Source organism: Methylobacillus pratensis (assembly GCF_054072455.1).
Genome location: NZ_JBSUSR010000005.1, coordinates 230201 through 285640 on the forward strand (window position 1 = coordinate 230201; position 55440 = coordinate 285640).

50 protein-coding genes and 3 tRNA genes (1 of these 53 running past the window's edge) are annotated in these 55440 nt (G+C 58.6%); 27 read left to right on the plus strand and 26 right to left on the minus strand.

The features are described 5' to 3' along the window. A protein-coding gene (locus ACW4YW_RS11960; protein WP_457137756.1) for a PEP-CTERM sorting domain-containing protein crosses the window boundary here: on the minus strand, positions 1 to 629 show its 5' portion. It extends 13 nt beyond the left edge of the window; 629 of the gene's 642 nt are visible here — the first part of the coding sequence; it begins with the start codon at positions 627 to 629; its stop codon lies beyond the left edge, outside the window. Positions 630 to 857: 228 nt separating this feature from the next. On the opposite strand from ACW4YW_RS11960, the gene ACW4YW_RS11965 reads away from it, so the two are divergent. Next, entirely contained in the window at positions 858 to 1565 is a 708-nt protein-coding gene (locus tag ACW4YW_RS11965) for a Crp/Fnr family transcriptional regulator (RefSeq protein WP_457137757.1), read from the plus strand. Positions 1566 to 1576: 11 nt separating this feature from the next. Here ACW4YW_RS11965 and ACW4YW_RS11970 read toward each other — a convergent pair whose 3' ends face one another. Beyond that, positions 1577 to 2590: a LysR family transcriptional regulator gene (locus tag ACW4YW_RS11970; RefSeq protein WP_457137758.1), complete on the minus strand. Its 1014-nt coding sequence runs from the start codon at positions 2588 to 2590 to the stop codon at positions 1577 to 1579. Between the two features lie 244 nt (positions 2591 to 2834). Here ACW4YW_RS11970 and betT point away from each other — a divergent pair, with 244 nt between their 5' ends. Beyond that, entirely contained in the window at positions 2835 to 4823 is a 1989-nt protein-coding gene (betT, locus tag ACW4YW_RS11975; protein WP_457137759.1) for a choline BCCT transporter BetT, read from the plus strand. Between the two features lie 55 nt (positions 4824 to 4878). On the opposite strand, the gene ACW4YW_RS11980 is transcribed toward betT, so the two are convergent. The 3 genes from ACW4YW_RS11980 to ACW4YW_RS11990 all read right to left on the minus strand — a co-directional run bounded on the left by ACW4YW_RS11980 (position 4879) and on the right by ACW4YW_RS11990 (position 9100). Then, on the minus strand, positions 4879 to 7455 hold the full coding sequence (locus tag ACW4YW_RS11980) for a TonB-dependent siderophore receptor (RefSeq protein ID WP_457137760.1): 2577 nt from the start codon (positions 7453 to 7455) through the stop codon (positions 4879 to 4881). Between the two features lie 144 nt (positions 7456 to 7599). Further along, the gene (locus tag ACW4YW_RS11985; protein ID WP_457137761.1) at positions 7600 to 8556 is read right to left on the minus strand and encodes a FecR domain-containing protein; all 957 of its coding nucleotides are present in this window, start codon (positions 8554 to 8556) and stop codon (positions 7600 to 7602) included. 4 nt (positions 8557 to 8560) lie between these two features. Further along, positions 8561 to 9100 (minus strand): sigma-70 family RNA polymerase sigma factor, encoded by a 540-nt coding sequence (locus tag ACW4YW_RS11990; RefSeq protein WP_457137762.1) that lies wholly within the window; start codon positions 9098 to 9100, stop codon positions 8561 to 8563. 426 nt (positions 9101 to 9526) lie between these two features. Here ACW4YW_RS11990 and ACW4YW_RS11995 point away from each other — a divergent pair, with 426 nt between their 5' ends. The 6 genes from ACW4YW_RS11995 (at position 9527) to ACW4YW_RS12020 (ending at position 17845) form a co-directional block, all read left to right on the plus strand. Further along, positions 9527 to 10012, plus strand: a complete 486-nt coding sequence (locus ACW4YW_RS11995; protein WP_457137763.1) for an N-acetyltransferase family protein — start codon at positions 9527 to 9529, stop codon at positions 10010 to 10012. Between the two features lie 200 nt (positions 10013 to 10212). Continuing rightward, positions 10213 to 11025: an alpha/beta hydrolase gene (locus ACW4YW_RS12000; protein WP_457137764.1), complete on the plus strand. Its 813-nt coding sequence runs from the start codon at positions 10213 to 10215 to the stop codon at positions 11023 to 11025. Positions 11026 to 11108: 83 nt separating this feature from the next. Next, positions 11109 to 12347 (plus strand): efflux RND transporter periplasmic adaptor subunit, encoded by a 1239-nt coding sequence (locus tag ACW4YW_RS12005; RefSeq protein WP_457137765.1) that lies wholly within the window; start codon positions 11109 to 11111, stop codon positions 12345 to 12347. A gap of 24 nt (positions 12348 to 12371) precedes the next feature. Next, positions 12372 to 15560 (plus strand): efflux RND transporter permease subunit, encoded by a 3189-nt coding sequence (locus ACW4YW_RS12010; protein WP_457137766.1) that lies wholly within the window; start codon positions 12372 to 12374, stop codon positions 15558 to 15560. A 10-nt stretch (positions 15561 to 15570) separates the two neighbouring features. Next, positions 15571 to 17031 (plus strand): efflux transporter outer membrane subunit, encoded by a 1461-nt coding sequence (locus tag ACW4YW_RS12015; protein ID WP_457137767.1) that lies wholly within the window; start codon positions 15571 to 15573, stop codon positions 17029 to 17031. A gap of 166 nt (positions 17032 to 17197) precedes the next feature. Further along, positions 17198 to 17845 carry a LysE family translocator gene (locus ACW4YW_RS12020; protein WP_457137768.1) on the plus strand — a complete coding sequence of 216 codons (648 nt, stop codon included), beginning with the start codon at positions 17198 to 17200 and terminating at the stop codon, positions 17843 to 17845. Between the two features lie 172 nt (positions 17846 to 18017). Here ACW4YW_RS12020 and ACW4YW_RS12025 read toward each other — a convergent pair whose 3' ends face one another. Next, positions 18018 to 18344 (minus strand): BON domain-containing protein, encoded by a 327-nt coding sequence (locus tag ACW4YW_RS12025; RefSeq protein ID WP_457137769.1) that lies wholly within the window; start codon positions 18342 to 18344, stop codon positions 18018 to 18020. A 321-nt stretch (positions 18345 to 18665) separates the two neighbouring features. Here ACW4YW_RS12025 and ACW4YW_RS12030 point away from each other — a divergent pair, with 321 nt between their 5' ends. Continuing rightward, the gene (locus ACW4YW_RS12030; RefSeq protein WP_457137770.1) at positions 18666 to 18899 is read left to right on the plus strand and encodes a hypothetical protein; all 234 of its coding nucleotides are present in this window, start codon (positions 18666 to 18668) and stop codon (positions 18897 to 18899) included. Positions 18900 to 19065: 166 nt separating this feature from the next. Here ACW4YW_RS12030 and ACW4YW_RS12035 read toward each other — a convergent pair whose 3' ends face one another. Next, positions 19066 to 20595, minus strand: a complete 1530-nt coding sequence (locus ACW4YW_RS12035) for a catalase (RefSeq protein ID WP_457137771.1) — start codon at positions 20593 to 20595, stop codon at positions 19066 to 19068. A gap of 496 nt (positions 20596 to 21091) precedes the next feature. On the opposite strand from ACW4YW_RS12035, the gene ACW4YW_RS12040 reads away from it, so the two are divergent. From ACW4YW_RS12040 to ACW4YW_RS12050, 3 genes are all read left to right on the plus strand, one after another. Then, positions 21092 to 22012, plus strand: a complete 921-nt coding sequence (locus ACW4YW_RS12040; RefSeq protein WP_457137772.1) for an aldo/keto reductase — start codon at positions 21092 to 21094, stop codon at positions 22010 to 22012. Between the two features lie 13 nt (positions 22013 to 22025). Beyond that, positions 22026 to 23351 (plus strand): NTP/NDP exchange transporter, encoded by a 1326-nt coding sequence (locus ACW4YW_RS12045; protein WP_457137773.1) that lies wholly within the window; start codon positions 22026 to 22028, stop codon positions 23349 to 23351. 81 nt (positions 23352 to 23432) lie between these two features. Further along, complete coding sequence (locus ACW4YW_RS12050) at positions 23433 to 26165, plus strand: AAA domain-containing protein (RefSeq protein WP_457137774.1); 2733 nt, start codon at positions 23433 to 23435, stop codon at positions 26163 to 26165. A 70-nt stretch (positions 26166 to 26235) separates the two neighbouring features. On the opposite strand, the gene ACW4YW_RS12055 is transcribed toward ACW4YW_RS12050, so the two are convergent. The 7 genes from ACW4YW_RS12055 to ACW4YW_RS12085 form a co-directional block, all read right to left on the minus strand. Then, positions 26236 to 26311, minus strand: a tRNA-Gly gene (locus ACW4YW_RS12055). Between the two features lie 26 nt (positions 26312 to 26337). Then, positions 26338 to 26411: transfer RNA gene (locus ACW4YW_RS12060), tRNA-Cys, on the minus strand. A gap of 77 nt (positions 26412 to 26488) precedes the next feature. Next, positions 26489 to 26564, minus strand: a tRNA-Gly gene (locus ACW4YW_RS12065). Positions 26565 to 26621: 57 nt separating this feature from the next. Further along, positions 26622 to 27191 (minus strand): CDP-diacylglycerol--glycerol-3-phosphate 3-phosphatidyltransferase, encoded by a 570-nt coding sequence (gene pgsA, locus ACW4YW_RS12070; protein WP_457137775.1) that lies wholly within the window; start codon positions 27189 to 27191, stop codon positions 26622 to 26624. After that, positions 27191 to 28990: an excinuclease ABC subunit UvrC gene (gene uvrC, locus ACW4YW_RS12075; RefSeq protein ID WP_457137776.1), complete on the minus strand. Its 1800-nt coding sequence runs from the start codon at positions 28988 to 28990 to the stop codon at positions 27191 to 27193. The genes pgsA and uvrC overlap by 1 nt, the downstream gene beginning before the upstream one ends. Positions 28991 to 29048: 58 nt before the next feature. Beyond that, entirely contained in the window at positions 29049 to 29234 is a 186-nt protein-coding gene (locus ACW4YW_RS12080) for a tautomerase family protein (RefSeq protein WP_309566820.1), read from the minus strand. Positions 29235 to 29276: 42 nt separating this feature from the next. After that, entirely contained in the window at positions 29277 to 30254 is a 978-nt protein-coding gene (locus ACW4YW_RS12085; RefSeq protein ID WP_457137777.1) for a cation diffusion facilitator family transporter, read from the minus strand. A gap of 172 nt (positions 30255 to 30426) precedes the next feature. Here ACW4YW_RS12085 and ACW4YW_RS12090 point away from each other — a divergent pair, with 172 nt between their 5' ends. Continuing rightward, positions 30427 to 31272: a 23S rRNA (adenine(2030)-N(6))-methyltransferase RlmJ gene (locus ACW4YW_RS12090; protein ID WP_457137778.1), complete on the plus strand. Its 846-nt coding sequence runs from the start codon at positions 30427 to 30429 to the stop codon at positions 31270 to 31272. A gap of 57 nt (positions 31273 to 31329) precedes the next feature. Continuing rightward, positions 31330 to 31854, plus strand: a complete 525-nt coding sequence (locus ACW4YW_RS12095; protein ID WP_309566817.1) for a TIGR00645 family protein — start codon at positions 31330 to 31332, stop codon at positions 31852 to 31854. A 40-nt stretch (positions 31855 to 31894) separates the two neighbouring features. On the opposite strand, the gene ACW4YW_RS12100 is transcribed toward ACW4YW_RS12095, so the two are convergent. Genes ACW4YW_RS12100 through ACW4YW_RS12110 form a run of 3 tightly spaced genes read right to left on the minus strand, consistent with a single transcriptional unit; the run spans position 31895 to position 33277 of the window. Next, positions 31895 to 32317: a DUF6691 family protein gene (locus ACW4YW_RS12100; RefSeq protein WP_457137779.1), complete on the minus strand. Its 423-nt coding sequence runs from the start codon at positions 32315 to 32317 to the stop codon at positions 31895 to 31897. 10 nt (positions 32318 to 32327) lie between these two features. Continuing rightward, a complete protein-coding gene (locus ACW4YW_RS12105) occupies positions 32328 to 32753 on the minus strand; it encodes a YeeE/YedE family protein (RefSeq protein WP_457137780.1) in 426 nt (141 codons plus the stop codon). Between the two features lie 17 nt (positions 32754 to 32770). Continuing rightward, positions 32771 to 33277, minus strand: a complete 507-nt coding sequence (locus ACW4YW_RS12110) for a DUF3016 domain-containing protein (RefSeq protein ID WP_457137781.1) — start codon at positions 33275 to 33277, stop codon at positions 32771 to 32773. A 158-nt stretch (positions 33278 to 33435) separates the two neighbouring features. Between ACW4YW_RS12110 and ACW4YW_RS12115 the strand changes: the two genes are divergently transcribed. Beyond that, positions 33436 to 34278: an EamA family transporter gene (locus ACW4YW_RS12115; protein WP_457137782.1), complete on the plus strand. Its 843-nt coding sequence runs from the start codon at positions 33436 to 33438 to the stop codon at positions 34276 to 34278. 126 nt (positions 34279 to 34404) lie between these two features. Further along, positions 34405 to 34950 carry a hypothetical protein gene (locus ACW4YW_RS12120; protein ID WP_407997004.1) on the plus strand — a complete coding sequence of 182 codons (546 nt, stop codon included), beginning with the start codon at positions 34405 to 34407 and terminating at the stop codon, positions 34948 to 34950. A 75-nt stretch (positions 34951 to 35025) separates the two neighbouring features. Here ACW4YW_RS12120 and acnB read toward each other — a convergent pair whose 3' ends face one another. After that, positions 35026 to 37593, minus strand: coding sequence for a bifunctional aconitate hydratase 2/2-methylisocitrate dehydratase (gene acnB / locus ACW4YW_RS12125; protein WP_457137783.1), 2568 nt, complete (start codon positions 37591 to 37593; stop codon positions 35026 to 35028). Positions 37594 to 37602: 9 nt separating this feature from the next. Continuing rightward, entirely contained in the window at positions 37603 to 37947 is a 345-nt protein-coding gene (locus ACW4YW_RS12130; RefSeq protein WP_457137784.1) for a hypothetical protein, read from the minus strand. Between the two features lie 229 nt (positions 37948 to 38176). Between ACW4YW_RS12130 and purB the strand changes: the two genes are divergently transcribed. From purB to ACW4YW_RS12175, 9 genes are all read left to right on the plus strand, one after another. After that, the gene (purB, locus tag ACW4YW_RS12135; protein ID WP_457137785.1) at positions 38177 to 39547 is read left to right on the plus strand and encodes an adenylosuccinate lyase; all 1371 of its coding nucleotides are present in this window, start codon (positions 38177 to 38179) and stop codon (positions 39545 to 39547) included. After that, a complete protein-coding gene (locus tag ACW4YW_RS12140; protein ID WP_457137786.1) occupies positions 39531 to 41366 on the plus strand; it encodes an autotransporter assembly complex protein TamA in 1836 nt (611 codons plus the stop codon). Before purB ends, ACW4YW_RS12140 begins: the two co-directional genes overlap by 17 nt. Next, on the plus strand, positions 41366 to 44536 hold the full coding sequence (locus ACW4YW_RS12145; protein WP_457137787.1) for a translocation/assembly module TamB domain-containing protein: 3171 nt from the start codon (positions 41366 to 41368) through the stop codon (positions 44534 to 44536). Before ACW4YW_RS12140 ends, ACW4YW_RS12145 begins: the two co-directional genes overlap by 1 nt. 21 nt (positions 44537 to 44557) lie before the next feature. Further along, on the plus strand, positions 44558 to 45385 hold the full coding sequence (locus ACW4YW_RS12150; RefSeq protein WP_457137788.1) for an NYN domain-containing protein: 828 nt from the start codon (positions 44558 to 44560) through the stop codon (positions 45383 to 45385). Continuing rightward, entirely contained in the window at positions 45382 to 45981 is a 600-nt protein-coding gene (gene wrbA, locus ACW4YW_RS12155; RefSeq protein WP_457137789.1) for an NAD(P)H:quinone oxidoreductase, read from the plus strand. Before ACW4YW_RS12150 ends, wrbA begins: the two co-directional genes overlap by 4 nt. 78 nt (positions 45982 to 46059) lie before the next feature. Next, positions 46060 to 46803, plus strand: coding sequence for a 5'/3'-nucleotidase SurE (surE, locus tag ACW4YW_RS12160; protein WP_457137790.1), 744 nt, complete (start codon positions 46060 to 46062; stop codon positions 46801 to 46803). 3 nt (positions 46804 to 46806) lie between these two features. Then, complete coding sequence (locus tag ACW4YW_RS12165) at positions 46807 to 47478, plus strand: protein-L-isoaspartate(D-aspartate) O-methyltransferase (RefSeq protein WP_457137791.1); 672 nt, start codon at positions 46807 to 46809, stop codon at positions 47476 to 47478. Continuing rightward, positions 47478 to 48533: a peptidoglycan DD-metalloendopeptidase family protein gene (locus tag ACW4YW_RS12170; RefSeq protein ID WP_457137792.1), complete on the plus strand. Its 1056-nt coding sequence runs from the start codon at positions 47478 to 47480 to the stop codon at positions 48531 to 48533. Before ACW4YW_RS12165 ends, ACW4YW_RS12170 begins: the two co-directional genes overlap by 1 nt. Positions 48534 to 48558: 25 nt before the next feature. Then, the gene (locus ACW4YW_RS12175) at positions 48559 to 48900 is read left to right on the plus strand and encodes a hypothetical protein (RefSeq protein WP_309566801.1); all 342 of its coding nucleotides are present in this window, start codon (positions 48559 to 48561) and stop codon (positions 48898 to 48900) included. Positions 48901 to 48970: 70 nt separating this feature from the next. Here ACW4YW_RS12175 and ACW4YW_RS12180 read toward each other — a convergent pair whose 3' ends face one another. The 7 genes from ACW4YW_RS12180 to ACW4YW_RS12210 all read right to left on the minus strand — a co-directional run bounded on the left by ACW4YW_RS12180 (position 48971) and on the right by ACW4YW_RS12210 (position 53556). Next, on the minus strand, positions 48971 to 49318 hold the full coding sequence (locus ACW4YW_RS12180; RefSeq protein WP_457137793.1) for a DUF488 domain-containing protein: 348 nt from the start codon (positions 49316 to 49318) through the stop codon (positions 48971 to 48973). 115 nt (positions 49319 to 49433) lie between these two features. Beyond that, positions 49434 to 49805, minus strand: a complete 372-nt coding sequence (locus ACW4YW_RS12185; RefSeq protein ID WP_457137794.1) for a thioredoxin family protein — start codon at positions 49803 to 49805, stop codon at positions 49434 to 49436. A 59-nt stretch (positions 49806 to 49864) separates the two neighbouring features. Next, positions 49865 to 50467 (minus strand): nitroreductase family protein, encoded by a 603-nt coding sequence (locus ACW4YW_RS12190; RefSeq protein ID WP_457137795.1) that lies wholly within the window; start codon positions 50465 to 50467, stop codon positions 49865 to 49867. 4 nt (positions 50468 to 50471) lie between these two features. Further along, entirely contained in the window at positions 50472 to 51548 is a 1077-nt protein-coding gene (locus tag ACW4YW_RS12195; RefSeq protein WP_457137796.1) for an alkene reductase, read from the minus strand. Between the two features lie 82 nt (positions 51549 to 51630). After that, positions 51631 to 52212 (minus strand): YceI family protein, encoded by a 582-nt coding sequence (locus ACW4YW_RS12200; protein WP_457137797.1) that lies wholly within the window; start codon positions 52210 to 52212, stop codon positions 51631 to 51633. A gap of 40 nt (positions 52213 to 52252) precedes the next feature. Continuing rightward, complete coding sequence (locus tag ACW4YW_RS12205; protein ID WP_457137798.1) at positions 52253 to 52819, minus strand: flavodoxin family protein; 567 nt, start codon at positions 52817 to 52819, stop codon at positions 52253 to 52255. Between the two features lie 23 nt (positions 52820 to 52842). Beyond that, positions 52843 to 53556, minus strand: coding sequence for a pirin family protein (locus ACW4YW_RS12210; protein ID WP_457137799.1), 714 nt, complete (start codon positions 53554 to 53556; stop codon positions 52843 to 52845). Positions 53557 to 53693: 137 nt separating this feature from the next. Between ACW4YW_RS12210 and cysZ the strand changes: the two genes are divergently transcribed. Then, positions 53694 to 54455, plus strand: a complete 762-nt coding sequence (gene cysZ, locus ACW4YW_RS12215; protein ID WP_457137800.1) for a sulfate transporter CysZ — start codon at positions 53694 to 53696, stop codon at positions 54453 to 54455. Then, positions 54452 to 55357 (plus strand): LysR family transcriptional regulator, encoded by a 906-nt coding sequence (locus ACW4YW_RS12220; protein WP_457137801.1) that lies wholly within the window; start codon positions 54452 to 54454, stop codon positions 55355 to 55357. Before cysZ ends, ACW4YW_RS12220 begins: the two co-directional genes overlap by 4 nt. The last annotated feature ends 83 nt before the right edge of the window (positions 55358 to 55440 follow it).

Consider the following 55440-nt stretch of genomic DNA (forward strand, 5'->3'; position numbering starts at 1 on the left):
TGCTGGTGCTGGCGTTTGCGCCTGCTGATCAGGCCCATTACGCCCAGGCCCAGCGCCAGCATGCCGTAGGTGCTGGGTTCGGGCACGGCGGTGACCACCACGCCATCGAGGAAAGAACCGTACGAGGGCGCATTCTGCGGTTCTATCGAGACGAACTTCAAGGTGGTCAGGCTATTGGAGGCCAGCAGGTTGGTGAAGTGGTATTCCACCCATCCGCTATGCGAAGTGACAGAGGTTGCCACCACCTGTGCCCCGCCCCAATACACTTCCAGTGCGCTGTTCAGGTCGCCTGGAGTATCCGAGCGGCCGGAATAGGCAAAGCTGAGGTTGTACAAGCCGCCGGAAGTCGTTGTCAGGTCCTGCCAGATCGAGGTCAGGTTGGTCGAGTTCAGCTCAAGGTACTGCTCCCCTTCGAATGCAGTATTGAATGCTGGCCAACCGCCATGATCGCTGCCGCGCTGTATTTCGAACACGCCGTCCGAGTTCCATCCAGTCACCGAGGGCAACTGCTCCCAGGCACCCGAGATCGCATCGGCCTCGAAGCCCCCGTTCACCACGATGTTCGCTGCATTTACCCCGCTACTTGCAGCCAGTAGTGCTCCACAAATCGCCATAGTCAATTTATTCATTTTCTCTTCCTTCTCATCGTCATTTGCCTAAGAAAAGTACGTTTGCCTGGCTATGAGCGCCAGGTGGACTGAGCATGCATGCCAGCCCCCTGCTTTACTGTGCGCTACCGCACATAACCCGATGATTTATAGGAAAACTAGCCCAATCGGACTAATGCACGGCAATTGTCCGTTGCAGGCCGGATCGATCGGCATATACTGAATTGCAGCACTCTGCTTGGAGGCCAAATGGATATCCCGTTCAGCCCGCATGGCAATACCTTGATCAACGCGCTGCCGCTGGAAGATCAGCAGCAGCTAATAGAAAACCTGGAGCCGCTTTGCATGCAGCTGGGCGAGGTGTTGTACGAATCGGAACAATTATTGAAGTATGTGTTCTTCCCTGTCGATGCCATCGTCTCCCTGCTCTATGTCATGGAGAACGGCGCATCGACGGAAATCGCGGTGGTCGGGGAGGAAGGCATGGTTGGCACGCCGGTCATCATGGGCAGCAATACCTCCTCCTGCCGCGCCGTGGTGCAGAGTGCCGGGTATGGCTACCGCATCCGCGCCGGCACCTTGAAGCAGATTTTCGACCGCCGGCCTGCCGTCGCGCACCTGTTCCTGCGCTACACCCAGGCCCTCATCACCCAAATCACCCAGACCGCCGTCTGCAACCGGCATTGCGTGCTGGAACAGCAATTATGCCGCTGGCTTTTGCTCAGCCTGGACCGCCTGCACAAGACAGAGCTCATCATGACGCAGGAGCTCATCGCCAACATGCTGGGCGTCAGGCGCGAAGGCATCACCGAAGCGGCGGGGAAACTGCAGAAACAAGGGCTGATCAGCTACAGCCGCGGCCATATCCACGTGTTGAACCGGCCGGGCCTCGAACGCATGGCGTGCGAGTGCTACCAGGTCGTGCGCCAGGCATACGCCTCGCTGCTATACGCGTAAACCTAAGAACTCTAAAATACCGCCTCGGCCGTATTGTTGCGGTCGATGATCTCGCGCATGGTGTTGCCCTGCTCGCACTGGGCAAAGCGGCACTCCGCATCCACCATGTCGCTGCTGCATCCGCCCAGCAGCGGGCAGCTGGCGAACAGCTCGGCGATCCAGTCCACGAAGGCCCTGACCTTGGGCGACAAGTGCCGATTGTGCAGGTATACCACTGAAATCGGGTGGCTGGACGGCTGCCATTGCGGCAGGACTTCCACCAACTCGCCGGATTGTAGATGCGGCAGCACCATATAGCGCGGCGCCTGGATCAGGCCGAAGCCCTGCAGTGCGCAGGCGACATAGGCCTCGGCGTCGTTGACCGCGACCTTGCCGACGCCGCGCACTTCCGTCACCTTGCCGTCCACGACAAAATCCCAGTCCATGTTCCGCCCCGTGCGGCTGGAAAAATAATTCACGGCATGGTGCTCCTCCAGGTCTTCCAGTGTCGTGGGCACGCCGTGCTGCTCCAGGTAGCGCGGCGAAGCGCAGGTCACCACACCGAACGCACCTATGCGGCGGGCGACCATGCTGGAATCCTGCAATCCCCCCATGCGCACCACGCAATCCACCGCCTCCTGCACCATGTCCACCGGGCGGTCGCTCATCCCGATCACCAGCTCCACGTCCGGGTAGCGCGTGTAGAAATCGCACAGCTTGGGAATGATGATCAGGCGGCCGATTGAGGGCGGCACGTCGATGCGCAGCCGCCCGCTCGGCCCGCGCGTCACGTCGCGGAACAAGGCTTCCGTCTCGTCCACCTCGGCCAGGATGCGCATGCAGCGCTCGTAGTAGGCCGCGCCGTCCGGCGTCAGGCTCAGGCGCCGCGTGGTGCGGTTGAGCAGGCGTACCTTGAGCAGGCCTTCCAGCGCCTGGATGGTGGTCGTCACCGTCGTGCGCGGCAAGCCGAGGCTATCCGCCGCGCGCGTGAAACTGTTGGCATCGACCACCCGGGTGAATACCTGCATTGCCTGGAACCTGTCCATGATGCTTTCCTGTCAAACTGGATAATTGTGATGAATTCTACTAACAATCATGAAAAATTTAACCAATTATTTACAGGATCATCAATAAAAAGATTGTGGACAGGTTTTTAGAATGGGCAATCCAGCCGCTCCCCGCCTAGCGCCTAGCGCCTAGCGCCTAGCGCCTAGCGCCTAGCGCCTAGCGCCTGGCGCCTGGCGGGCTGAACATGCTTATAATGTACAGAACCCATCATCCAACACCATCATGCCCGAGTCAGAATCCCAGCCCCTCGCCCCCCGCATGCAGATCAATCCCGGCGTGTTTTTCAGCGCTGCCGGCCTCATCGTGCTGATGGTCGGCCTGACAGCATTTTTCCCCAGCGATGCCCAGGCCATCTTCGGCATCATCCAGACCTGGATCATCAAGAATGCCAGCTGGTTCTACATCCTTACCGTAGCCTTGGTCCTCATCCTCACCGTCTACTGCATGGTCAGCCGCTTCGGCGACATCAAGCTGGGGTTGGACCACAGCGAGCCCGAATACAGCAACGCCACCTGGTTTGCCATGCTGTTCTGCGCGGGCATGGGCATCGGCCTGATGTTCTTCGGCGTAGCCGAGCCTTTGATGCACACCATAGACCCACCGCAAGGCGACGCCGACACCATCACAGCAGCGCGCGAGGCCATGCGCATCACCTTTTTCCACTGGGGGCTGCATGCCTGGGCCATTTATGCGCTGGTGGCGCTCATCCTGGCGTTTTTCGCTTTCCGCCACGGCCTGCCGCTGACCCTGCGTTCCGCGCTCTACCCCTTGATCGGCGAGCGCATCCACGGACCGATCGGCCATGCGGTCGACACCTTCGCGATTATCGGCACCGTGTTCGGCATCGCCACGTCGCTGGGCTTCGGCGTGCTGCAGATCAATAGCGGGTTGCACCACCTGATCCCGCAAATTCCCGTCGGCATCCTGGTGCAGGTAGTGCTGATCCTGGTCACCACCGCCCTCGCGACTGCCTCGGCGGCAAGCGGCCTGGACAAAGGCATCCGTCGGCTTTCCGAACTCAACATGATATTGGCCGTGCTGTTCATGGCCTATGTCTTCTGCATGGGCCCCACCGTGTTCCTGCTGCAGGCCTATGTACAGAACACCGGCGCCTACCTGTCGCAGATCGTCAGCAAGACCTTCAACCTCTACGCCTATGAACCTACCGACTGGCTGGGCGGCTGGACCCTGTTCTACTGGGGCTGGTGGCTTTCATGGTCGCCCTTCGTCGGCATGTTCATCGCCCGCGTGTCGCGCGGACGCAGCATCCGCGAATTCATTGCCGGCGTCATTTTCGTGCCGGCAGGATTTACTTTCCTCTGGATGACGGTGTTCGGGGATACGGCCATCCACCTCTACCTTTACGACGGCCTGGCCTCGCTCGGCGAGACTGTGAAAACCGACAACTCGCTGGCCCTGTTCGCCTTGCTGGAACAGCTTCCCCTGCCGCAAGTCACCAGCACCGTCGCCGTCATCATGGTCATCATCTTTTTCGTCACTTCCGCCGATTCCGGCGCCTTGGTCATCGATATGCTCGCCTCCGGCGGCAAGGACAGGACGCCGGTCTGGCAGCGCATTTTCTGGTCGCTCGTCATCGGCATCGTCGCGGTGGTGTTGCTGCTGGCGGACGGGCTCTCCGCGTTGCAGACCGCGACCATCGCCAGCGCGCTGCCTTTCTCCATCGTCCTGGTCGCCGCATCGTGGGGCTTGCTGCGCGCATTGAACATCGACCTGACCAAGCGCGGCACTCGCTTCCAGACCTATCTCGCGCCGCCGCCCGGAAACGCGCCGGAAAACTGGCGCCAGCGGTTGCGCACCATCGTCACCTTTCCATCCCGAGGCGACGTGCGGACATTCATCCGCGAGACCGTGCAACCCGCGGCGGAAGAAGTCGCCACGGAACTACGCAAGCGCCAGTACGAGGTATCGGTCACCACGGGAGAGGACGGCCGCGTCAGGCTGGAAGTCATGCATGGCGCCGAAATCGACTTTGTCTACGAAGTCAGGCCGCGTTCCTACGCGCAACCCAGCTTTACCGTACAAGGCACCAAGGACAGTGCGGACGAGGACGCGCGCTATTACCGGGCCGAAGTCCACCTCAAGGAAGGCGGACAGAATTACGACCTCGTCGGCTGGAGCAAGAGCGCAGTCATCAGCGACATCCTGGACCAGTACGAACGCCACCTGCATTTTCTGCATTTGGTGCGGTAAACTCACAAAAAATTGGGGTGCGATAAGCACCCCATCATTTCAATCGATATTTCCCTTAGAACGTGCCACGCACAGTCAGCATGACATTTCGGGGAGTACCGTAATAGTTCCCCAACCCAGCACTGCCTACCGTCTGGTAATATGTCTTGTCAAACAGGTTGTTGGCATTCAGATTGAGCGACCAGTTCTTGTCCACTTGGTATTCCACCATGGCATCCCAAATCGCATAGCCACTTTGGGTATACTTGAAAGGAATGTTCGCCTCAACCACATTCCCTGCCCCATCAAACCTGTTGGAGACACCGCTGACATAGGTTGTGCTTTGCAGATTGACACCCCCACCAACTCGCCATTTGGAGTAATTCCCTGGCAACTGATAGACAGTCCACAGCTTGACCATATGCTTGGGCGTAATCGTGCTCAATGGAAGGCTGTCAGCCAGATTGCGGTTATAGTTATAGACATAGCTGGCCATCGTCATCAGCCCAGGTAATATCTCGCCGCTGGCTTCCAATTCCACTCCCTTGCTGACCACTTCACCCTGATTCAAGTAGCAACAACTCCCACCAAACAAGACCGAATTATTGGGATAACGCGTATCCAGAATGGCGCCATCTTCGCGCTTGGTGTAAAAAACAGCCGCTCCGGTATTGACAGCACCATTGAACAAATCGCCCTTCAGACCGATTTCATAAGTCTTGCCTGTCATAGCATTCACAGTTTTTGCACTACCCTCAGGCCCTTGCAGCAAGTTCTGCTGTGGCTTGAAAATCTCGGAATAACTAGCATAGGCAGACCACTGCTTATCCAACTCATACGTCAACGCTGCATAGGGCACGAACTTGGTTGGCTCACGCATCTCAATACGGCTGATATCAACACCATCATCAATGGTCTGTTCAAATTTGTAGCGTGCAAGCCTACCTCCAAGAATCAGCTTCGCTTGATCGCTCACCTGTAATGCAGTTCGCGCATAGATGCCATACTGTACTTGAGTGTTCGGGTTGTACTTGATAGTTAAGGTGCTACTGATAGGATAAGGATTCCAATACGTTGAGCTGGGATCAAATACATTCGCTGGCAACCCGCGGTTTGCTGGATAAGCCCCACCACGCCATTGACTCGTGACTCTCTGCCAATCGGCACCTAATACAAACTCATGCTCGCGCGAGAAGGCATTGAAACTACCTGACAAATTAGTATCAAACAGGCTCTGTTTTGTCCATGAATCATTATAACTCCCAGTCCAGATTGGTCCGGCCAGAGTAACCGGGTTCACGCCATTCAAGGCAAATGCCCCCAGGCTTTCCACTTTCTCATGCGTACCAGTGTAGGTGGCATTCAATTTCCACTGATTCTTGAACACATGGTCAAACTTGGCAAATAACTCTTTTGAACTTGCATCAGTATATGACCAACTTTGTGTCAAACCAGTACTACGCTTTAATTTCAGATCTTCACCAGTACTATATCTAGGTACACTGCTCCATGTGCCATTCTCATGAATCCGCTCATAACGACCACCCAGTGTCACCATAGTATCCGGCGTCAAATCAAACTCCAGAATGCCATACACAATCGGCTTTTCGGTGCTGCGGTTGTCGATAAAATACTGACGGTCGGCATGAGCAGCCACCAGCCGGCCACGCAGATTACCAGCCTCAGTCAATGATCCACTGGCATCTAGCTGCACGCGATAGTTATCCCAGGAACCTGCTGAGGCATCGACCTTGAACTGAGTATCCCGGGTTGGCCGCTTGCGCACCAGGTTGACAATGCCCCCAGGATTGCCTGCACCACCAAACAATGAGCTACTACCTCGCAATACTTCGACATGGTCAAACTCAACTAGATCAAAAGTGCCAATGCCATAAAAACTGCCAGCTGAAGTACTCATCGCCATCGGAGATGCACCATCGATCTGGTAGTTATCCAGCAAGAATCCGCGCGAGTAAAAGCTATTGATCCGATAATTGGTATTTTGTACGGTGATGCCGGGAGTGATTTTCATCGCCTCAGTCAAATCCGTCATCCGCTTGTCCTGAATCAACTGTGAAGTCACTACGGAAACAGACTGGGGTGTCTCACGCAGGCTGGTTGGCGTCTTGGAGCCAACACTGACCAATCTAGCGGCATAACTTTGTGTATTTTCCGTAGATTCCCCCATACCCTGCGCTTTCACTGTCAGCTCTGCCAATATAGCGGTTGGAACCTCGACATCGGATTGAGCAATAGTTTTGACAATATAATTGCCTTCCTCCTGCCTAACTGCTTGTAATCCTAGTGGCGATAATAATGCAGACAATCCTTGAGCTACAGTGTAGCTACCTTTCAGACCCCTTGTTTCCTGCGCTTTGACTAACGCAGGCTCCGTGGTGATATTGATGCCGGTCTGCACGGCAAATTCCGTAATAGCGGCAGCCAGCGATCCGGCGGCAATGTTCAGCTCCCTAACCTCGGTCTGGCTTGTGACTTGTTCGGCATGTACCTCATGCCAGCTGGCAGCGCCTGCCGCCATCCCGATAGCCAAAACTGCCGCATGCACAGCATGATGGATGCGAGGACGGGGTGAGACGTTTTCCGCCTGCATGTATTGGGGAATCGTGCTTTGGGGTTGATGACGCAATGACATATGTTCCTTCCTGTAATGTTAATCGTTTTTGTTACGTCAACAGACAGGACACAACAGGCAGGGGAAAAGGGCCAAATGAAGGCAGTTTATTTTCTGGAATCGAAAAAGAGCTTGATTTTGATATGGAACATTCCATATCAAAAGTCATCTCGCCGTTACGGTGACCCAGTAACGCGTCCTGTATTCGAGCTTGACCGGGAACACCTTGGCCAGGTTGAGCAGGATGGCGTCGGTATCCTGCAACTGGTAAGCGCCCGTCACGCGGATATCCGCCACGGCAGGATCGCAGCGCAGAATGCCCGGACGATAGCGCGCAAGCTCGGCAATAAAATCACCCAGGCGGGTTTCATCGGCTGAAAGCACACCGCGCGCCCAATGCAGCTCGCGGGGAGACAATGCTTGCGGCTGGTAGATGGCGTCGGCATCGAAGCGGGTTTCTTCATTGGCATGAAGGATGTCAGTCCTGGCCCCATTGCTGATTTGCACGGCCCCCTCCTGCACCGCCACAAACACATGGTCGTCGATATGGCGCACGACAAAACGGGTGCCCAACGGCTGCACTGGCCCATAAGCGGTCTGCACGGTGAAGGGACGCGGCTTGCCATTCGGCTGGGCATCGGGGGCGGTTGCGATGAGGATTTCCCCGCTGCGTAAATATATGGTGCGTGAGATGGCGCTGTAATCGACATCGATCCGGGTGGCGGTATTGAGCTGGATCACGGTGCCGTCTGCCAGGACGATGCGGCGCTGCTCTCCCGTGGCGGTGCGGTAATCGGCCAGCCAGCCTTGCTGCTCGCTGGTGCGCCAGCCCAGCCAGCCGGCAGGCACGGCCGCAATCAATATCGCCAGTTGCTTGATGGCCTTGCGCCTGTCCAGGCGCGTTTTGCGCCGCAATGTGCTGCCCGTCTGTTGCGGCAGGTTCGACGCCAGGCCGCTGATGCGCTGGGCTTGCTGCCAGGCTTGCTCGTGGGCTGGGTCAGCGCCGCGCCACTGTTGGAAGGCAACCAGCTCCTGCGCCGTGGCTTCGCCGGAATCGAGCAGCACGAACCATTCCGCAGCCTGCATGGCGACCTGGCGAATCGAAAGCTCCGGCGCCGCCATCGTGTCAGATGCTGCCTTGGTAGCTGGAGGCCAGCACGATGCATTCCGCCATGGCCTGCGCCATGTAGCGCTTGACCGAGCGCAAGCCGATGTCGAGCTGTTCCGCGATCTCGGTATAGGTCAGCCCCTCAACCTGCGACAGCACGAATACTTCCCTGACGATGGGGGACAAGCCGTTGAGCATGGCATCCACCTCGTTCAACGCGCCGGCGATCAGCGCCTGTTGTTCCGGCGAAGGGGCCTCCGCCTCCGGCATCAGCGCCAGCGCATCCAGCCAGGCCCGTTCCAGCGACGCCCTGCGGAAATGGTTCAACAGCACCCGGCGCGCCACTGTCGCCAGGTAAGCGCGCGGTTCGCGCAACGGCTCGTTTTCCAGGTTGCTCGACGAGAGTTCCGGCATCAGCAGGATGCGCATGAAGGTGTCCTGGGCAAGGTCGGCCGCTTCGGAATGGTTGTTCAGACGGCGATTGAGCCACAAGCGCAACCAGTGCTGGTGCTGTTGGTAAAGCTGCTCGGCCAGCAAGTGCGAGGAAAAATGCGACATCAGGGGATTGCTCAACATTGAAAATAAGAATCACTTCTTATTGTAATCAATAAATTGGGAAAACTCATCTATGGTATTTGCTACCGGGTATGTCATCTACAATCCAAATGCGGATTGGGCGAGCGAAATACTAACCGTTGGCACGAAGGTTCTTCGAACCTATGGTACTTCCTCCTGAAGACACCATAATGAATCCAATGGACGCGATCTGGACTAAGGTCAGTTGCTCATTCAACACAATGAATCCCGCCAAAGCTGCAATAGCAGGAGCAGTACTGAGGAGAATGCCAAAGACATGCTGGGGAAGTCGCTGCATGGTAAACATTTCGACACGCGAGCAAGATAGCTAAAGCGCCTACATCCATGGCCACTTATTATCTACAATTAGGTTGTTAACCAATTAACTCATTATCAGCCATACTCAGCATGAATATCCGCCTAGCCACCAATGAAGATCGCCCTGCTATCTGGAAAATCCTTGAACCTGTCATTCGAGCTGGAGAGACCTACGCCCTAGATCCAAAGATGGGAAGAGGTGATGCTCTGGACTATTGGCTAGCTCCTGAGAAAACTACTTTTGTTGCGGAAGAAGACGGTCAAATATTGGGCACCTATTACCTTCGCACAAATCAGCCAGGTGGAGGAAGCCATGTGTGCAACTGCGGCTATATGACCTCAATACATGCGACGGGGAAAGGTATAGCTCGAGCCATGTGCCAGCATTCAATTGAGTTTGCCAAAGCCCAAGGCTACTTAGCGATGCAATTTAACTTTGTAGTAAGCAGCAACCACAGGGCTGTAAAGCTATGGCAATCATTCGGTTTTAAGATCGTTGGAAGGATACCAAAAGCGTTTCAACATCCAGTGGAAGGTTTTGTTGATGCCCTGGTGATGTTTAAAACGCTTACTTAGGGACTCAATAACATTTAGATTTAAATTGCAATCCTCGAATGGGATATCGCCAATTTGTACAACAGGTTGAGAGATGTAAATTTTCCCCCACCACTATTGTTTGCAATTTACGAATAGTGTTTCCACATTTGCGCAGATTATTAAATTAGCAACAACGATCACAATGTGTCGCATCCAGTATCAGCAAATGCAGACCAATTGTGAACGAACCATGCGTTTCCCGTGAAGACTTCATCATCCCCGGACCCGAGGGAGCGATCCCCGTCCGGCTGTATCGTCGCGCGCAGGCGGAAGGCAACGTGCCGTTGGTGCTGTATTTCCACGGCGGCGGATTCAATGCGGGCTGCCTCGACGATGCGGACTTTCCCGCCAGTTTCATCGCGCACCATTGCCCTGCCGTCGTCCTTTCCGTCGGCTATGCCCTGGCGCCGCAGCACCCGTTTCCCGCTGCGCCGGAAGATGCCTACGCCGCGGCGCAATGGGCCGCACGCAACGCGCGTCGCCTGAACGCGGCTGCCAAGCTGCTCGTGGTGGCGGGGGACGATGCGGGCGGCAGTATCGCAGCGGGCCTGAGCATGATGGCGCGCGACCGCGGGGAATTCAGCATTGCCGCGCAAGTGCTGATCGCGCCGATGCTGGACCCCAGCATGACCCTGCTGGGCGACGCCGCCAGGCTCAAGTCCGAGCTTACCGCAGCGCAATGCGCGCAACGCTACCGGCAATACCTGCCCAAGTGCACGCAACGCATGCACCCCTATGCCGCGCCGCTGGAGTCGCTGCGCCTTGCCGGCCTGCCCGCCGCCATGATCGCCACTGCCGAATGCGACGTGCTGCATATCGAGGCGGAAAAATACGCCAGCGCCTTGATCAAGGCCGGCATCCCTACCCAGGTGTCGCGTTTTGCCGGCGTCCAGCACGCCGAATTGCCCGCCCACCAGCCCATGCTGCGCGAGGTGGTGGAGTTCCTGCAACGCCAGGCGGGACACGCCGGTTTACCTATTAACAGCGGCTAACAGAACTCAGCGAAGCGCTCCTGACAGGAGCGTTTTGTTAGCCGCGCTAAATTTTGATTTCAACATTGAAGATGAGGAACATCATGTCTAAACCACTCCAACAAAAGAAATTCGCCGCCCTGCTGGCGGCGGCCCTGGCAATCTCGGGCGGCGTCATCTTGTGGTCGCCCGCGAGCCACGAGGCCCAAGCCGACACCGCTGCCGCAACAAATGTCGCTACCGTGGACGTTGCCGTTGTCGCGCAGCAGGACATCACCGACTGGCAGGATTATTCCGGCCGCCTGGAGGCGGTCGAGCGTGTTGAAATCCGTCCCCTGGTTTCCGGCACGCTGACCAAGATCCATTTCAAGGACGGCGATCTGGTGAAGAAAGGCGACGTGCTGTTCACCATAGACCCGCGGCCGTTCGAGGCGGAAGTCGCACGCGCCCAGGCCCAGCTGAGCGGCGCCGAGGCACGGCTCGACTACACCAGCCATGATTTGGAACGCGCAGAACGCCTGATCGGCGACAACGCCATTGCCCGCCGCGACTTCGAGGAAAAACGCAACGCGGCGCTGGAGGCGAAAGCCGCATTGCTGGCAGCGCAGGCCGCATTGCAGACTGCCCGCCTCAACCTGGAATACAGCCGCATCACGGCACCGGTATCCGGCCGGATTTCCCGCGCCGAGGTGACGCTGGGCAATATCGTCTCCGCGGGCGCGAGCTCCACACCGCTCACCACGCTGGTTTCTACCGACAATATCTACGCGGCACTTGAGGTGGACGAGCAAAGCTACCTGAAATTCATCCAGCCCGGGCACACCAGCCAGCTCAAGGTATTGCTGGGCCTGGCTAATGAAGACGGTTACAGCCGCGAAGGCCGCATCGGCTCGGTCGATAACCGCCTCGACACCGCCTCGGGCACCATCCGCGTGCGCGCCGTGTTCGACAACCGCAAGGGCGACTTGCTGCCGGGGCTCTATGCGCGCGTCAGGCTGGGCAGCGGCAGCACCCACCCGGCGTTACTGATAGACGAGAAAGCCGTGGGCACCGACCAGGACAAGCGCTACGTGCTAGTGGTCGATGCGCAGAACCAGGCCAATTACCGCGAGATACGGCTAGGCGCGGCCCATGGCGAGCTGCGCGTGGTGGAAAGCGGGCTGCAGCCTGGCGAACGCATCGTGGTCAATGGCCTGCAACGGGTGCGTCCCGGCAGCCAGGTCAGCCCGCATCTGATCGCCATGCCTGGCAGCGAGTCGCCATTGGCCCAGGTTCGGGCAGAGGAAGCCATCCACACGATCCGCAGCCTACCCAATAAACAGCAAAAGGCCGTCAACGCCTAAGAACCTTCTTAGGGAGAATCCAATATGAATATCTCAAAATTCTTCATCGACCGCCCGATCTTTGCGGGCGTATTGTCGATGCTCATCTTGCTGGGCGGTGCGCTGGCCATGTTCCAGCTGCCCATCTCGGAATATCCCGAAGTCGTGCCGCCTTCCGTGGTGGTGCGCGCGCAATATCCCGGCGCCAACCCCAAGGTGATCGCCGAGACGGTGGCCTCGCCGCTGGAGGAATCCATCAACGGCGTGGAAGACATGATCTACATGCAGTCGCAGGCCAACAGCGACGGCAACCTCACCATCACCGTCAACTTCAAGCTCGGCGTGGACCCGGACAAGGCGCAGCAACTGGTGCAGAACCGCGTCAACCAGGCATTGCCCAGGCTACCGCCCGACGTGCAGCGGCTGGGCCTCACCACGCTGAAAAGCTCGCCCACCCTCACCATGGTGGTGCACCTGGCCTCGCCGGACAACCGCTACGACATGACCTATTTGCGCAACTATGCCGTGATCAACGTCAAGGATAGGCTGGCGCGCATCCAGGGCGTGGGCGAGGTCGGCCTGTTCGGCTCCGGCAACTACGCCATGCGCGTCTGGCTCGATCCGCAGAAAGTCGCCCAGCGCGGCATGACCGCATCCGACGTGGTGCAGGCGATCCGCGAGCAGAACGTGCAGGTAGCGGCCGGCGTAATCGGCGCGTCCCCAAATAATGTGCCGCTGCAACTTTCCGTCAATGCGCAGGGCCGCCTCAAGACCGAGGAGGAGTTTGCCGCGATCATCCTCAAGACTTCTGCCGACGGCGCCATCACGCGGCTTTCCGACGTGGCGCGCATCGAGCTCGCCGCTTCCGAGTATGGCCTGCGCTCGTTGCTGGACAACAAGCCTGCGGTCGCCATCCCGATCTTCCAGGCGCCCGGCGCCAACGCGCTGGCGATTTCCGATGCCGTGCGCGCCACCATGAAGGAGCTGGCTGCCGATTTCCCCGAATCCGTGGAATACCACATCGTCTACGACCCGACGCAGTTCGTGCGCTCCAGCATCCGCGCCGTGGTGACCACGCTGCTGGAAGCGATCGCCCTGGTGGTGTTGGTGGTGATCCTGTTTCTGCAGACCTGGCGCGCGTCCATCATCCCCTTGCTGGCGGTCCCGGTCTCCATCATCGGCACTTTCTCGCTGATGCTGGCGTTCGGCTACTCCATCAACGCCCTGTCACTGTTCGGCATGGTGCTGGCGATCGGCATCGTGGTGGATGACGCCATCGTCGTGGTGGAAAACGTCGAGCGCAACATCGAATCGGGCCTGAGCCCGCGCGACGCCACCTACCAGGCCATGCGCGAGGTGAGCGGGCCCATCATCGCTATCGCGCTGACCCTGATCGCGGTGTTCGTGCCGTTGGCGTTCATGACCGGCCTCACCGGGCAGTTCTACAAGCAGTTCGCCATGACCATCGCCATTTCCACCGTGATCTCGGCGTTCAACTCCCTGACCTTGTCCCCTGCCCTGTCCGCCATGCTGCTCAAGGGCCACGGCGACAAGAAGGACTGGCTCACGCGCTTCATGGACCGCTGGCTGGGCGGCTTCTTTGCCAGGTTCAACAACCTGTTCAGCCGCGCCTCCGACAATTACGGCAAAGGCGTCAAGGGCATCATCAACCATAAGGGCGCGGCCATGGGCGTCTATGCCGTGCTGCTCGGCCTGACCGTCGGCGTCTCCCTGATTGTGCCCGGCGGCTTCGTGCCGGCGCAGGACAAGCAATACCTGGTGGGCTTCGCCCAGCTGCCTAGCGGCGCCTCGCTGGAACGCACGGAGGAAGTCATCCGCCGCATGAGCGAGATCGCATTGCAGCAGCCCGGCGTGGAAAACGCGGTCGCCTTCCCCGGCCTCTCGATCAATGGCTTCACCAACAGTTCCAGTGCCGGCATCGTCTTCACGCCGCTGAAGCCGTTCAACGAACGCAAAGGCAAGGAATTGTCGGCCGCCGCGATTGCGCAAGCGCTGAACGAGAAATTCGGCCAGATCCAAGATGCCTATATCGCCGTGTTCCCGCCGCCCCCGGTCATGGGCCTGGGCACCATCGGCGGCTTCAAGCTGCAAATCGAGGACAGGGGCGCGCTGGGCTATGCCGAGCTGGACAAGGCGGTGAACGCCTTCGTCGCCGAGGCTTCCAAGGCGCCTGAGCTGGGCCCCATGTTCACCAACTACCAGATCAACGTGCCGCAGCTGAACGTGGACCTGGACCGCGCCAAGGCCAAGCAATTGGGCGTGCCGGTAACCGAGGTGTTCGACACCATGCAGATCTACCTCGGCTCGCTGTACATCAACGACTTCAACCGCTTCGGCCGCGTATTCCAGGTGCGCGCGCAAGCCGATGCGCCCTACCGCGCCAAGGCCGAGGACATCCTGCAACTGAAAACCCGCAACATGGCGGGCGACATGGTGCCGTTGTCCTCGCTGGTCAAGGTGACGCCCACCTATGGCCCGGAAATGGTGGTGCGCTACAACGGCTATACCGCCGCCGACATCAACGGCGGGCCGGCGCCCGGCTATTCCACCGGGCAGGCCCAGGCGGCAGTGGAAAGGATAGCCGCGCAGACCCTGCCGCCCGGCATCAAGTTCGAGTGGACCGACCTGACCTACCAGCAGATCCTCGCGGGCAATGCCGGCATCTGGGTGTTCCCGATCAGCGTGCTGCTGGTGTTCCTGGTGCTGGCGGCGCTGTACGAGAGCCTGGCCTTGCCGCTCGCAGTGATCCTCATCGTGCCGATGAGCATCCTGGCTGCGCTCACGGGCGTCTGGCTGACCAAGGGCGATAACAACATCTTCACCCAGATCGGGCTGATGGTGCTGGTGGGGCTGTCTGCGAAGAACGCCATCCTCATTGTCGAGTTTGCGCGCGAGTTGGAGCTGCAAGGCAGCAGCATCGTCAAGGCCGCGATCGAGGCCAGCCGTTTGCGTCTGCGCCCTATCCTCATGACCTCCATCGCCTTCATCATGGGCGTGGTGCCGCTGGTGACTTCCAGCGGCGCGGGCTCGGAAATGCGCTACGCCATGGGCATCGCCGTGTTCTTCGGCATGCTGGGCGTGACCCTGTTCGGCCTGTTCCTCACGCCCGTGTTCTATGTGCTGCTGCGCAAGCTGAGCGGCGGCCGCCAGTTGCACTCGGCCACCGAGCACAAACCCCATGTTGCCGGCCCAGCCGCCAGCCATTTGATATAGGAAGCACACCATGAAACCGACCAAGACATTATCGCTATTGACCGCGACGCTGCTGCTGGCGGCATGCTCAGTGGCCCCGGTCTATGAGAAGCCCCAGGTGGCAACGCCGGCGCACTTCAAGGAAGCCTCCACTCATGCAACTGGAGAGCAGTCCAGCCAGTGGAAGACTGCCGAGCCGGCGGAACTGAACCACCGCGGCCAGTGGTGGCAGGTCTTCAACGACCTCACCCTGGACAACCTGGAGGACGAGGCCCTGGCCGCCAACCAGAACCTGCAGGCCGCCACTGCCAGGCTGGCGCAATCACGCGCCTTGTTCAAGGACGAGCGCTCCAACCGCTACCCGCAACTGAGCGGCGGCATCAGCCCCGGGCATCAACGCGTATCGCCAGATGCCCAGCGCACCGAGAACGGCAGCGAACAGACATTGTGGCGCGCGCAGGCGCAATTCGCCTATGAGGCAGATTTGTTCGGCCGCGTATCCTCGCTGGTCAACGCCGCTCAGGCCGATGCGGAACAGAGCGCCGCCCTGCTGCGCTCTGTCTTACTCTCCCTGCAGGCGGATGTGGCGCAGCAATACTTCACCATCCGCGAGCTGGATGCCGAGCGCGACATCTACCAGCACACTGTCAAGCTGCGCGAGCAGACCGTGCAGCTGACGCAGCACCGCTACGACGCCGGCGACATCAGCGAGCTGGAGCTGGCGCGCGCCAAGACCGAACTCGCGGCCGCACGCTCGGAGGAACTGGGCGTGACGCGCCGCCGCGCAATTGCCGAGCATGCTCTCGCCATCCTGCTGGGCAAATCCCCGGCGGAGTTCAGCCTGGCAGCGCTTCCGTTGCAACGCATCAGCATCAACGTGCCGGCAGGCTTGCCGTCCTCGTTGCTGGAGCGCCGGCCTGACATCGCAGCCGCCGAGCGCGCGATGGCTGCGGCAAACGCGCGCATCGGCGTCGCCAAGGCGGCCTATTTCCCGCGCCTCAACATCACCGGCGCGCTCGGTTACGAATCCTCCGAGCTGGGCAGCCTGTTCGAATGGTCCAACCGCACCTTCCTGCTCGGCCCCTTGATCGGCACCATGCTCTCGATGCCGATCTTCGACGGCGGCCGCCGCGAGGCCGGGCTGGAACGGGCACGCGCCGTCTACGAGGAAGACGTCGCCAAATACCGCCAGACCGTGCTCAACGCCTTTGGCGAGGTCGAGGACAACCTGGCCAGCCTGCGCATCCTCGACAACCAGTCCGAAGTACAGGACACGGCCGTCGCCTCGTCGCAACGCGCCAGCCACCTCGCGCAAAGCCGCTACCGCGAAGGCCTGGTGAGCTACTTGGAAGTAATTGATGCGGACCGCACCTTGCTGCAGCAAAAGCGCGTCACCCTGCAGCTCGACGGCGAACGCGCCCGCGCCACGGTCAACCTGATCCGCGCGCTGGGCGGCAGCTGGGAGGCTGCGCCGGTCGTCGCAGCAAAATAATCGCGGCTAGCCCTGGCCGGGCCATGCCGCCGGGTGCGGCCTTGGACAACCTTCCCCGGCGGGGTTATGCTGGGGTTGGCAAGGGGGTTGCCGCTGGCAGTGTAAGGCGTACGAAGGCAGGCCATACGGCAGGAGAGTTTTGTTCGCAGTCCTTGAAGGAATTGGCATGGTTTCAATCGACACGGCATTACAATTCGTTGCGGTATCGGCGGTGCTTGCCTTGGCGCCCGGCCCGGACAATATGTTCGTCCTGATGCAATCGGCTGCCGGCGGCGTGCGCAAGGGCATTGCGGTGACGCTTGGGCTGTGCACCGGCCTCGTGGTACACACAGCTGCCGTCGCATTCGGCGTCGCCGCCATTTTCCAGGCATCGGCCGCCGCCTTTACCGCGCTCAAGATCGTGGGAGCTGTCTATTTGCTTTACCTTGCCTACGGCGCGTTCACCTCAGGCATGGGCGCATCGCCCGGCAACAAAGGCACGGCTCACCCCAACCAGGACACTATCGGGCTCGACAAAGGGCTTTATCAGCACGGCATCCTCATGAACGTCACCAACCCCAAGGTGGCGTTGTTCTTCCTGGCTTTCCTGCCGCAATTCGTCAAGGATGGCGCCGGAGCTGCGCCTCTGCAGATATCGCAGTTAGGAGTGCTGTTCATGATCACCACGCTGGTCATCTTCAGCCTGGTCGCCTATACCGCCGGCCGGCTCAGCCGTTGGCTGCAACGCTCGCCCAAAGCGGTCAGGAACATGAACAGGATTGCAGGGGTCGTCTTCATCGGGCTTGCCGCCAGGCTGCTAACTGCACAGCGGTAAAACGGCTGCGCATGTCAGCCTGTTTTGGTATGTAGGTGGGAAGTTAGTGCGCCCAATCTATATCGGCAGAGTCACACTGGGTCAATGACGGCTCATCGGCCTGCATGCAGGCTTACTGCCTTATTCACGGCACTAACCCGCGTATTCTAACCTCGAACGGCATGCCATGCCGCTACTTCTTCTTGGGATCGTCCGGGCTGTCGATGACGATATCGTTCTGAACCGACACCACCCCGCTCACGCTGCGCGCCACCATTGCTGCCTGACTCACTTCGGCTTGCGAACGCGCGGTACCGCTCAAATGCACTGCACCGAGGTCGTCGGACTGCACCTTGATATCGAGCGCCCCCAGCATCTGGTCGCGCGCGAGCGCAGCCTTGACCTTGCCGGTGGTAGCTGAATCGTCCGCATACGTGGTCAGGGACTCGCTATCCTCGGCATGGCCGTGCACCGGCAAAGACAATGCCAGCATCAGCAATGAAAACTTGAAAAACCGCATACCTCATCCTCAAACTTGATTCGATTCCATTATCCTAAACATGGCTTTCCTCAAAATAAGAGTCGTCATATTCCGAAGCGCTTGTAGGAATTCGCAACCAAGAACGGCTTACACAATTCAGCGAAGCGATCCTGGCTAGCCGATTTGCCGCAGACAGTACAAAGCAGTACGGCAAGGCAGGGCAACGACGCCGGAGAGTTTTGTCAGCCGCTTTAGAGCAAATCGCTTGACACAGGCGGGGCGGCGCCATGTAAGATGAAAAACTGTATCAGCTATAAAACTTGAACCGGAAGAATCCAGCCAGGAATAGAAGGATAAGCGATGCCCTCGTTATACAAGAGCCGCGAAGAACGTGTGCAAGATGTTGTCAAAGCCTATATGAATGAGAACAACACCGTGCGTCACTCCCTGACGTTCGGCGGCCAGTTTCTGCCCCACAGCGAACAGGAAAGAGAGCAGATGCGCGAGGAACGCGCCTGGGCACTGGCACGGCTCGCGATCGACAAGATCATGCGGCTTCCGCACGTTGTCATCAACCGCATGCAGGCAACATGACTCCTGCGCCTTGGTGATTACATTGATGGCTGTCACCGGACTGAATCGAATCAAGTTAAAGAAAAGGCCATGAGAATTTTCTCACGGCCTTTTTCACTCATCCATATACTTCAGATATTCTAGGTAAAAACTCTGAAGCGGATTAACACCCCAAAGTAACTACCCATCAAGCAGGCAGCGACACTAGCGGGTTGCCGTACATCGGGTCATCCGGCTTCGAAGCCAATGCCTTCTGCAGGTCGATGTTCAACGCCTTGGCTACACCAGCGCCATAGGCCGGGTCGGCTGCGTGGCAGTTGCGAATGTGGCGAAACTTGATGAATTCCGGCGCATCGCCCATGGCGCGGCCAGTGTTGCCGAACAGGGCTTCCTGCTGCGCTGGCGTCATCAATTGGAACAGCTTGCGCGGCTGCTCGAAGTAGTTGTCATCGTCCCGATGGAAAGACCAGAACTTGGCATCGCCGTTGATCCTCAGCGGCGGCTCCTCGAACTGGGCTTGCCCCTGCCACTGCCCGAAGCTGTTGGGTTCGTAATGCGGCAGGCCGCCGTAATTGCCGTCCACCCGGCCTTCACCGTCGCGATGGTTGCTGTGCACCGGGCAGCGCGCCTTGTTCACCGGGATCTGGTGATGGTTGGTACCCAGGCGGTAACGCTGCGCATCAGCATAATTGAACAAACGCGCCTGCAACATGCGGTCCGGACTGACGCCGATGCCGGGCACGAGGTTCGAAGGCGAGAACGCGCTCTGCTCGACGTCGGCAAAGAAGTTTTCGGGGTTCTTGTTCAGCTCGAACTCGCCCACTTCAATCAGCGGATAGTCGCCCTTGTACCAGACCTTGGTCAGGTCGAACGGATGCAGGTGGTACTTCTCGGCATCGGTCTCGGGCATGACCTGGATGTACAGCGTCCATTTCGGGAAATCGCCGCGCTCGATGGCCTCATACAGGTCGCGTTGGTGGCTTTCACGGTCCTGGCCCACCAATTCGGTAGCCTCGGCATCGGTCAAGTTCTTGATACCCTGCTGGGTCTTGAAGTGCAGCTTGACCCAGAAACGCTCGCCCTGCGCATTCCAGAAACTGTAAGTGTGCGAGCTGAAGCCGTGCATGTGGCGATAGCTCGCGGGGATGCCGCGGTCGCTCATGACGACGGTGACCTGGTGCAGCGCCTCGGGCAGCAGCGTCCAGTAATCCCAGTTATTGGTAGCGCTGCGCATGTTGGTCTTAGGGTCGCGCTTGACGGCCTTGTTCAGGTCGGGGAACTGGCGCGGGTCGCGGATGAAGAACACCGGCGTGTTGTTGCCGACCATATCCCAGTTGCCCTCTTCTGTGTAGAACTTGAGGGCAAAGCCGCGGATATCACGCTCGGCATCAGCAGCGCCACGCTCGCCGGCTACGGTGGTGAAACGGGCAAACATCTCGGTTTTCTTGCCGACTTCGCTGAATATCTTGGCACGGGTGTATTTCGTGATGTCTTTGGTCACCGTGAACGTGCCAAAAGCGCCGGAACCCTTGGCATGCATGCGGCGCTCGGGAATGACTTCACGTACGAAATTGGCGAGCTTCTCGTTCAGCCATACATCCTGGGCCAGCAGCGGGCCGCGCGGGCCGGCGGTCAAACTGTCGCGATTGGTGACCACGGGGGCGCCGAAATCGGTCGTCAGATGGGTCACGGGACACTTCTTGGTATCGTTGCTCATGGCGGCTCCTACGGTAGTAAGTTGATTGAAAGACCCCATTCGTAAATGGGATATATGAATATTAATGAAATTGTTTAAACAATGAAAATCAATAGTTCTTAACTAAATCATAAATAATTTTTATCAAAATGATGACCACTTGTAGGCTAGCCGGGCCGGTAAGACATTCTGCAGTTTGAGACTGCGATATATCAGGGATTGAATAGAGGGCTACAAAGCTGTTTTCTGTAGCAAGAGGCCACTTGTGCTTACGACGGAGCCAGAGCCAGAGCCTGAAGTGGATGCGTATGCAGGGCGTGGAATTGATGACGCAAGTGATTGCCTAGGGCACAGGGGCACTTAGATAGCCGCACAGGATCATACTGACTAACCTGCCAACCGAAGAAGAAGTGCTTAAGCTGCAGATTTGCGCGGATATAGTATGATCAAGAGTCCCAGTTAATTTAATGAAACTACACTCTGGACTACCCTTGCCAACTGAATAAGGAGCCTTCCCATGCTATCCCGACGCAGTTTCCTCTCCGGCCTCGCGGCAACCAGCGCAGGCATCGCCCTGGCCCGTCCTGTGTTCGCCAACCCGTCATCACAAGCCGAATCCATGCAGACACGTGCCATCCCCTCCAGCGGCGAGCGCTTGCCGGTGATCGGCATGGGCAGCTCCGGCAGCTTCGAAGTCGGCAATAGCGCCGCCGAGCTCGACCCCCTGCGCGAAGTGTTGAAACGTTTCTTCGCAGGCGGCGCGACCGTGATCGACACCGCCCCTTCCTATGGCACTGCCGAGGAAGTGATCGGCCAATTGCTGGAAGAGCTGGGCCTGCGCTCCAAGGCCTTCCTCGCCACCAAGCTCGGCACTTCCGGGCGCGAGGCCGGACTGGCGCAATTCCAGGATTCGCTCAAGCGGTTGCGCACCGACAAGGTGGAACTGCTCCAAGTACACAACTTGCGGGACTGGCGCACCCAGTTCGAGGTGATCAAGGAACTCAAGACCCAGGGCAAGACCCGCTACACCGGGCTCACCCATTATGTGGACAGCGGCCATGACGAACTGGCCGAGGTGGTGCGCAAGGTCAAGCCGGACTTCCTGCAGATCAACTACTCCGTCGTCTCGCGCAGCGCGGAACAAAAAGTCTTCCCGGTGGCAAAGGAGCTCGGCGTGGCGGTATTAATCAACCGCGCCTTCGAAGACGGCCGCCTGTTTTCCAGGGTGCAAGGCAAACCGCTGCCGCCCTGGGCAGCAGAAGCAGGAATCTCCTCCTGGGCGCAGGCTTTCCTCAGGTTTGCCCTGAGCCACCCTGCCGTCACCACCGTGATACCCGCTACCGGCAAGCCGGACCGCCAGAGCGACAACCTCAAGGCCGGCAGCGGGCCTGCCCTGACCGAAACGCAGCGGCAATCGCTCATCGCCGCAGTAGGCTGAGGGAGTCCGCCATATGCGCATCTCCTCGCTTGCCAGCCGCCTGTTCAATGTAGAAAGGCAAGAAGCGCCAGCGGTACTGGCCGGCCTGCTCATGTTTTTCCTGCTGTTCGCGGGCTATTTCATGTTGCGCCCGGTGCGCGAGACCATGGGCCTGGCAGGCGGCGTGCGCAACCTCCAATGGCTATTCACCGGCACCTTCGTGGCCACGCTTGCCGTGCTGCCGCTGTTCGGCTGGCTCGCCTCGAAGGCGCAGCGCCGCCGCATCCTGCCCTGGACGTTTGGATTTTTCACCCTGAACCTGCTTGCCTTTGCCGCGGGCATGGCCTGGCAGCCGGACAACCCATGGATAGCAAGGGCGTTCTATATCTGGCTGTCGGTCTTCAACATGCTGACCATCTCGCTGGCCTGGAGCGTCCTGGCCGACGTCTTTTCCAGCGCACAGGCCAAGCGCCTGTTTGCACTGATGGCCGCTGGCGCCAGCCTGGGCGGCCTTGTCGGGCCGGTGCTGGGCACACTCCTGGTCGGGCCGCTCGGCCACTCCGGATTGCTGGCGCTGTCGGCGCTGATGCTGGCGGGCAGCGCTGTAGCCGGCAGCGCCTTGCAACGCTGGCGCAACCTGCATCCGCGCGCCGCGGACGAGGCGTTTGCCCGCTCGCAGCCGCTAGGCGGCAACCCCCTCTCGGGCGCAACGGCGGTATTCCGCTCGCCGTACCTGCTGGGCATCGCCACCTTCGTCATCTTGCTGGCAACAGCTAGCACCTTTCTCTACTTCGAGCAGGCGCGCCTGGTGGAAGCGACCTTCCCCGACAAGGTGCAGCAGACCCAGGTTTTCGGGATCATCGACATCGTCGTGCAATCGCTGGCGCTGCTGACCCAGTTCTTCCTGACCGGCCGCATCGCGCAACGCCTAGGCGTCAGCGTGCTGCTTGTCGCGGTGCCGGTGGTGATCGCCGCCAGTTTTCTCTGGCTCGCGCTGGCGCCCGTGTTTGCGGTGCTGGCCGTCGTCATGATAGTGCGCCGCGCCGGCGAATATGCGCTGGTGCGCCCGGGCCGCGAGATGCTCTACACCTCGGTTTCCCCCGAGCAGAAATACAAGGCCAAGAACTTCATCGACACCGTCGTATACCGCGGCGGCGATGCCGTGAGCGGCTGGGTCAAGCATGGCATCGACCTGCTGGCGGGACAGCCTGCTATCGCGATGCTGATCGGCAGCCTGTTCGCCCTCGTATGGGCAGGCAATGGATTGCTGCTCGGGCGCAGCCAGAGACGCCTTGAAGCGAAACATGAAGATGCTTTCGCAAATCCCCGCTCGCCTGACAAGACAGAGAATCTTGCGTAGGCAGGCAGTCCCGGGTTGATTTGGCATCGACTGTGATAAGAACGGCATAATAGGCAGCTCAATGGGCTACTGAAGGCAACCATGGTTTCTATCTTGGTGGATAGTGACGATAAAACCACAAAAATCACTGACTGGACATTAAGGTATGACTCGGCAAAAGATGTACTGCTGCTGACTTGCCACTTCCGCTCAGGAAAAACTTACACGCGCCCGCTCACGGCATGCGAGATCACGCCCACAGAAGAAATCCAGGGGTCGTTGCTTCAAAGGCCAGGTAGCATCGTTTTCAGTACCGTTGATAAGGTAACGGTGTATGGCAGAAAGTACGCAGCCGTCTACTATCCTGGCAATGCCAAGCCATATCTGATGAAAGCGGATGAGCTCGATTTCATTCCGCAAACCAATATCAAGCAAGGAGCAATATTTAATTATTTTGTTGCAGTGGCGCAAGCCCGCATTGAACACGCAACAGGCGACAATAAAGCTATTGCTGAGAATGTCCAGCGCCAGTTGGAAAAAGTGGTATCACATCCGGATACCGCACTGCATGCGTACTGCACTGGCAGAAATCAGCCGCGTGAACCAATCAAGTATTTCATCTATCCTTTCGGCGTCAATGCGAGTCAACTCAAGGCGGTAGAGCAGGCATTCTCCTCACAGATCAGCCTGATCGAAGGCCCGCCGGGAACTGGAAAAACCCAGACAATATTGAACATAGTCGCCAATATCCTACTGCAGGAAAAAACCGTCGCCATTTTGTCCAATAACAATGCCGCCGTGAGTAATGTCTATGAAAAACTGCAGAAATCAGGACTCGACTATCTGGTTGCAAAACTAGGCAGTACAGATAACCGCAAAGCCTTTTTTGAAAACCTGCCCGAGGCGCCATCAGAAGCGTCGCCCTCTGCATCAGATATCGAGGACATCGATGCGACATTGCAAAAGTTGAAGCAGTATCTCGATGCCCGGAACCAAGTCGCGCAACTACAAGCTGAAATTGATGAACTGCGCATAGAGCAGCAATACCTGCAGCGTTGGCAAGATGAAAACCTTTCGCATGAACCGGCCCCAATTGAAAAGTATGGGCTATCCCCACAACAAATCACCGATTTCATTGCTTACCTATCGTACCTTGGTGAGAAACCCATCAATCTCTGGCACAGAATGACACTGTTGCTGAATTTCAGGATTGTACGCACGACATTCATGAACAACTGGGAGAAGCGCAAATCACTGATCGATTCATTGCAACGGAGCTATTACGAAACATCGCTAGAACAGAAAAATTCTGTATTGACAGGCCTTGAGAAAATACTAGAAGAAAATCATGCCGATACATTACTGCAAGAACTGACCGGCACCTCCATGACGTACCTGAAGCACCATCTTTATCAACGTATCCCACGCGAGGAAGAATTTAACGAACAAGATCACAAAATAAGGTTCAGCGCGTTCACAAAACGTTTCCCCATCATTGGCAGCAGCACCCACTCGATTATCAATTCCATCGCCGATAATGCCATTCTCGATTACGTCATCATCGACGAAGCTTCGCAACAAGACATCGTTCCAGGAATATTGGGATTGGGCTGCGCCAGGAACCTGATCATTGTTGGCGACAGCAAACAGCTTCCGCATGTACCAGTAAATCTCGATATTCCATCACCCTCCAAGTTCTACGACTGCGTCAGATACAGTTTGCTGGACTCATGCATCGGCGTTTTCGACCATGTCCTGCCAACGACATTGTTAAAGGAACATTATCGTTGCCACCCCAAGATCATCCAGTTCTGCAACAAGCAGTTTTATAACAATCAGCTCATCCCCATGACGCAAGACAATGGCGAGCCAGCGTTATCGCTGATTGTCACTGCCAAAGGCAATCATGAACATCGCCTGGCCAATCTCAGAGAATTGGAATCACTAGGCCCTCTTGCATGGGATGAAGAAAAAAGTAGAGGATTTATTGCGCCTTATAACGCTCAAATCAACCAGGCAAAAAAGCAACTGCCTGGCGACTTTGTCAACTCGACAGTTCATAAATTTCAAGGCAGGGAATGTGACGAGATCACATTTTCCACCGTCCTGGACAAGAAACGCAGCAACCAGCAAAAATTGGACTTCGTAGACAATTCCCACCTGATCAATGTAGCCGTCTCCCGTGCAAAACATCATTTCACGCTGGTGACGGGCGACGATGTCTTTACCGAAAACAACAGGGACATTGCCGCGCTGATCCGTTACATCGAATACTATGCGGATCAGGAACAGATTAAATACAGCCCGGTTGTTTCTGCATTTGACCTGCTTTATCAGGAATATGACCAATCTCTGGAAAAACTCAAAGCCAAGCTCAATCCGAATGACTCGGCATTCCAATCAGAACAGATTATTGCCCAGCTGCTACGCGACATTCTTTCGCAGGATACATACCGGACATTAACCTTCCATAGCCAAGTTGCCTTAATTCAATTGGTGTCATTGACCAATAATCCCCTTACGCCACGAGAGCAAGAATTTATGCGCAATCGTGCCAGTTGTGATTTCGTGCTTTATTTCAAAATAGGGAAAACGCCGCTAGGGGTTATCGAAGTCGATGGGAAAATGCATGATTCTAAACAGCAAGCAGAACGGGACCAGCTGAAGAACAACATCCTGGAAAAGAGCGGCCTTCCCTTGCTGAGGTTGAAAACCATCGAAAGTAACATTGAAGGAAAAATTACCGCATTCCTGGCGCAATGGTGCAACAATTCCTCAACCATATCAAACCAGCCCGCGAAGGAATCAGTTATTCCAGACAGTCTCGCCAGGTAAAAAGCCGAAACACATCCCATGAAAGACAAACAAAAAAGCCCAAACCGAAGTCTGGGCTTTTGATGAATTCTGGAGCGGGAAACGAGTCTCGAACTCGCGACCTCAACCTTGGCAAGGTTGCGCTCTACCAACTGAGCTATTCCCGCATTGCTTCACAGCAAAATCATTTACCTGGAGGCGCGAGCCGGAGTCGAACCGGCCTAAACGGCTTTGCAGGCCGCGGCATAACCGCTTTGCTATCGCGCCATAAACAGTATCAGGCTACCCTTCCGGATACCTGATAAAAAAGGAAAGTGCTTGCAGCCACTTTCCCTTTTAAATCCTGGAGCGGGAAACGAGTCTCGAACTCGCGACCTCAACCTTGGCAAGGTTGCGCTCTACCAACTGAGCTATTCCCGCATCGAAAGAAGGCGCTATTCTAAGGATTTTCAGGCGTGTGTCAAGCGTATTTCAGCCCTATTCACCGGCCTTCATGCGCGGCCATGCGGCCTTCAAATAGTAAGCCATTGACACCAATGTCAAAAATGCTGCGATGTAAATCAGCACCTCGCCGTAAAAACGGATATTCAGCGGCCCCAATGGATCGTAGTACAGCAGGAACAGGATGGCGGCCATCTGCACCGCCGTCTTGACCTTGCCGATGAACGCCACGGCGACGCTGCCGCGCTCGCCCATGCCGGCCATCCATTCCCGCAAGGCGCTGATCGCAATTTCGCGCCCGATGATGATCAAGGCCACCACTGCGCCGACGCGGTCGAGCTCGATCAGCAGCACCAAGGCGGCCGCCACCATCAGCTTGTCCGCGACCGGGTCGAGAAAAGCGCCGAAGGCAGAAGTCTGGTTGAGCGCGCGCGCCAGGTAGCCGTCGAACCAGTCGGTGATGGCGGCGAAGGCGAAAATGAACGTCGCCAGCACGTTCTTGTCGTGCATGGGCAAGGTGCTTTCCGGGAAATAGAATATCCCGACAAAAATCGGGATGCATAAGATGCGCATCACCGTCAGGCTATTGGGGACATTCCATACCATTAGTGCAACTCCTCATAAATTTTCTGCGCCAGCGCATGGCTGATGCCATCCACCTGCGCGATTTCGTCCACGCTGGCATTCTTGACGCCATCCAGGCCGCCGAACCGCATCAGCAGGCTCTTGCGGCGCTTGGCGCCTATGCCGCTGATATCCTCCAGGCTGGAATGCATGCGCGCCTTGCCGCGCTTGGCGCGGTGGCCGGTAATGGCAAAGCGGTGCGCCTCGTCGCGGATCTGCTGCAACAGGTGCAGCCCGGGATGGTCCTTCTTCAAGCCCACCGGGTATTCGCGCTCGGGGAAGAACATTTGCTCCAGTCCCGGCTTGCGCTCCTCGCCTTTGGCGATGCCGACCAGTTGGATGTCCGGCAGGCCGACTTCGTTCATCACTTCGACCGCCACGCCCAACTGCCCCTTGCCGCCGTCGATGAACACCAGGTCGGGACGCTTGCCCTCCCCGGCCGCCACTTTGCGGTAACGCCGCGTCAGCGCGTCGCGCATCGCAGCATAGTCGTCTCCCGGCGTAATGCCAGTGATATTGTAACGGCGATACTCCGAGTTCTGCATGTTGCCCTTGTCGAATACCACGCAGGAGGCCACCGTCGCTTCGCCCATGGTATGGCTGATATCGAAACACTCGATGCGCTCAGTATTCTCCGGCAGGTCCAGCGCCTCGCGCAAGGCATTCAGCCTGGACTGCTGGTTGGCCTGCTGGGCGGCGCGCTGGCTCAGGGCCAATTCCGCATTGGTCTGCGCCATCTTGAGCCAGACGCGTTTGTCCCCGATCGGGTTGGTGTTGATCTTGATCCTGCGGCCCGCCTGCTCGCTGAACACTTCTTCCATTGCCGCGGTTTCCAGAGGGGCGCCCACAATCAGCAACGGGGGAATCGCGCCCGCCATGTAATGCTGCTCGAGAAAAGCCTCCATCGTGGTTTCCAGGTCAGCGCCGTCTGCATTCTTGGGAAAGAAGCTCTTATCGCCCAGGTGGTGACCGCCGCGGATCATGACCAAGTTCACGCACCATTGCCCTTGCAGCTCTGCGCAGGCGATCACGTCGGCATCGCTGACATTGAAGTCGCTGACGAACTGCTTGGCCTGCACCTGGCGCAGGCTCTGGATACGGTCGCGGTACACGGCCGCAAGTTCATACTCCATCTGCTCGGCGGCCTCGTTCATCTTCTCGCCGAGCTCGTCCATCACCTGCTGCTCCTTGCCTTGCAGGAACAGGCTGGCGTGCATCACGTCACGGCGGTAATCCTCCTCGGTGATGAAGCCGACGCAAGGCGCGGTGCAGCGCTCGATCTGGTGCAGCAGGCAGGGCCTGGAACGGTTGGCGAACACGGTATTCTCGCAAGTGCGCAGGCGGAATACCTTCTGCAGGAGCTGGATGCTTTCGCGTACCGCCACCGCATTGGGGAACGGGCCGAAATAGCTGCTGCCCTTGCGTTGCGCGCCGCGGTGGAAAGCCAGGCGCGGAAAGGCGTCCCCGGTCAGGGCGATATAAGGGTAGGACTTGTCGTCGCGGAACAGCACGTTGTAGCGCGGCATGAAGCCCTTGATGAGGTTGTTCTCCAGCAATAGCGCTTCCGCCTCCGAGCGCGTCACCGTGGTTTCGATGCGCGCGATGTTGGACACCATGAGCCGCGTGCGCGGGGACGGCAGGTTTTTCTGGAAATAGGACGAGACCCGCTTCTTGAGGTCGCGCGCCTTGCCTACGTAGATCACTTCGTCCTGGGCATTGATCATGCGATACACTCCAGGCAGGTTGGGCAGGTTCTTCAATACCGGTTTGGGGTCGAACATAGGGGTTCCTGGCCGTCAGGCGGCCAGCAGCAGCAACTCAATAGAACAGGGCAATGGCTTAATCGCTGTCCAGCAGCTCGCCCGCCACAGCCCAGTTTTCCCCCGCCACCTCTTCAAAAGTGATGTAGGTATAGGATTTGGGCTTCTTGGCGATACGCTCCAGCGTATCGGTGATTTCTTCCGCAATCTTGGCCTTCTGCTCGCGGGTCAAAGTACCCGCTACCTTGATGTCGACGTAGGGCATGTGCTTGCTCTCCTGGCTTGGGTTGTCAGATTCAGTCCGGGTTCAATGCGCATGGCCATGCTCATGCGGATGATCGTGCTCATGATCATGGTCATGAAGATGGCCAGTATTGCTCGTCAGCCAGCAATTGGCGTTGGCATCGCTATGTGCGCTCCTTGTTTCCGGCTGCAGCGTGACATGCTCGATGTTGAACCGGTCATGGAGCATATGCCCGAGGTTGTTCAATACCTCATGCCAATCCTGCATGTCCTCCAGCACGATATGGGCCGAAAGCGCGGTTTTTTCCGAGGAAAGCGACCAGATATGCAAATGATGCACGCCCTGCACCTTGTCGCTCACGGTCATGGCATGTTCTACCGCCTGGATATCGATATGCAAGGGCACGCCTTCCATCAGCACATGCAGCACCTCGCCCAGCAGACGCAGGGTGGAGACCAGGATCAACACAGAGATGAAGATGGACAGTATGGGGTCGATCGGCATCCATCCCGTGAAATAAATCACCGCCCCGGCCACGATCGCCACCACTGAGCCGAGCAAGTCTCCCAGCACGTGCAGCAAGGCCGCGCGGCTGTTCAAGCTGCTGTGCCCCTTGTGCAATATCAATGCCACGACGATATTGACCAGCATGCCGACAAACGCGATCAGCATGACTTCGCCGCCCTGCACCGGCCGAGGGTCGGCAATACGCTGCACGGCTTCGTAGGCAATGCCGGCGATCACCGCCAGCATCAGCAATGCATTCAACAGCGCGACAATGACTTCGGCGCGCACCAGGCCGAAATTATGCTTGCGCGTGGCCGGCTTGCGGGCGATCCAGCTGCCCAGCCAGGCGAGCGCCAGGGCGAAGGCATCCGACACCATGTGGCCGGCGTCGCTGAGCAAGGCCAATGAGCCCGTCCACCAGCCACCGACGGCCTCGACCACGGCAAACCCGGCGATCAGCAGCAAAGGCAGCAGCAGGGAGGGCTGGCCGCCTCCGTGCGCATGTGAATGACCGTGATGATGATGGGCGCCCATAAGGGTGTAATGCTAGCAGGCATGGCAGCAATTAAAAAGCCGCGGCCGTAAATATCTGTCGCGTAAGCCATCGCTACGGCGCCATAATGGCGCGATAGAAATTTCATGGATAAAACACAATACCGGCCGGCCCGTCATTTATAATGTCGCCAGTTATTGCCAACCCTTGCCCATGCTCAGTTATCGTCACGCATTCCATGCCGGCAACCATGCCGACGTCCTCAAGCATTTCGTATTGCACCAAGTGCTGGCCTACGCCAATCAAAAGGACAAACCCTACTGGTACGTCGACACGCACGCCGGCGCCGGCATGTATGCGCTGGACCACGGCTATGCCGTACAGAATGCCGAGTTCGAGCAGGGCATCGCGCGACTATGGGAATGCGACGACCTGCCTGACTCGCTGCAATCCTTCATCGAGCTGATCAAGCACATCAACCGCGGCAAGGCGCTCAAGTATTACCCCGGCTCCCCTGCTGTCGCACAGGAGTTGTTACGCGGCAGCGACCGCGCACGCTTGTTCGAACTGCACCCAAGCGATGCGAAACTGCTCAGGCAGCATTTCAAGCCGGCAGGCCGGCAGGTACTAGTCGAACAACAGGATGGGTTTGCGGGCCTGAAAGCCTTGTTGCCGCCGCCACCGCGCCGGGCGGTGGTGCTGATCGACCCGCCTTACGAGGAAAAGCGCGATTACCAGCGCGTCATCGAAGCGTTGAAGGACAGCCTGCAGCGCTTTGCCACGGGCACCTATCTGCTCTGGTACCCATTATTGCAGCGCTCCGAGGTCGACCTGCTGACCGACAGGCTCGCCAAGCTGGGCGCTGACAGCTGGCTGCATGCGACGCTCAGCATCCAGGCCCCCTCCGCGGACGGTTTCGGCATGCACGGCAGCGGCATATTCGTGATCAATCCGCCATGGACATTACCGGACACCCTGCAACAAGCCCTGCCTTATCTGGCGGAGAAACTGGCATTGGACGACGGGGCCGGCTACACCCTGCAACACCATATTCCCTGAAGCATCTTCCAGCTCCAGATCATCGAATCGTTTTATCCAGCAAGAAAGGAAACACGCATGCAATCCCCGCCTAAAACCAGAATGAGTCCGTTGAGCGCCATCCTGTTCGGCAGCCGCTGGCTGCAATTGCCGCTCTACTTGGGCCTGATCGTGGCGCAAGTGGTCTATGTCATCCATTTCATGAAGGAGCTGGCGCACCTGATCGAGCGCCTGCCGCAACTGCACGAGGCCGACATCATGCTCATGGTGCTGGGCCTGATCGACGTGGTGATGATCTCCAACCTGCTAATCATGGTCATTATCGGCGGTTACGAAACCTTCGTCTCGCGCCTCAACCTCAAGGGGCACCCGGACGAGCCGGATTGGCTGTCGCACGTCAATGCCAACCTGCTCAAGGTGAAATTGGCGATGTCCATCATCGGCATCTCCTCGATCCACTTGCTCAAGACCTTCATCAACGTCGAGAACCTGGACGACAAGACCCTGATCTGGCAAACCGTCATCCATATGGCCTTCATCGCCTCAGCCGTCTCCATCGCCTGGATCGACCGCATCATGGCGCATCCGGACGACAAGCATTAAGCGACTGCCGGCAGCAGGCACCAGCCTGCTGCCGGACATTTCATTTCCCGGGGAACAGGCTATCGAGGAACCGGTAAAAGCACATGCCGACCACCATGGCGCCGACAAAGACCACAGCGCTGGCGCTGCCTGCTCCCACACCCGCCAAAGCAGGCCCAGGGCAATATCCGACAATTCCCCACCCTATCCCGAACAATCCTGCGCCTATCAACAGCCTGGCGTCGATGAGGCCGGTTTCCGGAATCTGCACCTCCTGGTCCAGGAAAGTGCGATGACACAAACGCATCCTGAAAAAACCGACGGCTGCGACCGGGATCGCGCCCAGCATCACGAAGGCCAATGACGGGTCCCATCGCCCGGCAATATCAAGAAACGCCAACACTTTCTGCGGGTTGACCATCCCGGAGACGATCAAGCCTAAGCCAAACAGAAAACCAGCAACCAGCGCAGTTATCAAGGGCATGTATTTCCTCCTAGACCCAACGGCCTATCCATACGGTCAACATCGCCGTTGCCATGAAGACCGCCGTTGCCGCGATCGAGCGCAAGGAAAGCCTGGCAATGCCGCACACGCCGTGCCCGCTGGTACAGCCATTACCCAGGCGCGTGCCAAACCCGACGAGTATCCCGGCGCTGATCAGCAGCCCCTTGTCCGTTGTCACCACGATCTCCGGCATGCCCCATAAAACCTCATAGGCAATAGGCGCGAACAGCAGGCCCAGGAGAAACGCAAGCCGCCAGGCATTGCGCTGGTCCAGCCTTTGCAGCAGTCCGGCCAGAATGCCGCTGATACCGGCAACCTTGCCATTCGCCACCACCAGCAGCGCAGCGGACAGCCCGATCAGCCCTCCTCCCAATAGCGAGGCCAGCGGCGTCGCGTTTTCCCAATCCAAGGTCATGACCATGCCTCCATAGACTAATTGCCAGCGCGCCCGGAAAATACCTTGCTCAACCAGCCATCCAGCAACGCTTTCTCATGGCGCATGGTATCCAGGCTATTGGGACGCGGGTTGAGCAAAAACGCTGGGTTACTCAATTTTTCATCGCCTGCCTGCAGCACTTTCCCATCGCCATCCCGCAATTCGTAATTCAACACGATGCGTGGCGGATAAATATCCCGCACCATGCGCACGTCGGGATTGACCGGCATGATCCAGGGCTCGAAGCCGCCCGCCATATCAATATCCTTAATCGATATCGTCAGCTGTTCGCCCGGACGCAGATAACCCGCCGCCTTCTTTTCAACATGCTTGCGCAACTGGTCAAGATAATTGGGGTTGGGCGGCCCGTGGTTGGTGCTGGAAATATCCGTGAACTTCTCCGGCGAGATATATTCCACCTGGACTGGCGGCTTGGGTGCAGCTTCTGCTGCAAACAATACTCCGCAGCTTAAAAACAGCACGACAAAAACTAGAATCTTCATTCCAATGGCTCCTTTAAACCAGCCGCACATCCATCATAACCATTCAATATCATACCGCTAGGAAATCAACACCCATTCTTGAACGGCATCCATAGGCTCAAGCATCATTCTTGCTCTATACCTGAAACCATCACCAATTCAATCTGAGCACTGCCCACATGCAAGACAACCTGCTTTATCTATTCGTTCTCATGGCCGCACTTGCCCATGCATCCTGGAACGCTATCATCAAAAATACCGGAGATAGGCTGCTTATGCTGGCATCGATTCGAGCGGTGGGACTTGTCGCCGGCATAATCATCGCATCCATACTACCCATTCCCGCATCAGATAGTGTCCCATTCATTATTGCTGCCGCCCTTTTCCATTATCTATATTACTTCCTGATCATTCATACATATCGCATCGGTGGGCTCAGCCAGGTTTACCCAATATCAAGAGGCGTTGCCACGTTGTTGGTTACCTTGCTGGCTACATTGATCATAAAAGAAGCGTTGCCCTTATCAAGCATGTTTGCAACCTTGGTCATTGCAACAGGAATCGTCACTATTGGACTATCAACATCAAAACCGGATCAAAAAGTATCCCGACTTTCCATGCTCATGGGCATTTCGATTGCAGCTTACAGTCTTCTAAGCGGTATCGGAATCAGGAAATCCGGCTCTATCCTGAGCTATATCGCATGGCTAGAGATCATAACCGGCATTGGCATGGTAGGAATTGCTTATGCACGGAGGAAAGGCCAGGTTGCCGTGTTTATTCAACAGCAATGGCAAACCAGCCTAGGCGCAGGATTACTCTCTGTCTCAAGCTATGCCATTGCCCTCTGGGCGATGTCGGCTCTCCCGATCGCGCCTGTGGTTGCACTGCGTGAATCCAGCATCGTCTTTGCCACAGTCATTGGTACTCTTTTATTGAAAGAGGGATATGCGAAATCCCGCATTATTGGATCGGTTATCGTGATGATCGGAATAGTCATACTGAGCTTCAATAAGGTCTAAGGACAATATCAATAGCGACATTCCGGACCTCACTGCTTGCTTCAAGCCTGCTGGCTGGCCTATTTGACGCAAGAATATTCGTCACATACGATAGGCCATTCTCGCTCATCACTCCCTACCAATCACATGGCTATCATCGTCGATGCAAACTACAGGTTCATTGCGGCATATCAAGAAGTCAACGCGCGGATTGCCCAGAGGCAACAAGCGCTGGCGCTGTACGTGACTCTGATGGTCAGCCTGCTGGCTGCGCTTGTGGCCTTGCGCCCTTCCCCGTCTGACCATGCACCGCCCGTCGAATGGCTAATCCTGGGCTTTCCGGTCGCTTCAATCTGCCTGGCCTTCCTGAATTACAAGGCGGAATGCGCCATCACCAATTTGCGCACGTTCCTATCCAGCCTGGAAAAGCTCGATGCCGCCCACGAACGTTTGCCGAGCTACAATACAGACCCGCTGTGGTCCCGCAGCGCAAACAAGGCGCGCCGCTTCCACGACTATGCCGCGGCAGTGCTGGTCGCGGGAGGCAATATCGCCGGGCTTGGGGCCGCCCAGGCCATCTATCCACAAAGGCTGTCGACAGAACCCGCCTTTTTATATATTGCGGCGACGCTCTCGCTGGTGTCATTCATCATCGTGCTGTTGAGTCCGCGCTGGAGCTACTCTCCTGCATGAACCCATATCGCCGAATAGCATAGACAAAAAAACAGCCGCATCAAGCGGCTGTTTTTTTAATGCGATGACAAATTACTAGCCTGCGATTTCCGAAATCGGGATGACCTTCTTGGCATATTCCGGCATCTGGTCGAAATTGAGGTACTTGTAGATATTGTCGGCATTCTTGCTGAGCTTGTCGCCTACCGTCTCCAGGTATTCCTCCTGCGTCGGGATGCGGCCCAGGCGGGCGCACACCGCGGCCAATTCAGCAGAGCCCAGATACACGCGCGCATCCTTGCCCATGCGGTTGTCGAAGTTGCGGGTCGAGGTCGAGAACACGGTGGCACGGTCCGCCACGCGCGCCTGGTTACCCATGCACAGCGAGCAGCCCGGCACTTCCGTACGCGCACCAGCCACACCGAATACTGAGTAAACACCTTCGTCGCGCAGCTGGCTCTCGTCCATGCGCGTAGGCGGCGCGATCCACAGGCGCGTCGGGATGCCGCCGGCGCCTTCCAGCACCTTGGCCGCAGCACGGTAATGGCCGATATTGGTCATGCAGCTGCCGATGAAGACTTCGTCGATCTTGTCGCCCACGACGGCGGACAGCGGCTTGATGTCGTCCGGGTCGTTCGGGCAGGCCACCAGCGGCTCCTTGACCTCGTTGAGGTCGATCTCGAGCACATAGGCATACTCCGCATCCTTATCAGCTTCCAGCAGTTGCGGGTCGGCGAGCCAGGCTTCCATCGCCTCGATACGGCGCTGCAGGGTGCGAGCGTCTTCATAGCCGTTGTCTATCATGTTCTGCATCAGGACGATATTCGACTTGAGGAACTCGATCACCGGCTCCTTGTTCAGGTGCACGGTGCAACCGTTGGCGGAACGCTCGGCAGAGGCATCGGCAAACTCGAATGCCTGCTCCACCTTTAGGTCGGGCAAACCCTCGATTTCGAGGATGCGGCCATTGAAGACGTTTTTCTTGCCCTGTTTGCCCACAGTGAGCTCACCTTTCTGGATCGCGGCATAGGGAATCGCGTTCACCAGGTCGCGCAGGGTGATGCCGGGCTGCATCTCGCCCTTGAAGCGCACCAGCACGGATTCCGGCATGTCCAGCGGCATTGCGCCCATCGCGGCAGCAAACGCCACCAGGCCGGAACCGGCCGGGAAGGAAATGCCGATCGGGAAACGGGTGTGCGAATCGCCGCCGGTACCGACGGTATCGGGCAGGATCAGGCGGTTGAGCCAGGAGTGGATCACGCCGTCGCCAGGACGCAGGCTGACGCCGCCGCGGCTGGAAATGAATTCCGGCAGGCTGTGCTGCAGCTTGATATCGACCGGCTTGGGATAGGCTGCGGTGTGGCAGAAGCTCTGCATCACCAGGTCGGCCGAGAAGCCGAGGCAGGCCAGTTCCTTGAGTTCGTCGCGCGTCATCGCGCCGGTGGTGTCCTGCGAGCCGACGGTGGTGATCTTGGGTTCGCAATAGGTGCCTGGGCGCACGCCCTTGCCTTCAGGCAGGCCGCAGGCGCGCCCCACCATCTTCTGCGACAGGGTATAGCCCTTGCCGGTATCTTCCGGCGCAACCGGTTGGATGAACAGGTCGGAAGGCGGCAAACCCAGCAATTGGCGCGCGTTGTTGGTCAGGCCGCGGCCGACGATCAAGGGAATGCGGCCGCCCGCGCGCACTTCGTCCGGCATGGTCAAAGGCGCGAGGTCGAAGCTGGCGATTTCCTCGCCCGCGGCATTCAGCACCTTGCCGTCGTAGGGGCGCACCACGATCACGTCGCCCGTGTTCATGGCGCTCACGTCGCACTGGATAGGCAAGGCGCCGGAGTCTTCGGCGGTATTGAAGAAGATAGGCGCGATCTTGCCGCCCAGCACCACGCCGGCGGTGCGCTTGTTGGGGATGTAGGGAATATCGTTGCCCATGTGCCATTGCACGGAGTTGATCGCGGACTTGCGTGAAGAACCGGTGCCGACTACGTCGCCGACATAAGCCAGCGGCAGGCCTTGCGCCTTGAGTTTTTCCAGGGTCTGCAAGCCGTCCGCCATCTTGTTAATGAGCATGGCCTTGGCGTGCAAGGGGATGTCGGGGCGCGACCATGCTTCCTGTGCGGGCGAGAGGTCGTCGGTATTGGTTTCGCCGTCCACCTTGAACACCACCAGGCGCATCTCTTCCGGCAGCTTGGGGCGGCTGGTGAACCATTCACCGGCGGCCCAGGACTCGATCAGCGTCTTCGCGTGGGTATTGCCTGCCTTCATTTTCTCCGCGACGTCATGGAAGGCGTCGAACATGAGGATGGTGTGCGACAGTGCCTTGACGACGTCAACGGCCAGCGGGCCGTCCAGCAAGGCGACCAGCGCCTGCACGTTATAGCCGCCCAACATGGTGCCCAGCAGCTTTACGGCATGTTGCGGGCTGACCAGCGGCGATATTGCCTCGCCCTTGGCAATATCGGCCAGGAAGGCTGCCTTCACATAGGCGGCCTGGTCCACACCGGCGGGAATGCGGTTTTCCAGCAGGTTGACGAGGAACTGCTCCTCGCCAGCGGGAGGATTCTTCAACAATTCGACCAGGGCGGCCGTTTGCTCTGCATCCAGCGGCAAAGGGGGAAGGCCGGCGGCGGCGCGTTCTTCTACATGTTTACGATAAGCGATTAGCATGGTTTTCCATTAACTTCGTGATAGCGGTAGGCTGCAACGCATATTGACTGTTTCCCGCATGGCGCCGTTGCGGCGCATTTCCAAGGCAGCGTTCGCGCTGGCTGCCAATATGGCTTGCATGGCCTGAATAAGCGAATTATACAGTGTTGCGGCTGGCTTATAAATCGCCGGCAATGTGCTGCATGCAATGAACGTGCCTGTTTTCACAGGATTTTTCAGAGAATGAATCTTGTTTACAACCATCTTGGCCGATAGCGCGTATGTTTTGCGTTGTTGCAGCGTACTCCGCCACTTCAGCGGTGTTTCTTCATCAACTTTCAAGCGAATCGCAGGCGGCACGACATCCGCAGCCATGCCGCCTCCAGCCCCTATGCACCGCTTTGGCGCAGCAACGGAGCCAATTAAGGACGCTGCGGCGTTCATGTCCCATATAAAAAACGAGTGAAGCCGAGATTTTGTCAATCGCAGATGTCAGGTAAAATCACGTTTTTCCAACGCTGGCAGAGCAGCTTAGATCAAAGTTGCAGCTGAGATCAAAATTGCCCTTGCGCCTGCGCTCACTACCATGCAAAAAGGTTTACCGATGGAGCTCACACCTCTTAACGCACTTTCCCCCCTCGATGGCCGCTATCAATCCAAGCTCGATCCGTTACGCCCCTATTTCAGCGAATATGCGCTGATCCGCTTCCGTGCACTGATCGAGGTGGAGTGGCTCAAGGCCCTCGCTGCCGAAACGGAACTCAAGGAAATCGCGCCATTCAGCGCGGGCACCATCGCAGAGCTGGACAAGGTGATCGCAGCCTTCGGCGAGGCGGATGCCGCTCAGGTGAAGGCGATTGAGTCCCGCACCAACCACGACGTCAAAGCCTTGGAATACTGGCTCAAGGAACATTTCGACGGCAACCACGAAATCCGCGAAGTCAGCGAATTCATCCACTTCGCCTGTACGTCCGAAGACATCAACAACCTGTCGCACGCATTGATGCTGAAAAATGCGCGTGACGAAGTCATCGTTCCCACGATCGACAACATCATTGCGCGACTGACCGAGCTTGCCCACGAGCTGGCCGACACTCCGATGCTGTCGCGCACCCACGGCCAGACCGCCTCCCCCACCACGCTGGGCAAGGAGCTCGCCAATGTGGTGTACCGCCTGCGCCGCCAGCGCGAGCAGCTCGCCGGCAACGAAATCCTCGGCAAGATCAACGGCGCGGTAGGCAACTTCAACGCCCACCTTTCCGCCTATCCCGAGTTCGACTGGGAAAGCTTTGCCCGCAAGTTCGTCGAGAGCCTGGGTCTGACCTACAATCCCTATACCATCCAGATCGAGCCGCACGACTACATGGCGGAACTTTATGACACGGTCGCCCGCATCAATACCATCCTGATCGACATCGACCGCGACATCTGGGGCTATATTTCCCAGGGCTACTTCAAGCAGAAGGTGAAGGAAGGCGAAGTCGGCTCCTCCACCATGCCGCACAAGGTCAACCCGATCGACTTCGAGAACTCCGAAGGCAACCTGGGCCTCGCCAATGCCGTGCTGCGCCACCTGGCGGAAAAGCTGCCGATCTCCCGCTGGCAGCGCGATTTGACCGATTCCACCGTGCTGCGCAACATGGGCGTCGCGCTGGGCTATGCGCTGCTCGGCTACGATTCCTGCCTCAAGGGCCTGGGCAAGCTCGAGGTCAACCGCCAGCGCCTGGAGGAAGACCTGGACAGCAATTGGGAAGTGCTCGCGGAACCAATCCAGACCGTGATGCGTCGATATGGCGTGCCCAACCCTTACGAACAGCTCAAGGCGCTCACGCGCGGTAAGGGCGGCATCAACAAGGAATCGCTGCACACCTTCATCCAGGAGCTCAAGATTCCCGCCGAGGCGAAGCAGGAACTGCTGGAACTGACTCCCGCCACTTACACAGGAAAAGCTAGCGCACTTGCAAAATCGATCTAGAGAAACCCATACCCTGGCGCTGTTACGCCCTCATTGCGCCCAGGTTATTTCTCTATCCTTCCAGGCCTTGCGCGCTTGTTCTCTAGCGTTCGTGGCCTGGTTCCTGCTCTTGAACCAAACCGGCCACGCTGCAGAGAATCGTTACAGCGTCGATATCGACGCTCCGTCCTCCGTCGACGACCTGCTGGAGAAACACATGGATATCATGCGCTGGCTCAACAGCCCGCGCATGAATACCGCCGAGTGGCACCGGCTATTGCAGGCCGCCCCGCGCAATATCGAGGACCTGCTGGCCACCGAGGGCTATTTCTCGCCCACCATCGAGCAAAGCCTCGAGACCAGCACGGAAGGCAACACCACGAGGAACCGCGCCAAGTTCACGGTCCAGACTGGCGACCCGGTCACCGTCCAGGAAGTCGATATCCGCTTCACTGGCGATATCACCAATCAGGCCAGCGGCGAAAAGCCCGAGCCTGCGCAACTCATTGAAAACTGGTCCCTCAAGCAGGATATGCGCTTCAGCCAGGACCGCTGGTCCAGCGCCAAGCGCGGCCTGCTCAGCGGGCTGGTGCTGCAACGCTATCCCAATGCCAGGATCACCAACAGCAAGGCCGAGATCGACGCTGCCAGCAACAAGGTCCGGCTGATGGTGGAAATCGACAGCGGCGCGCCTTTCCGCTTCGGCGGCCTGGAGGTCAACGGCCTGCAGCGCTACCCGCGCAGCCTGGTCGAGAACATCAACCCAATCAAGCCTGGCGAAACCTACAGCCAGGCCCGGTTGCTGTTCTTCCAGTCCGAACTGCAGGCCAGCGGATACTTCAGCAATGTCGAAGTCACGTCGCATACCGACAATGCTGACCCGGAAGCCGCCCCCATCGTCGTCAACGTCACGGAAATGCAATCGGTGCAGGTCGGCATCGGCGTCGGCGCCAGTACCAACACGGGCGCACGCACCACGCTGACCTACCAGGACCTCAACCTGTTCAACCGCGGCTGGCGCTTCACCAACACCTTGAAGATCGAGCAGAAAGCGCAATCGCTCAATTCCCTGATCCGCCTGCCCACCGACAAGAACGGCTACCGCGACAGCTTCAATGCCGACCTCAACCGCCTGGATATCGAGGGCCAGACCACCTCTACCCTGGGCACCGGGGTAAAGCGCTCATGGGGACCGCGCAGCTTCGAGCAGACCATAGGGGCGGCTTACCTGTTGGAACATGTGGCGATTGATGGCAGCGAATCCCAGAACAACTATGCCGCCACCATCTCCTACGGCATCACCTTGCGCCGCATCGACAATGAACTAAACCCCACGCGCGGCTACTTGTTCAATGCCTTGTTCACCAGCGCCCCGCTCGATGTCATGGCCAATGGCAAATTCCTGCAAAGCTATGCCAAGACCCAGGCTTACTACCCACTGACGCGCAGCACGCAATTGATCACCAGGCTCGAAGGCGGCATCGTCAGCGGTGCCGACAATGCCCCCGCCACCTACCTGTTCCGCGCCGGCGGCGACCAATCGGTGCGCGGCTATGCCTACCAGAGCCTGGGCGTTGCCGACGGCGACGCCGTGATCGGCGGGCGCTACCTGGTCACCGGCAGCATTGAGGTGATCCAATGGCTCACGGAGTCATGGGGCGCCGCCGCATTCGTGGATTTCGGCAATGCGGCGAACAATACGCGCGACCTCAAGCCGGTGTATGGTTACGGCCTGGGCGCCCGTTTCAAGAGCCCCGCAGGCCCGATCGGCGTCGACATCGCCCGCGGCCAGGAAACCGGCGAATACCGGCTGCACTTCAACCTGGGGGTCACTTTCTGATGGCAAAGCGGCTGCTGATCATCCTGCTGTTGTGGTTCCTGCCCTGCATAGCGCCGGCATATGCCTTGATCCAGCTCAGCTCCAGCCTGCAGGACCTGCATTACGATGCCGGCAACATGGAGATCGACCTGTTGCAGTTCGACAGCCACCTCAGGCTGCTGCCCACGCGCGAAGGCCGCCTGCGCGTGGACCGGCTGCACGCACAGCGCCTGGTCATCACCATGAAGCAGGTCCCGGCAGACGATAAGCCGGACGCGCCTGCCAGCAGCCTGCCCGAACTACCCGATACCATTCAGGTGCCCTTCCCCGTAGAGGTGGAACAGGCTTCAATCGACGAAATCGAGATCGTCTCCGGCAACAGCCGCCAGGTGCTGCAGCATGTCACCCTCAACATGGCGGCGGACAGCAATACCATCCGCCTGCAACTGTCGCGCGCGGAGACGCCCTGGGGCGACATTACGGCTGAAGTCGCGCTGCAGAACCGCAAGCCGTTCCCCTTGTCCGGCAATATCCACGTGCGCCAGGCGCAAGGCAACATGCCCTACGACCTCAACACCATTCTTTCCGGCGACCTCCAGGCCTTGCGTTTCGAGATGCACAACCTCTTGGCCATGCAGGATCAGTTACCCGCTATGGTAGCGGCCGATAGCGCACTGCCTGCCGCAGGCAAGCTGGATATCGCGGGGGAAGTCACCCTGGAAGGCGACCTGCCGCTCAAGCTCGATGTCCGCCTGCGCGACCTGGATCCGAAAGCATTGGGCCAGGCGACAGACGCCCGCCTGAGCGCCGATCTCAGCCTCAACGGCAAACTGCTGCCCGCCGCCGACCTCACCGTGGCGCTCAACAGCCTGGATAGCCAATGGCGCGGCCAGCCCCTGCAGGCCAAGGCCAGCCTGCGCCTGCTCGACAACATCCTGGACAGCATCCAGGTGGATGCCACGCTGGGCGGCAACCGCATCACCGCAAACGGCAGCCTAGGCCAACCCGGCAGCAGCCTCGCCTGGCAAGCCGCCTTGCCTGCATTGAATGCCTTGGGCCCGGCATTTGCCGGCAAGGCCGAAGCCAACGGCACGGTAGCCGGCGAGTTTGACGACCTGCGCGCGCAATTCCAGCTGCTCGCGGAAAACCTGCGCCTGCCAGGCAATGTCACGGCACGCAAAATCAGCGGCAACGGCAATCTGCACGCCATGGGCGACCTCGCGGCGGCGCTCAATGCCGAGGGCCTGCGCATCAACCAGGGCAGCTTCATCGACGGCAAGATCGCCTTGAACGGCAACCGCGCGCAACATGTCCTCAAGCTGGAGGCCGCCGGCACCGGGCTGAAGCTGCAATCGACTATCGCCGGCGGCATCGACACCACCGGTGCCTGGATAGGCGCATTGCAGCAACTCGAATACCAATCGGAAGCCCCGATCAAACTGCAGGTCCCGGCCCCCATCCGCTACGACGAGGCCGGGCTTGCCATCGACAACCTGGTGCTGCAGTTCAAGCAGGGCCGCATCAGCCTGGATGCGCTACGGCAAGGCGCCAGCGGTCTGCAGACGCACGGCCGCATTGAGCAACTGGCCTTGCAGGACATCCCGCCACTGCTGTTTTCATTGCCCGCCAATCTCAAGGGCAACCCGGTATTTTCAGGGCAATGGGACATCAATGCCGGGGAATCACTCAACGGCACCGTCACGCTGCAGCGCGAATCCGGCGACCTTGTCGTGGTACGCGAAGGCCATCCCGAGCAGCCGCTCGGCCTCAGCGAAGTCAAATTGCTGCTGGCGATGCGGGACAACCAGGTCGACCTGACGGCCAACATCCGCGGCAGCAAGCTGGGCAATATCGCGGGCAGCCTCAATACCAGCGTCACCAGCTCGGCCGGCAGTTTCAGCCTGGAAAGCAACGCGCCGTTGCAAGCCAGCCTGACAGCGGACATCAACAGTCTTGCCTGGCTGCCCTCTCCCGAGGTCCAGGCAGACGGCACGCTCAACGTTAGCATCAATGCCGACGGCAGCATCGGCAACCCCAACCTCGGCGGCAACATCCGCGGCCGCAACCTGACCGTCAGCCTGCCTGCCGAAGGCGTCAACCTCACCAACGGCCAGCTTGACGCCTCGTTGTCGGGCGACAGGCTCACCCTGGACACGCTGCGCTTCACCGGCGGCAAGGGCACCATCAATGCCAGCGGCGGCATCCGCCTCGCAGCGGGCAAGCCGGAAATGGAAATCGACTGGGTGCTGGACGATTTCACGGCCGCAGAACGCACCGACCGCACAGTGGTATTGAAAGGCAGCGCGAAAACCACATTGCAGGACAACCAGCTCACCTTGGACGGCGACCTGCGCATCGTGCGGGGCTTGATCGAACTGGCCCCCGAAGGCGCGCCGCAGCTAGGCAATGACGTCGTCGTGATCGGCCGCGAGCGCGAGGAAGAAAGCAGCCCGCTGCAATTCACCATCGGCAGGCTCAGGATCAACCTCGGCGACGAAGTCGTCGGCATCGTCGACCCAAGCAAACAATTCCTGCTGCGCGGTTTCGGCCTGGACGGCTACCTCACCGGCATCCTCACCCTGTCGGGCAGCGTACCTGACAGCTTGCGCGCGGAAGGCTCCATCGTCGTCGGCGGCACCTACATGGCCTATGGACAACTGCTCAACATCACCAAGGGCATCGTCAACTTCAGCGGCCCCGTCGACAACCCTGGACTCAACATCATCGCCATGCGCCAGAACCAGACCGTGCAGGCCGGCGTCGAGATCACGGGCAATACGCAGATGCCCACCGTCAAGCTGGTTTCAACCCCCAGCGTGCCGGACAGCGAAAAACTCTCCTGGCTCGTGCTGGGCCACGGCCTCGACCAGGCAGGCAAGAACGAGTTCGCCATGCTCTCGCTCGCCGCTGGCGTCCTGCTCTCCCAGGGCGACTCCGTGCCCCTGCAGACCAGGATGGCCCGCGCCGCCGGCCTCGACAGCTTCAGCATAGGCGGCAACGACGTGGAAAGCTCCACCGTCAATTTCGGCAAGCGCCTATCCTCCAAGCTCTACCTCAGCTACGAAAAGAGCCTCACCGGCCTGCTCAACGTCGCCAAGCTCACCTATACCATCAGCCGGAACTGGTCTGTTGTGTCGCAAGCCGGGTCGGAGAGCGCGGTGGATGTGCTTTATACTTTCCGCTTCCAATAATAAATCCAAGGAAGTATCAACATGCACCATACCGAGACTGGAAGCCCTCGCCTGGCAATATTGATTGATGCCGACAATACGTTCAAATTCATCAATGTCGTCGATGAATTATTGGAGGAAATCTCGAAATTCGGCGATGTCAGCATTCGTCGTATTTATGGAGATTGGACTGAAACCAGGATGCAGCGTTGGAAAGAAATTCTGCCCAAATATGCAATTCAGCCTATCCAGCAATATGCCAATACAAAAGGCAAGAACTCAACCGACAGTGCTCTCATCATTGATGCCATGGATTTGCTATACACGGCGCCCCTGGATGGTTTTTGCATCGTATCCAGTGATAGCGACTTTACCCGGCTAGCCACCCGATTACGTGAATCAGGTAAACAGGTTTATGGTTTTGGCGAACAAAAAACACCTGACTCGTTAATCGCAGCATGTAACAAATTCATCTACATTGAAATTCTGTCAAAAGAAAAGTCGCCTGATCATCAAGAGCCCTCTCCAGCCTCAACGGCAGAAACACCTTCAAACTCAGATCCCAAACCCAAGCTTGCCCCATCGACATCCACAACTCCACCCGCATCTGCACCCGGCGTACGCAAGAATAGCCGAGAGCTGGCGATGGATGCGCGTCTGATCACGCTAATCCGCTCTGCAATCAGCGCATTGTCTGATGACGATGGTTATGCCCACATTGGAGAGACAAAAAAACACATGATCAAGAATTTTCCAGCCTTTGATTCACGCAATTATGGCTATAGCAAATTCAGCGAGCTGATCAAGGCCACCGGGTTATTCGAGACTGATAAAACCAAACAACGTATCAAGGACAAGCGCAAAAAATGACCGACATTCTCGTCCTCTATTATTCCCAAAACGGCTCCGTCCGCGAGATGGCTAAGCTCATCGCGCGCGGCATTGCTTCCGTCGAGGGCGCGCAGCCCAGGTTGCGCACGGTGCCCAAGGTATCAGCGAATCATGAAGCGACCGAACCCGAGATTCCGCAGAGCGGCGACCCTTACGTCGAGCTGGCCGACCTTGAGGAATGCGCGGCATTGGCATTGGGCAGCCCGACCCGCTTCGGCAATATGGCGGCGCCGATGAAATATTTCCTCGATGGCACCAGCGGGCTTTGGCTCAAGGGCGCGCTGATCGGCAAGCCTGCCGCGGTGTTCACTTCCACTTCCTCCATGCATGGCGGGCAGGAGAGCACGCTGCTCTCGATGATGATTCCCTTGCTGCACCACGGTATGCTGGTGCTGGGCCTGCCATATTCCGAACCCGCGCTGGCTGCCACCAGCACCGGCGGCACGCCTTACGGCGCCAGCCATCTTGCCGGGGTGATGAACGACAAGCCGGTCAGCGCCGAGGAAAAAGCGCTGTGTATCGCGCTGGGAAAACGCCTGGCGGAAACTGCCGTCAAGCTCAAGCACGGCAGCTGAAACCGCCTGTCACATTTTTTACGCGATTGTTGTCGGATGGGCGTGAAAAGCGCTCCATGACTCGGTTATAATAAAAAAATGCGTATTCTTCTTTCCAATGACGACGGCTATTTCGCCCCCGGGCTCAATATCCTGGCCCAGCACCTGGCAAAGGTGGCGGACATCGTGGTGGTCGCCCCCGAGCGCGACCGTAGCGGCGCCAGCAATTCCTTGACGCTGGACCGTCCGCTGTCGGTGCATAAAGCCAGCAATGGCTTTTATTATGTCAACGGCACCCCGACCGACTGCGTGCACCTCGCCGTGACAGGCTTGCTCGACGAATTGCCCGACATGGTGATTTCCGGCATCAACGACGGCGCCAACATGGGGGACGACACCATCTATTCCGGCACCGTCGCCGCAGCCACCGAGGGCTTTCTGCTCGGCGTGCCTTCATTTGCCGTCTCCATGTCGCGCCACGGCGTACAGCATTTCGAGACGGCGGCACGCTTCATGGTCGGCCTGGTCGAGCGTTACCAGAAGGACCGCTTTCCGCCGCCCGTGCTGCTGAATATCAATGTGCCGGATGTGCCGTTCGAGCAGATCCAGGGCACGGAAGTCACGCGCCTCGGCAAGCGACACAAGGCGGAGCCTGTGATCAAGTCCACCACGCCGCGCGGCCAAACCGTCTACTGGATCGGTGCGGCAGGCAGCGCGCAGGATGCCGGGGACGGCACGGATTTCCATGCCGTGAGCCGGAACCGCATTTCCATCACGCCCCTGCAAATCGACCTCACGCAATACAGCCAGCGTGAACAGGTCAAGAACTGGCTTGCGCTGTAAAGCATGAGCAGCACGGCATTACGCGGCATCGGCATGACTTCCCAGCGTACGCGCGAGCGCATGCTGGGACGCCTGGGCGAGAAGGGCATCAAGGACGAGGTGGTACTGGCGGCCCTGGGCGCCATTCCACGCCATATATTCGTCGACGAGGCGCTGTCCTCGCGCGCCTACGAGGACGGCTCGCTGCCGATCGGCTTCGGGCAGACCATATCCCAGCCCTACATCGTGGCGCGCATGACCGAGATCCTGCGCAACGGCGGTCCGCTCGGAAAAGTGCTGGAGATCGGCACCGGCTGCGGCTACCAGACTGCCGTGCTTTCCAAGGTTGCCAAGGAAGTCTACTCGGTGGAGCGCATCCGCCCGCTGCTGATGAAGGCGCGCGGCCATTTGCGCGAATTGCGCCTTGCCAATATCAAGCTCAAGCATGCCGACGGCACCATGGGCTTGCCGGAACTGGCACCTTTTGACGGTATTATTGTCACAGCGGCTGCGCGCCATATCCCGCAAGAGCTGCTTGAACAGCTTGCCGTAGGGGGGCGTATGGTGATCCCCGTCGGCACCGAAGAACAAATCCTGTACCTGGTCGAACACATCAAGACGGCAACAGGCTCTGAATACAGACAAAGTAAACTGGAAGCGGTGAAATTCGTGCCGCTGCTAGGTGGAACCAACTAATGCAATGGACTAAGCAAGTCAACAAATCCTGGCTCGTCAGCCTATTCCTGATCGGCCTAGCCGGCTGCAGCACGACCGAGCACGCTCCGGTGGTGGACCGCGCACCGGCAGCCAAGCCGCCGGTCGCCACGCAGAGCAAGCCGAGCGCCGGCCAGCAATCCAGCGACTGGCGCCCCAATACGCATACGGTCAAGAAAGGCGACACCCTCTACAGTATCGGCCTGGAATACGGGTTCGACTACAAAGAGATTGCACAGCTCAACAATATCGCGCCGCCGGCCTACACCATCCATATCGGCCAGCAGCTTAACCTGCCTGCCCGCACGGCAGACGCCGCCCCGGCAGCCAGCCCGATTCCAGGCCAACCGGCCAGCATTGCCGATGGCGATGTCATCATCACACCGCTCAACCTGGATGGCGGCAGCGGCCCCGCCACTGTGACAGGCCAGACAGGCACCGCCACGCCGGCACCCGGCCAGCCGTTATTGGTGGTTGAGCCCAAGGCGCTGCGCCAGCCCTACAGCGAAGCGGCCTTGAATGCCCCAGTGCCTGCGCCGCAACCCCAGGTAGCGGCTGCGCCAACGGCGGCTACGCCTGCAACCGCCACGCCAAGCACGCCTGCTGCCACGCCCTCCCCGGCGCCAAGCGCAACGGTTTCATCCGCCACCAACAGCATTGAAGGCATCGACTGGGCATGGCCGACCAACGGCAAGGTGATCGCAGGCTTCAACGATTCCGCCAGCACCAAGGGGCTGGATATCGGCGGCGCCATGGGGCAGCCCGTGCATGCGGCCGCGCCCGGCAAAGTGATCTACAGCGGTTCGGACCTGCGCGGCTACGGCAAGCTTGTCATCATCAAGCACAACAACACCTTCCTCTCCGTCTATGCCCACAACAGCAATATCCTGGTGAAGGAAGGCCAGCAGGTCACCCGTGGGCAGAAGATTGCAGAAATGGGCGATTCCGATACCGACAAGGTCAAGCTGCATTTCGAGATTCGCCGCCAGGGCAAATCGGTAGACCCGAGCAAATACCTGCCGTCATCCCCGGGCTAGATACAGCCTCCAGGAGCCAGCCAATATGAGCAAACCTGCGCGCAACCCCGATGCCAAACCAGAGTCCTTGCTCGCCACCTTGCTGGCCGGCCTCCGGCTGGGATTGATGCTGGTCGGGATCGTCGGTATTGCCGTGCACTTGTTCAATGACGAAGGCTGGCTGGACCGCTCCATGGCCTGGGTATTTTCCGGCACCTGGACATTGCTGGCCATTCCCGCCGCAATATTGGTCATCTATCTTGCCAACCGCTGGCTGACCGCCCCCCGGCGCGGCGAATTGAGCAAACGGGGCGACCTGCCGCTTTACCTCATGATGGGGATAGGCGTATTTTTCCTGTTCCGCCTGCTCAGCACGGGCGGCTTCTGACTCCTGAATTCTTTGCTTTACTGGGCTTAGTAGGCCACGCCCCCGCCCTACCAAACTGTGGCCCTAATCATCAGGCGGAGGCATCCAGCCATTGCTTGAGGATCACGGCCTCGTTATGCAACTGGTCGCGGGCCGCATATATCAAGGTAATGTCTTTTTGCTGCGCGAGTTTCTGCAGTTCCGCCCAAGCCGGGTTATTTTTCAATTCGGTACGATAGCGCCGCTTGAATTCCTGCCATTTCTCCGGGTCGTGCCCGAACCATTGCCGCAGTTCGGTAGAAGGCGCGACCTCCTTGAGCCAGAGATCGATGCAAGCCTTGGCTTTCGCCAATCCGCGCGGCCAGAGCCTATCTACCAGCACGCGCGTGCCATCCGACTCGGTCGGAAGTTCATAGGCGCGCTTCAACATGACGTTCATGATGCTCTCCATGTGGCTTGATCATCCATGTACACCGGATAGTAGCAAATAAAAATGCCGCCCACTTTTCCAAGTGGGCGGCACTCAATGTGCTTCTATACACCAAGACTGATTGCTACTTGGCGGCTGCCTCCTGCTGTGTGTAATACTCGCGCACCTGGGTCATGTCGTAGGCCCTTGCCCACTCGATGATCTTGTCCAGCGCAGGAGCGCCGATCTCGCCGACCTGGGCATGAATACCAGCCTGCTCGCGGATCACCAGGATGCCCGGGATCTTGTCGACCTCGAAATACTCGCTGATTTCCGGGTCTTCCTCGGTATTCACCATGCCGAACACGATATCCGGGTTCTGCTCGGAAGCAGCCTCGAAAACAGGCGTGAAAGCGACGCACGGCTGACACCAGGGCGCCCAGAAATCGACGATCACAAAGTCATTGCTCTCGATGGTTTGCTTGAAGTTGGCTTTTGTAAGCTGCAAAACAGGCATGATTAAATCCCGGCTAATGGATGGAATTTTTCATTATAACAGACCTGTATACCGGCAACTCAGACAATGGGCTTGCCCCAGGCGCTGTCGAAGAACAGCTCTCCCAGCTCGCGACGGCTGCGTGCCGCCAGCTCGCGCTCCTTAGCTTCCCCTTCCAGCGTGGCAGGGTCGGCTGCATAGCCTACCGAGACCATGGCAATGATCTCGATCTGCTCGGGGATGGCAAAAGCGGCGCGCAGCTTGTCGGCGTCAAAACCTGCCATCTGGTGCGCCATCAGCCCGAGTGCGGTTGACTGCAGGCAGAGGTTCTCTGCGGCCGCGCCGCTGTCATACGCTGCCCAGCGATTGGGCTTGCCGTTATGGTGGAACTTGGTATCCGCGGCGATCAAGACCAGGAGCGGTGAATTCTTGACCCAGCCCTGGTTGAACTCCACCAGGGTGTCGAAGGCCTTTTGCCATGCCGCGGCATCCTTGTTCTTGTCCCAGACGATGAAGCGCCACGGTTGGTCGCCGTAGCAGGACGGTGCCCAACGGGCTGCCTCCAGCAAGGCAATGGTCTGCTCGCGGCTGACCGGCTTGCTGGCGTCATAGGCGCGGCCGCTCCAGCGCTCGGCAATGGTGGAATCGATGGGTACGCTGGTGACTGCTGGTTTTCTTGACATCTTATTATCCTTGTAGGGTTGGGTAATCGGTATAGCCCTTGGCATCGCCGCCATAGAATGTGGCTTGGTCAGGGGTATTCAGCGGCGCATCCTGCCGGAAGCGTTCCACGAGGTCGGGGTTGGCAATGTACAACGCGCCGTAGGCGACCGCGTCGGCATGGCCCGAGGCAATCGCGGCATCGCCCTTGGCCTGGTCGTAGCCGAGGTTGGCGATGTAGCCGCCCTTGAAATGCTTGCGCAACGCGGAAAAATCGAACGGCGGCACATCCTCGCCGCCCATGCCACCCTCCACCGCATGCAGGTAGGCCAGGCCAAACGGGCTGAGGCTCTCAGCCACATGGTTGAACAATGCCTGCGGGTTGGAATCGCTGATATCGTTGAACGGGTTTAGCGGCGAGATGCGCACGCCGACACGGTCGGCACCCGCCACCTCGACCACCGCCTTGGTCACTTCCAGCAGCAGGCGCGTACGGTTCTCGATACTGCCGCCGTATTCATCGGTACGATGATTGGTGCCGTCGCGCAGGAACTGGTCTAGCAGGTAGCCGTTCGCGGCATGAATCTCGACCCCGTCGAAACCGGCCTCGAGCGCGTTGCGCGCGGCACGCGCATAATCCGCCACGATGCCAGGCAGCTCCTCGATCGCCAATGCACGCGGCGTGACGAAATCCTGCAAGCCTTCGTAGGTGAAGGCCTGACCTGCCGGCTTAATGGCAGAAGGCGCGACCGGCAAGGCATTGCCGGGCTGCAGGGACGGGTGCGAGATACGGCCCACATGCCAGAGCTGCAGCACGATCTTGCCGCCCTTGGCATGCACGGCCTGGGTGACTAGCTTCCAGCCTTCGACTTGCTCGGGATCGTGTATGCCCGGGGTGGCGGGATAACCGTGCCCAGTGGCGGAAATCGGCGTCGCCTCGGTGATGATCAGCCCGGCGGAAGCGCGCTGGGCGTAGTATTCTGCATTGATGGGTTGCGGCACGTTGCCCTTGCCGGCGCGGTTGCGGGTCAAGGGCGCCATGACGATGCGGTTCTTGAGCGCGATGCTGCCCAACTTGGTCGGGCTGAATAAATCGGCAGACATGAATTTCCTCCGTGATCAAACAGCAAAACGCCGCGCAAGCGGCACCTGCGGGCGTTTCAGGTTAAGGCAGGACGGGCAAGGCTTACTTCTTGACGCCTTCGATCAGCAAGGTGACTTCGACGTCATCGCCCACCGGGGAGCCAGGCTTGCCCCAGGTGTAGCCGTAGTCGGACGCCCGGATGATGGTCTTGGCTTCGATACCGGTGCGCAGGCCGCCCCATGGGTCCTTGCCGAAACCGAGCACGGCAAACGGGAAGGTCACGTCCTTGGTTACGCCGTTGATGGTGAGCTTGCCTGTGACATTGCCCTGGCTGGCGGAGGTGGGTTCGATCTTGGTGCTGACAAAGTGGATCTCCCCGAACTTGCCGGCATTGAGGTATTCCTCTTTCTTGATGTGCTCGTCGCGCTTTTCGTTGCTGGTGTTGACGCTCAGCACGTTGATCTTGGCATCGACGCTCGACTTGGCAAGGTTGTCCTTGTCGATGATCAGCTTGCCGGTGATGTCGCTGAAGGTGCCGGAAGTCTTGGAAACCACATGGCGGATCGCGAAGTTGGCGAAGCTGTGCTTGTTGTCGATCTCGTAAGTCTCGGCAGCGGCAAACGCCAGGCTGCTTGCCGCGAACAGGCCTGCAACCAAGCCCAGTTTAGCGATGGAATGTTTCATTGCATTTCCTCTCTGCGTATCAAAAAAGTCGTTATTAATATTAGCCGCGTAGCTTCTTGGTGATATCGGCAACACGCTCGCCCAGGTGTTCCGCAGTAAGCAAGTCGCTCTGCAATGGGGCGACGTCAGGGCCTTGGTCACTATTGGCCTGGGCCAACGCGCCCAGAAACCCGCCCAGGCGGTTCAAGTCATTGACTGAGCCCGCACTGCTATTGTTCCCCGGCAGCAGATCGTTGCCTACCCAGATCATGCCATGCTGGGCGGCAAATATGGTGAGCTGCACGATGGTGTTGAGCTTGTCGCCGCTCTGGCTGGCTGAAGTGGTAAAGCCTGCCGCCACCTTGTCCTTCCAACCACGGTTATACCAGATGCTGGAGCTGGCATCCATGAATGCCTTGAACTGGGCGGAAGCCGAGCCCATGTAGGTCGGGCTGCCGAAGATGATGGCGTCCGCCGCGTTCAGCGCCTCCCAGTCTTGCTGCGCCTCCTCGGAATTGAGCAGCAGCACCTCGGTGCCGGCCACTTTTTCCGCCCCGCGCGCCACCGCTTTTGCCTGGACTTCGGTATGGCCGTAGCCGCTGTGATACACCACTACAACTTTCGTCATGATATTCCTTTCAATACACAAGATTAATGGGATGTATGGGATGGCAGGTCGAACAGCAGCACTTCCGCTTCTTCCCCTGCCGTGATCTCAATATGTTGCTGCGCGTCGACCTTCACGGCATCGCCAGCCTCCAACAGCAGCCCATCCAGGGTCACGCTTCCGCGCGCCACCTGCAGGTATACGCTGCGACCGGGCTGCATGCCGTATTCGATCTGCTGGTTTTCAGACAGCACTGTTGCATACAGAGCAACATCCTGGTGAATGCGCAATGAACCCTCGCTACCGTCGCGCGAGGCGATCAGGCACCAGCGGTCGCGCTTCTGCTCGGCGGCAAAATGCTTCTCCTCGTAGCCAGGCGCTATCCCATCCTTCTCGGGCAACAGCCATATCTGCAAGAGATGTGCCTGGCTGCGGTCGGAAGCGTTGAATTCGCTGTGGACGATGCCGGTGCCAGCGCTCATGCGCTGCACATCGCCCGCACGGATCACCGAGCCGTTGCCCAGGCTGTCCTCGTGGCGCAGCTCGCCCTTGAGCATGTAGGTAATGATTTCCATGTCGCGGTGCGGATGCATGCCGAACCCCATGCCGGTCGCGATCACGTCCTCGTTGATCACGCGCAGCACCGAGTAGTGCATGTGCTCGGGATCGTGGTAGCCGGAAAAGGAAAACGAATGGTAGCTATCGAGCCAGCCATAGTTGGCATGGCCGCGGTCCTGGGCTTTACGCAGACTGATCATGGTGCGCCTCTCTTCATCTTCAATAATATTGAACGTCAGCAGGCATGGTAGATAATCGCTCGCAGTATGAATAGCAAAGAATTTTGTATATATTGTTCAAAAGTTATGAACATGTTGCGCAACGCCGCCCACAGCCGATGACAACCGCCATTCAACCTCGCGCCCTGTCAGGACCGCAATATCTATTGCAGGGACTGAAGCTGGTATTGAGCCCAGGCCTGCGCCTGTTCGTGCTGCTGCCGCTGCTTGCCAACCTCGCGCTCTTCATCGGCATGGTCTATTACGCCGTCAAGCAGTTCGACAGATGGATCGCGGGCTTATTGTCCACTCTGCCCGGCTGGCTGGAGTTCCTTTCCTATCTTGCCTGGCCCCTGTTCGTCATCCTGCTCGCGCTGATCATATTCTTCACCTTCAGCTTGTTCGCCAACCTGATTGCCGCGCCTTTCAATGGATTGCTGGCAGAAAAGGCGGAAGTCATGATCCGTGGCCAGGATGACTTCCCCGCGTTCAACCTGCAGGAACTGCTGGCCATCGTCCCCCGCACCCTGGGCCGGGAACTGCGCAAGCTGCTTTACTTCCTGCCGCGCGCGCTCTGCCTCATGGTCCTGTCGCTGATCCCCGGACTCAACTTGCTCGCTCCGCCCTTGTGGCTGCTGTTCGGCGTCTGGATGATGTGCGTGCAATACCTCGACTACCCTGCGGACAACCACAAGCTTGGCTGGCAGGACATGCTGGCCTGGCTGAGGCAGAAGCGCCTGAAAAGCCTGGGCTTTGGCGCCAGCGTCTATGCGGCGCTGTGGGTTCCCGGCCTCAACGTATTGATGATGCCGGCGGCGATTGCGGGCGCCACGCTGTTCTGGGTGCATGAGCGCGACCCGCTCCCGAAAGCCTCCGCATGAGCATCAAGCTTTCCATCGAGGCGCTGGAAGTGCTGGATGCGATTGACCGCGAAGGCAGTTTTTCCGCAGCGGCCGAGAGCCTTTACCGCGTCCCCTCCGCCATCACCTATACCATCCGCACGCTGGAAGACGATCTCAACATCAAGCTGTTCGACCGCAGCGGGCACAAGGCGAAGCTCACCGAAGCAGGGCTGGAGCTGTTGCGCGAAGGCCGCCACCTGCTCAAGGCGGCCGGCGAACTGGAATGCCGGGTGCGCCGCGTCGCCACCGGCATAGAAACCGACATCCGCATCGCCATCAGCGACATCCTCAGGCTGGAGCCGTTGTACGACATCATGGAGCGCTTCTACCGCCAAGGCTTCGGCACCCGCGTGCACCTGCTGCGCGAGGTCTACGGCGGCAGCTGGGACGCCCTGATCAGCAACCGGGCGGATATCTCGATAGGCGCCCCGGGCGAAGGGCCTTCTGGCGGCGGCTACACCACGCGCTTGCTCGGCACGATGGAGTTCGTGTTCGCCGTGGCGCCTCATCATCCTTTGGCACAAGCGCCCGAGCCGCTGGCGAACCACGACATCCAGCAGCACCGCTCCATCTCGGCGGCAGACAGCTCGCGCCACCTGCCGCCGAAGACTTCCGGCATCCTGGACGGGCAGGATGTACTGTCGGTTCCCGATATTCCAAGCAAGGCGCTGGCGCAGATCAAGGGGTTGGGCGTAGGCTATTTGCCGCGCAAGCTCGCCGAATACCATGCCGCCCGCGGCGAACTGCTGATCCGCGAAGTGGCGGAGCCCAAGCCAGCGGTCGTCGCCTATGTCGCCTGGCGCAGCGGAGGCGGCAAGGCGCAGCAATGGCTGCTGCAGGAATTGCAGAAAGTCGATGTTGAGGCGTTCATGCCCGGATGAGACGAGCCAGCATTTGTTCAGCGGAAATTTGGTATATTGGGCGTCAGAGCCTGTTCGCGATCTTTTCATCGGGCACGCATGGC

Coding starts and splice junctions, on each gene's coding strand:
- ACW4YW_RS12180 (WP_457137793.1), bottom strand. CDS start 49,318: ATGAACGTCATGTTGAAGCGCGCCTATGAACTTCCGACCGAGTCGGAT.
- ACW4YW_RS11995 (WP_457137763.1), top strand. CDS start 9,527: ATGAATATCCGCCTAGCCACCAATGAAGATCGCCCTGCTATCTGGAAA.
- ACW4YW_RS12095 (WP_309566817.1), top strand. CDS start 31,330: ATGCAATCCCCGCCTAAAACCAGAATGAGTCCGTTGAGCGCCATCCTG.
- acnB (WP_457137783.1), bottom strand. CDS start 37,593: ATGCTAATCGCTTATCGTAAACATGTAGAAGAACGCGCCGCCGCCGGC.
- ACW4YW_RS12195 (WP_457137796.1), bottom strand. CDS start 51,548: ATGTCTGCCGATTTATTCAGCCCGACCAAGTTGGGCAGCATCGCGCTC.
- ACW4YW_RS12190 (WP_457137795.1), bottom strand. CDS start 50,467: ATGTCAAGAAAACCAGCAGTCACCAGCGTACCCATCGATTCCACCATT.
- purB (WP_457137785.1), top strand. CDS start 38,177: ATGGAGCTCACACCTCTTAACGCACTTTCCCCCCTCGATGGCCGCTAT.
- ACW4YW_RS12100 (WP_457137779.1), bottom strand. CDS start 32,317: ATGCCCTTGATAACTGCGCTGGTTGCTGGTTTTCTGTTTGGCTTAGGC.
- ACW4YW_RS12045 (WP_457137773.1), top strand. CDS start 22,026: ATGCGCATCTCCTCGCTTGCCAGCCGCCTGTTCAATGTAGAAAGGCAA.
- ACW4YW_RS12035 (WP_457137771.1), bottom strand. CDS start 20,595: ATGAGCAACGATACCAAGAAGTGTCCCGTGACCCATCTGACGACCGAT.
- ACW4YW_RS12030 (WP_457137770.1), top strand. CDS start 18,666: ATGCCCTCGTTATACAAGAGCCGCGAAGAACGTGTGCAAGATGTTGTC.
- ACW4YW_RS12220 (WP_457137801.1), top strand. CDS start 54,452: ATGAGCATCAAGCTTTCCATCGAGGCGCTGGAAGTGCTGGATGCGATT.
- ACW4YW_RS12105 (WP_457137780.1), bottom strand. CDS start 32,753: ATGACCTTGGATTGGGAAAACGCGACGCCGCTGGCCTCGCTATTGGGA.
- ACW4YW_RS12205 (WP_457137798.1), bottom strand. CDS start 52,819: ATGACGAAAGTTGTAGTGGTGTATCACAGCGGCTACGGCCATACCGAA.
- ACW4YW_RS12080 (WP_309566820.1), bottom strand. CDS start 29,234: ATGCCCTACGTCGACATCAAGGTAGCGGGTACTTTGACCCGCGAGCAG.
- ACW4YW_RS12015 (WP_457137767.1), top strand. CDS start 15,571: ATGAAACCGACCAAGACATTATCGCTATTGACCGCGACGCTGCTGCTG.
- ACW4YW_RS11980 (WP_457137760.1), bottom strand. CDS start 7,455: ATGTCATTGCGTCATCAACCCCAAAGCACGATTCCCCAATACATGCAG.
- ACW4YW_RS12165 (WP_457137791.1), top strand. CDS start 46,807: ATGAGCAGCACGGCATTACGCGGCATCGGCATGACTTCCCAGCGTACG.
- ACW4YW_RS12210 (WP_457137799.1), bottom strand. CDS start 53,556: ATGATCAGTCTGCGTAAAGCCCAGGACCGCGGCCATGCCAACTATGGC.
- ACW4YW_RS12120 (WP_407997004.1), top strand. CDS start 34,405: ATGGCTATCATCGTCGATGCAAACTACAGGTTCATTGCGGCATATCAA.
- ACW4YW_RS12005 (WP_457137765.1), top strand. CDS start 11,109: ATGTCTAAACCACTCCAACAAAAGAAATTCGCCGCCCTGCTGGCGGCG.
- ACW4YW_RS11965 (WP_457137757.1), top strand. CDS start 858: ATGGATATCCCGTTCAGCCCGCATGGCAATACCTTGATCAACGCGCTG.
- wrbA (WP_457137789.1), top strand. CDS start 45,382: ATGACCGACATTCTCGTCCTCTATTATTCCCAAAACGGCTCCGTCCGC.
- ACW4YW_RS12020 (WP_457137768.1), top strand. CDS start 17,198: ATGGTTTCAATCGACACGGCATTACAATTCGTTGCGGTATCGGCGGTG.
- ACW4YW_RS12175 (WP_309566801.1), top strand. CDS start 48,559: ATGAGCAAACCTGCGCGCAACCCCGATGCCAAACCAGAGTCCTTGCTC.
- ACW4YW_RS12130 (WP_457137784.1), bottom strand. CDS start 37,947: ATGGCTGCGGATGTCGTGCCGCCTGCGATTCGCTTGAAAGTTGATGAA.
- ACW4YW_RS12200 (WP_457137797.1), bottom strand. CDS start 52,212: ATGAAACATTCCATCGCTAAACTGGGCTTGGTTGCAGGCCTGTTCGCG.
- uvrC (WP_457137776.1), bottom strand. CDS start 28,990: ATGTTCGACCCCAAACCGGTATTGAAGAACCTGCCCAACCTGCCTGGA.
- ACW4YW_RS11990 (WP_457137762.1), bottom strand. CDS start 9,100: ATGTCGCATTTTTCCTCGCACTTGCTGGCCGAGCAGCTTTACCAACAG.
- ACW4YW_RS12085 (WP_457137777.1), bottom strand. CDS start 30,254: ATGGGCGCCCATCATCATCACGGTCATTCACATGCGCACGGAGGCGGC.
- surE (WP_457137790.1), top strand. CDS start 46,060: ATGCGTATTCTTCTTTCCAATGACGACGGCTATTTCGCCCCCGGGCTC.
- ACW4YW_RS12010 (WP_457137766.1), top strand. CDS start 12,372: ATGAATATCTCAAAATTCTTCATCGACCGCCCGATCTTTGCGGGCGTA.
- ACW4YW_RS12050 (WP_457137774.1), top strand. CDS start 23,433: ATGGTTTCTATCTTGGTGGATAGTGACGATAAAACCACAAAAATCACT.
- ACW4YW_RS11985 (WP_457137761.1), bottom strand. CDS start 8,556: ATGGCGGCGCCGGAGCTTTCGATTCGCCAGGTCGCCATGCAGGCTGCG.
- ACW4YW_RS12150 (WP_457137788.1), top strand. CDS start 44,558: ATGCACCATACCGAGACTGGAAGCCCTCGCCTGGCAATATTGATTGAT.
- ACW4YW_RS12090 (WP_457137778.1), top strand. CDS start 30,427: ATGCTCAGTTATCGTCACGCATTCCATGCCGGCAACCATGCCGACGTC.
- ACW4YW_RS12040 (WP_457137772.1), top strand. CDS start 21,092: ATGCTATCCCGACGCAGTTTCCTCTCCGGCCTCGCGGCAACCAGCGCA.
- ACW4YW_RS12025 (WP_457137769.1), bottom strand. CDS start 18,344: ATGCGGTTTTTCAAGTTTTCATTGCTGATGCTGGCATTGTCTTTGCCG.
- ACW4YW_RS12110 (WP_457137781.1), bottom strand. CDS start 33,277: ATGAAGATTCTAGTTTTTGTCGTGCTGTTTTTAAGCTGCGGAGTATTG.
- ACW4YW_RS12145 (WP_457137787.1), top strand. CDS start 41,366: ATGGCAAAGCGGCTGCTGATCATCCTGCTGTTGTGGTTCCTGCCCTGC.
- pgsA (WP_457137775.1), bottom strand. CDS start 27,191: ATGGTATGGAATGTCCCCAATAGCCTGACGGTGATGCGCATCTTATGC.
- betT (WP_457137759.1), top strand. CDS start 2,835: ATGCCCGAGTCAGAATCCCAGCCCCTCGCCCCCCGCATGCAGATCAAT.
- ACW4YW_RS11970 (WP_457137758.1), bottom strand. CDS start 2,590: ATGGACAGGTTCCAGGCAATGCAGGTATTCACCCGGGTGGTCGATGCC.
- ACW4YW_RS12115 (WP_457137782.1), top strand. CDS start 33,436: ATGCAAGACAACCTGCTTTATCTATTCGTTCTCATGGCCGCACTTGCC.
- cysZ (WP_457137800.1), top strand. CDS start 53,694: ATGACAACCGCCATTCAACCTCGCGCCCTGTCAGGACCGCAATATCTA.
- ACW4YW_RS12170 (WP_457137792.1), top strand. CDS start 47,478: ATGCAATGGACTAAGCAAGTCAACAAATCCTGGCTCGTCAGCCTATTC.
- ACW4YW_RS12185 (WP_457137794.1), bottom strand. CDS start 49,805: ATGCCTGTTTTGCAGCTTACAAAAGCCAACTTCAAGCAAACCATCGAG.